We start from the raw sequence: 57671 nt of genomic DNA, 5'->3' as shown, positions 1-57671 counted from the left end.
CCCCCTGACGGCTGGTGATCATCGCCTGTTCCAGGCCCATACCCAGCCGCAGCAGGCCGGCCAGCCGCTGCGTCCACTCACTTAAGCCCTCCAGCTGGCCGATGCGCTCCTGCGCCATCTGCGCGGGGGTGATCAGCCAGGGCACGCCGATGACGGCCGTGCCCAGCAGGGCACCGCCGACGAAGTTCCCGGATACCAGCCACACGGCTACGAAGACCACGACGGCCGCGACCATGAGGGTCCGCCGCCGCATCCGCGCGTCCTCGCTCTGGCTCTTCCCGCCGCGCAAGACCGCTTGCCAGCGCTTGAGTAGCGGGGCCCGCCGCGCCGCCGTGGTGCCCACGGCACCGGCCACGACACCGATCAGCCCGCCGACGACGGCCATGCCGCACAGCAGCCCGAACAACAGGGTCATCGGCTCACCCCCACCTTCAGCGGCAGCGGCGCCGGCCAGGCCCCGTAGGGCTGCTGCAGCAGCGAGGAGTCGAAGCCGACGCGGCGCAGGTCGTCGATGCAGCCCGGGTCCATCTTCGGCACCGCCCGCAGCTCTCCCCACTCAGCTCCGGGGGCGAAGATTTCATTGGTGGCGGGACGGCCGTTCTCGCCGATCCCGGTCAGCTCCAGGACGTGGGAGACGTAGCGGTGGCGGCGACCGCCGATCTGCGCCTCGTCCGTCATGTCGACGTACACGATGAAGTCCAGGCCGTTGGCGGTCTGCCGATATGCAAGCTGCTCGGACAGGTTCTCCTGGGCGAGCGCGTACAGCTCGGCGATCCGGTCGAAGATGATGTCCGGCCGCCGCGCGTGAATAGTGCACAGGTTGCCGCCCGACCCGTTCGTCAACGCCTGCATCATCGCGACGACTTCGGGCCCGCGGACCTCGCCGACCACGATCCGCTCCAGCGACATCCGCAGCGCTGGGTGCATCAGGTCCAGGAGCGTGACCTCGCCGGCGCCACGCCCGGTGACGTCCTTCTCCCCGTTCGACTCCCGGCCCACCAGGGACACGACCTGTTTGTGGTAGCCGTTGGCGTGGGCGAACAACTCATCCTCAGTCTGGATGGTCGCAAACCGGCACTCCGGGGCGAACTCCTTGAGCATCGCCCGCATCAGCGTGGTCTTCCCGGCCTTCTGCTTCCCCGCGATCATGATGTTCTTCTCCGCGCGCACGCACGCGCCGAGGAAATCGCGCAGGATCGGGTCGATGGTCCCCAGCCGGACCAGGTCGTCGAGATTCGCGTGGGAGACCCGGTGCCGGCGGATGACCGCATACGTCATCGGACCGAGCCCGGTGATGGCCTGCAGGCGGGAGCCATCGGCCAGGGACAGGGCGAGAGTGGGGTTCGCGGTGGAGATGGTGCGCTCGCTGTGCCCGGATCCCCGGGCCAATTCCCGCAGAAGCTCCAGCAGTTCCTCTTCGGAGTCGGCGATCGGGCCGACCCGGCGGCGTTCGCCGTCGCCGTAGTCGAGCCAGACCTCGTGCGGGCCCTGGATGATGATGTCCTCGACCCGCTCGTCGTCCAGGTACGGCTGGAGCCGGCCGGCCCGAAAGAGAAGGTCGTACACGGCGCGCCGCAGCGCCTCATCCTCTTGGGGCGTCATCGCCTGGGCGTCGGACCAGAGCGCAACAGCCTCGGCGATCCAGTTCAGACAGCGCTGCTCTTCGCTGTCCCGGTCCATGTCGGGCTTGGTCTTGAGGAGTTCCTCGCGCTGCCTGGCGACCTGGGACGCAATGTCCCGGGCCACCCGGTAGGCGACGGTGATCTGAGGAACCGCCGTGCCGAGCACCTGTGTACTCGCGGCAGCGCCGGAAGGTGGCGGTGTGCCGTTGGCCTGGTGCACCCACTGCTGGGGCAGCGGTGCCACCGTGGGGTCGGGGTGCAGGGGCCTAGCCTGCATGCGTCACCTCCCCGCCTGCAGCGCGCAGGCTGCCTGGATCGAGGCGGGCCCGGCGCATGGCGGCCCGCTGGAGAAGCAGCGTGCTGCCCGTGCGGGCGGCCTTCATCAGCGGCGACTTGGTGAAGTGGCGTGGCTGTTCGGCGCCGTCGGACAGCACGCGGGCGTCCTTCGGTGCGTACGGCAGGGTGGCGATCACGGGCACCTGCAGCACACGCTGCACCTCGCCTGCGGGATACGGGCCCTCGTTGATCATCAGCACGCTGACGTCACCTACGCGTTCCTCGAGTGCGCGTACACGGCCCTCTGCCGCCTGCAGGCAGCGCAGGGTGTTGCGGACCACCACGAACGTGGCGTCGGCCTGCTCGGCAAGGACCCCGGAGGGCCCGTAGGCCCCTCGCCGGCCGAGGTCGATGAGGACATCGTGGCCGCTCTCGGCCTCGATGCCGCGGAACATCTGCGCCAAGATCTTCCACACCTGGCCGAGGCTCGCCGCCTGCGAGGGGTCGGTGATGCCGGGCAGCAGCAGCCGGTCGCGCGGTGACTCCTTCTTGCTGTCCTCGCTGCTCAGGTCAATCAGTTGCCGCCAGAAGGCGTCGCTGAACTCGCCCTTGCGGGCAGCGACGCTGAGGTTGCGCAGCCCGTACCGGTCGCCGAGCGTGCCCTGCAGCAGCCCGTGCAGAACGGCACCGCCGTCCGGGTCGCACTCGGCCAGGATCATCCGCCGGCCTGCCTCCAGCGGCCATGACAGGAGCAGGGCGAGAGCGCTGGTGGTCACGCCGGGCGCGCCACTGCAGCCGGCGAGCGCAATGACAGCCATCAGTTGCCGTCCGGAGCAGCGAGGACCAGACGCAGGGTGCCGGCCGCCTCCCACGCGGCGGCTGTGGGACCGTCGGTCGCGGACGTCGCGACGTCGACGACCACGACCCCGGTACCGGGGGCGGCGCCGGACGCCTTCACGACCCGGCCGTCGATGGTCTGCGGAGCAGCGTCGGACGTCTTGCCGGTATCCGTCGTTCCCTGGGCCGGGACGTGCACCAGCTCGACCTTCTGGCCCGGCACCAGCGCGGTGGCCGGGATCTGCTTGGGCTCCAGGCCGATCGGCACCAACTGCTCACCGGCCTTCACCAGCGAGTCCTTCGTCACCTGCGAGGGGGCGAGCAAGGAGCCGGGCTTGAGTTCGACAGCGGCCCGCTTGCCGACCACCGACTTCAGGTCGTCCGAGCGCACCGCCTTGACGGCTGGGTCCAGGGCGACGGACGCCTTGCCCAGGTCGTCCTCGGTGAGGACCTGGCCGACCTGGACGTCGCGGACCACGGTCACCACGTCGGTGCGGTTGCCGACCTGGAGCAGGAGGACGGCAACTCCGGCGCCTCCGGCGGCGATCAGCGCCAGCGACAGGGCGATGACACCTGGTCGTCGCCTCCGGGCCGACACTCGGGGCGGGGCCACGGGCCCAGCCACACGTCCCTGCTGGGGGACGCCGTTCGGAGCTGTGTCTACTTGGGTCTTGCTCACCGTTCTGTCCTTCCGGCGGCTTTACCTGACGACCTGGACTTCGCCGACCGCCACCTGCACGTTGGTCTGCCGGACCTCGGTGAGCTGGCCGGCTTGTCCGCCGCCCTGCCAGTTGATCGTCCATGTTGAGGTCGCGGTCACCGGGAACTTGCTGTTCTGGGCACCGGCCGAAGTCTTGGAGTACACATGTCCGCAGGTCGGGGACTGGGCCATGCCCTCGGACGATGTGTAGGAGGTACCGGGGCCGGTGCAGGTCACGGAGGCACCGTCGCCCATCGTCCACACAATCTTCGACACCTCCGCGGTCGCGGTGACGGTGACCCCGCCCGCCGTGGCCGACGCGGTGTTCGGTCCGTAGGTCGTGGCGCTCTGGTTGACCCACATCCACATCGGAACACCGACCGTGTACTTCCCGGCCGCACGCGGGCTGGCGATGTCCGGACCGAGCAGCGTCATCGAGTCGACTGCTCGCTGCGCCAAGACAGCCGGGTCGACCGTCACTTGCTCGGGCGGATCAGCCAGCCACACCATCCGAACGATGGTGTTTCCGTCGAGGTCACCCCAACCGCATGTCTGTTCGTACACGGCCCCGTCGCCGGGTTCGTGGCCTTCCCAGTCCAAACTGTCGGCGGGCGGCTGCGGGTCTGCGAGCTTATATTTGCAGACCGTCGTATTGCCGTCGTCACCGACAGACGAACCGCTTCCACCTGTTCCGCCCGTGCTGTCGCTGCCCCCTGCTTGACCGCCACCCTGTCCGGGAACGTCGACCTCGACCTGGCAGGTGTACAGGCCGCACTCGATACCGCCGTCGCCCTTGGGGTCGTCTTCCGCGTGGCTGGTGACAGGGATGGAGAGCGCGGCCAGGAGGGTTGCTGCGGTGATGGCGATGCAGCGTGTCAACATGACTTCCCTTGGGGCTCATCGCTAGTGACGCGCCACCCTCCCGGGTACTTCTCGACGGTGCTGACGATCAAGTACTTCGTCAGCCGGTTTTCCGGGAGGGACACCGGCTTCTTGGTTTCGGCGTCGACGGTCTGCCACTTGGAAATGTCCAGGCAGCTGGAGACGGTCGCGTTTGGGATCTTGCCCTCTGCTTCGACCTTGGTGACCGTCTGGTCGGTGAGGGCGACGCTGCCGGTGTAGATGCGGCCGCGGTCATGGGCGCGCTTGGCGTCGGCCTCGGCGTTCTTCAAGGCGGCGGATGCGGCGTACTGATCAAGATGCGCGCTCTTGCCGGTGGGGTCGGCGTAGAGCTTTTCCATCTCCCGCCAGTAGGCCCCATATGTGGCGATCGCTTCCTTCTTCGCCGTGTCCTTCGGGTCAGCGGTGGCAGATGCCGTGGGGGACTGCGTGACGCTCGGGGACTCGTCCGTCGCCCCATCCTTCCCGTCGGATGAGCTGCACGCGGTCAAGGCGAGCGCAGCGCACAGCGTGATGGAGGCGGCGGCGACCTTTCGGAAGTGAACAGCGGAAAGAGGAATGTGTGCGCGACGTTTCACGATGCCTCCCCGTACGGCGCGGTGTGACATGACCGCTGCCTGAGCCGCCGACGGACGGCAGTCCAGTTCCGCGGCCTGGTCCAGCTGCGGTGATCCGTTTGCGTAGCGGCAAGATTACGCATATGCCAGTCAACTTCCCAGCTCGATATTTGAGTTCACTCGTACAACGCGGGTGTATCCGGTCGCTTTCGGAACCGAATGTCGCTTTGTATTTCTGTGTGTTCGCTCGTCCCGCTCGCGTACGAACGGGCGAATCTCGGCAGGACGGTCCCAACCTCCTGTCACGTGCCTCCACTCGCCGGTTCTTCTTCTGGCCGGCCTCCGTGGCGTTGGACGCGACCGGGTGCCTCTCCCCGAACCCGCGTGTTTCGAACACGACTGCGGCGGCGTGGAGTTCAGCAGCCAGGACGGCCCGCACGGCGTCGGCGCGCTGCGTGGACAGCACGTCGCCGTGCACGGATGAGCCGAGGTTGTCGGTGAAGCCGGAGACGCGGACTCGTGTTGCTCTCCGCTGCTCGATCTCCCGGGCGATCGCAGTGATGCGGGACCGTGCCGCATCACTCAGCCGTGCACTGTCCTCGGTGAACAGCACCTCGGCCTGGAGCTCGTACGTCACCTCCGTGTTCGTGTCCGCGCGGCGCTCGCCGCCGTCCTGGTCCCCGACCACCCGGCTGATGCCGGCCGGGTCCGAGGAGAGATCGAGAATCTTCGGAGGGGCGAGCCTCGCGCCGCTGCGCAGCGCGAGGCCGGAGCGGCTCCGGTGGGAACTGGCGGCTGCCTGCTGCACGCTGGTGGAGGACGCCCCCAAGGTCGCTGCCAGGGCGGTGAGGGCGAGGAGCGAGGCCGTGAAGCGGGGTCGGATCGGGCGCATGGTGCTGCTCACCTCATCCGGAGATCTTGATGTTCGCGGTGTCGAACAGCGGCAGTTGGAAGCCGACCGTGGTCGTGCTCGCTGGAGGGGCGGGGAACTGCATGAAGACGCGCACGCCTTCCCCCGGCCTTGAGCGTGGAGAGACCGGTGGTGGTCAGGGGGTGTCCGTCGGTGTCGCGCAGCACGTAGTAGCGCTTGCTCCGGGCGAAGTCCACGACGGCCCCGGCCAGCGACGGGCCGGTCCTGAGGACCTCGAGCTCGTTGCCGCGCAGCTCCGCGGGGACGACGGTCAGTTCGGCCCCGTCGTTCTTCAGGTCACCGCGGACGGTGAGGTAGCCGGCCGGGTCCCGCTCGGCAGACGTGATCGTCAGTGCCAGGCCGTTCTGCCCTTGGAGTTCAGCCAGCGGTGTGCCCGCCCGCACCTCCTGCGGGCCCGGGGCGGAGCTGCCGGCGTCGGAGGCGGCTGCCAGCGCGCGGTCCTGCTGCTCGCTGCCGTCCGAACAGGCGGCCGCTCCCAGCATCAGCCCGGCCGTGATCGCCAGCGCCGCGAGGCGCCTGCCCAGGGGCGCGGTGGTCCAAGTGCTCATGGCACTGCGTCCTTTCGGTGAGGAGTCCGCAAGGGAGAGGGCCGCGTGGCCGTCGCGGCCCCAGTGGCGGGCGGGCGGCGGGGGCGTCCTCACCGGCCGGGCGGGAGTGTGGGCCACACGGTGATCACGTCACCGTCGAGCGTCACGTGCCGGTCCGGGAACCGGCCGCGGACCAGGTTCAGGTCGTCCAGGTCGAAGTCGCCGGTTCCCTCGAGCACGTAAGCGCTCCCGATGTGCGAGACGGCCCGCGTCCGCAGGGGCCACACTTCCGCCTCGCATCCTTCGTTGCTGCGAATCGCGCCAGTCGTCTGTGTCATCTGACATCCCCTAATGTCCGTGCAAGCAAGGTGTTTTTGAGTCGACACCCTGCCGTGCAGCAGTAAATTACTGGTTCGCGCGAGCAAAGCTCAAGTGGTTTCCGGAGCAGTTGCAAGCCTGCGACATTCGGCCGCCCGCGACTGATGCGGTGTCACAGCTCGGTCCAGGGACGGGGCTTGCCGCCAGCCAGCGGCTCCCACACGTCATCGGTGGCCCCGTGCTCTTCGATGTCTTCGAGGACAGCTGCTCCCAGCGGCACCTCGCGGGCCATCTCAGCCACGAGCGGATGGTGGGCGACCATGGCCTTGAGGTCGCTGATCCGGTTGTCCATCGCCTGCCGTCCGGCGCCGGTCAGCACGAAGAGAACCCGCGGGAACACCGGGTACCAGCGCAGCCATCCGGGCCCGCCCGCCTGCCGGCGCCGGCCGACGGGCTGCGGCTCGTACGCCCACAGACGGGCGTACTCGATCAGTTTCGCGGCCAGCCGCTCAGCCCCCATGGTGGCGCGGTCGACCTCGACGAACGCCCTGAGCTTCCGCCGTTGCTGGCCGTCGATGAGGGTGTAGTGCATGACCGCGTCGGCCACGACCTTCTCTCCGTCACCGATCGCGTGGAACACCTCGGGGGTCCAGTCCAGGTGTCCGTGCTCGTCACCGCGGCGGCGGGCATCGGCGACGAACGCCAGGTGCGTGCGCACAACGGTCAGGGTGTGGGGGGTCTTCAGCGAGGCGGCCGTCGCCGTGGTGATCGGATACGGCGGGCGGCCCCGCAGCGCTGGCCAGTCCCTCGTGAGGCGGGCGCCCTTCGGCGTGAGGTACCAGACCCGGGTGCGATGGGACTGGGGCAGCACCGCGAAGTCGACCAGGCGCTCGTCGAGCAGATCGTTCAGCCGCTCCGAAACCGACTGGCGGGAGCGGTCGGGACGCAGCAGGACGTGCAGCTGGCCGGTGGAGGCCATGCGGTGCTGGGCGAGCGTGGCCAGGAGCTGATGCGCGAGGGACTCCACGGGGCTGGGCGTGAAGCCCGCCGCCGTACGGTCCTTCGGCTGTGCAGCGGTCATTTCCATTCGTTTTCCTTCGACAGGTGGACAGCGGCGGCGCCGGCAGGGGAGTGCGCGGCGAGGAAGGCGGTGACGCGGCCGAGCTGCTTCGCGGCGCGGTCGGTGAGCTGGTCCAGCGGGAGGGCTCCGGCGTTGGCCTGGGCGGCCCGCTCCAGCGCGGGCACCTCCCGCGGGCGGGCCTGGGCGGCGAAGACGTCATCGAGATGGGGCCCGCGCAGCTGGATGGGCCCGATGCGCCGCCCGTGCACGTTCATGGAGACGTAGTGCTCGAACCGGTCCATGGTGGCGACCCGCTCGGGGCTGGGGTTGTCGCCCCACTCCGCGGTGATCGGTGCCACCGCCGACTTCGACCCGGCGGTGGTGGCCAGCGTGGACGCGTTCTGCACCAGGGACAGCCGCACCGCGGCCGGGAGGCGGGCCAGCAGCTGGGTCATGCCGTGGATGTGGCACCGGTACTTGCGCAGATCCTCGAACATCGCGGCGATGGTCTCCGGGGCCGCGCCGGTCAGCGTGATGAGCTCGTCGAAGTACGGGCGGAACGGCACCCGCTTCACCTCGGGGGTGTCCCGGCGGGAGCGGGCGGCCCGCAGCAGATCGCGGGCGAGCAGCGCGGTCAGGAGCCGGTCGGTAGGCCCGTTGCCGCCCGGGCACACCCACACGATCATCTTGGAGTCCATCGCCGCGCGGATGTTGTAGACGCCGACGGGCTGGCCGAGGAACGCGCGGGTGACCGGGTTGGCGGCCAGCTGGGCGATCGGGTTGAGGACCACGGCGAACGCGTCGGGCGGCAGGGTCGGGAACACCGACTGCCACCACGCGCGGGTCTCCTCATCCAGCCGGCCCGCCACCGTCGCGAGGGCTGCCTTGCGGAATGCCGCGTCGGTGAGCAGGGCCCGTACGTGGAAGATCGTTGCCTGGTCCTCGGGCCGGCCCGCCTGGCAGGCCGCCTCGTTGACGGCAACCAGGACGGTGAGCGCGGCCGTGAGGATGGTGAGCGCGCGCGGTGCCGTCGCGTCGTCCCAGGCCAGTGCGGAGGCGTAGGCGTCGGCGATCGCCTCGACGACCTCGTGCGCCGTCTGGCCCTGGTGCATGGCGAGCGGATTCCACGAACTCACCCGCGGGTTCGGTCCGAGCCCGTTGAGGTCGACCAATGCGATCCGCGACATCAGGGTGTCGTGCGCCAGGAACGGCAGGGCGCGCGGCCAGGAGTCGCGGTGCGGGTCGACGAAGATCAGCCCGCCGCCCGCGTGCGCCCAGCCGATCGCCTGCGCCAGCGCTCGTTCGGTCTTGCCGCCGCCGGCCTTGCCGACCCCGACCTCGAACAGGGTCTCCTCGGCGTAGGTGGCGACCAGCCGCTCCCGGCCGTCCGGGCCCCGGTAGATGCCCTGCAGCAGCAACTCGGACTCGCCGAAGGCGAAGGTCGGCAGGTCCCCGGCGAGCACCGGCAGGCGACAGTTCATGGTGGGGGGCTTGAGCAGCCCGGTCAGCTCATCCAACCGGACCCAGTTCGCACGGGGAGGCTGGCAGTGCCCCAGATTCCAGCGGCGCTCGAAGCCGCGCCGGGTGGGCCAGTGATCGGCGCCGAACCGCCACGGGCCCAGCCGCCAACCGCGCATGGCCCACCGGGAGCGGCCGCCGAACACATCGAACGCGGCCTGGAGCTGGGCGAGCCTCGCCTGGGCGCGCCCCTCGGTGTTCGAGGCGCACATCACCAGCAACTGGACCCGGACAAGGTGGTCGTCCTCGGCGAGCTTGCCCAGCGCCTCGGCCGGCTCCACCCGGCGCGGGACCGGCGGCATCACCAGCCGCCGGCTGTTGCCCGAGCCAGGGTTGTCACTGAGGAGCTGCTGCAGCTGAAAGCCCAAGGAGTCCTCGATGCCACTGGCGTCCTGCCGCAGCCAGTGCGCGGCCCGCTGGGACTCCCTACGTTCACTCCGGCGTGCGGCGCTCATCAGCTGCAGACGGCGCGCCCGCAGTGCCCACTTCGGGGCGCGCTGGATGTCGAGCCGGATCTCGGCGAGGTCGCCGAGCTCGGCGCGCAGATCGGCCACGGCGTCGACCAGCGGCTGGAGCGGGTCGGGGTTGAGCGGCACCACGCGCAGCGGGGAGGTGAGCTTGCCCCGCAGGATGAACTCGGCACGCACGGTGTGTGTGCGGGGCTCGTCGACGATCCGCCGGCCCCGGTTGACGGTGATGTCCGGTCCGAACGGGGTGATGGACAGCAGCCGTTCACCGCCCGCCGGGCCTTCGATGCGGTAGCGCAACGGCGCACTGCCGTCCGCGCGCAGCCGAATCTGCACGGTCTTCGCCCTGCGGGGCGCCCACCAGGGCATGGCCGTGGACGCGCGGGCGAGCTGGACACCGCGCCGGAAGATCTCCTCCAGGCTCGGGTCGAAGTGCCGGTTGGAGACGAGCTCCAAGGCCATCCGCTCGGCGGAAGCCTTGGCCGCGAGTCGGCGTACCACCATCTCGCCTACGCCCCAGACCACGGCGATGGCCAGGGCGAACAGGTACCAGTGGTCGTAGAGCCAGTCGGCGGCGTCGACCAGGCTGGTGACCAGGCCGAGTACCTGACCAGCGGCCGTGTCATCGGCTTGGTTCGTCAGGTACGGGGCTGCGGAGTCCACGACACTGCTCCCTTCGTCGCAGTTGTTCGGGTGAAGTGCCAGTCGGTGATGCGGAGGTCAGTGAAGGTGCCGCCGCGGTCCATGCCGGCCCATACCAGATGGACCACCGCCTTGGTGGGGCTGCCGTCGCGGCGGGCGATTGCGGCCTGGATGCGGAAGCGCGCGGTGGCGAAGGCCGGGGCGAGCTCCTGGCCGGAGTCGGGGAAGACCGTGGGCCACTGCCCGCGGCCGACTCCGGTGGCGTCCGCGCGCAGCAACGCGCGCCCGGCGGTGAGCAACTCCCGCTCGTCCGGGGCGGGAAGGTCGGCGGGCCACGCCGCCTCCAGCGACCGCTGGATGGCCCGGTCGCCGGCCACGCCCTCGCCATGCGGCGGCAGAGCGGACTCAACGACCGACGGTGTCGATCCCGCGGGTGTCGTGGAGGGAGCCGTGGCCACGGCCGGCTTCCGCCCCAGAGCGGAGAGCGCAGATGACGGATCCGCGGTCGCCTGCGCGGTCGGCGATGTCGCCGGAGCAGGTGGCTGCTGACCGTGCGGCATGCCCAGCAGGGCGATGCCGGCGACGGCGAGCAGGGCGGTGCTCAGCAGCAGCAGACGCGGTGAGCGTGGGGTGGCGGTCACAGCAGCCGCGCTCCCCCCGCGAAGCCGGACATGGCGTTGACCGAGTCCAGCCGGACGACCGCGCCAGGGCGAGCGGCGTTGATCATTTGACCGCTGCCGAGGAAGATCCCAACGTGGTAGATCGTGGAATCGCGTCCGGGGGCGTAGGCGTAGAAGACCAGGTCGCCCGGCTTGAGGGCGCCGGTGCCGAGGCTGGCGGGGATGCGCTGGCCGACGCCGGACTGCGCGGCCGCAGTGCGCGGAAGGCTGATGCCGACCTTGGCGTACGCGTACACGGTCAGGCCCGAGCAGTCGAAGCCCTTGATGTTCGCGCCGCTCTTGCCGCTGGGGGAGCAGCAGATGCCGTACGACTTGCCGCTCGCGTTGCCGCCTCCCCAGGAGTACGGCACCCCTCGCTGGGAGAGCGCCGCCTCGATGACGGTGCGGACCTTCCCCGAGACGTTCTTCAGATCCGGGTCCTTGGCGGCCGCCGTGTACTGGACGATCCAGCCCAGCACGTTGGCGACGTACTCGCTCGAGTGGTTGTACTGCAGGATCGCGGACTTCAGCTGGGCGCGCTGGGTCAGGTCACGGCCGCCCCCACACAGGTAGATCGCGGCGCCGAGCGCGGCGTCATCGGCGTTGTGCGGGTCGGCGATCTTGTCGCCGCCTGCGTCCTTGCCGATCGACTCCCACGTGGAAGGCAGGAACTGGAAGGGACCTACAGCTCGCTCACCTTGAGAGGTGCCGTCCCACTTGCCGTTGTCGGTGTCGGGGAAGGCGGTGGTGTTGCCGCCCTGGCCGGAGCCGTTGAGGAGAACCCCGTAGATCTTCGGCCGGATGTCGCCGCCTGCGGCGATGTTCCTGCCCACCGCGTGGTTGGACTCGACCTTCGCGATCCCGGCGAGGATCGGCCAGCGCATGCCCTGGCACTTCGGCACGTACTTCCCGACCTGCTGGACAGCCTTCTTGTAGGCGGTCAGCATCCGCGGCGGGATGTCCGCGGCACTGCCGCCTTCGGCGATCCCGCCGTCATCCTGCTGGCCCGTCTTCAGCGCGACGTACACGCTGATCGCGTTGCCTACCGGTGCTGCGCAGCACACGGCAGCGAACAGCAACAGCATCACCACACACCCCCACCGCGCCATCCGGCGCCGGGACGGCCTCACCCGCCCTCACCGTCCTCCGGCTGCCGGGCCCGCTCCTGGCGACGACGCTCGGCGTCGGACGCGGTGCGCCGCATCAGCTCCTGGAAGCGGGCTCGCGCCTCGTCACGGGTGCTGCTGCGCGCGCCGCCTCCTCCGGGGAAGACCGGCCCGGACCGGTCCGGTGCCGGACGCTGGGGCGCACCGCCTCCGAGCCGGGTCGGGGACGTCGGCGGCGGGGTCGGCTGGGTGCTGGCCCCGGCAGCAGGCGCAGCGGGCCGCGGTGAGGACGGTCGTGCACGGCCCGGGGAACCAGAGCCGGCCGGACGCGGCACCGGTGCCGGTGCCGGTGATGGACGGGTCGGCAGGCGGCGGCTGACGAAGGGACCCGTCCCCCCTCTGTCGTCCGTGTGATCCCGCACGACCCGGGACACGTGACGGCCCGTTTCAGCCCAGGCCCGGCCGTCCTCGCGAACCGTGTTGCCCCACACCCGCACCTGCTGGCGGGCGTCTTCGGAGTAGCGCGAGCCGCCCGTCCGGGCCCGGCGGACGTTGGCCGGCAGGCCGACGGTTGCCCCGTACGCAGCCCGGCCCCCGCGGTGCAGGATGCGGTAGCCACGGAAGCGGACCAGCCGGTTGTGCGCCCGTGTCGACAGCAGGGTGCGGTCGGCGTTCTGGTCGTGCAGCACCTGGCCGGAGTTCCGGTCGACGACCTGGCCCTGCTCATTGCGGTAGCGGTCGGGAGGGCCCGAGGGCCTCCGCGGCCCTGTGCCGCCTGAACCGCCGTCGTCGCCGCCGTCCGACGGGCCGCCCGCACCCGGGTCGCCGTCGGCGGTGGGCTTGCGCCACTTGGCCAACTGCTCCTTATCCGGCCGACGCCCGATGAGCAGCCAGTGCGCGCCCTTGGCGCCGAGCCGTGCGCCCAGCCCGCCCACGGCGGCCGCCGCGGTGAGCGGGGCCAGACCCCGTCCGGCTTCGGCCGTGGCATCGGCGAGGATTCCGCCTGTGTCCACCGGCATGCCCGCGCCGTCGAAGAACGAGGTGAGCGCCCCCATCAGCCTTTGGCGGGTGCCGAGCATCCCGAACCGGCCGCCCCTACCGCCGGCGAAGGCGCGCAGCCCGCCGCCGTATCCGCCCATCACGCCAGGGGAGTTCATGGCGAGGGCAGCGCCGAGCTCGGAGGTGTCGCCGGGCATGTGGGTGCCGCCCACCTTGGCGTAGCGCATCCGCATGGCCATGCGCCGGCCGAAGGAGGTGATGCCGGTCAGCAGTCTGCGGTGTCCGGCCGCTCCGGCGATGGCGAGGACGTCGATGAGGAGGATCCGCTCGACCATCAGGTCGGGGCCGTTGGTGATGGTCGCGTCGATCGCGATCCCGAAGAAGGGAATGAACGCGCAGATCCCGACCACGGCCAGGACCGCGATCCCCCACAGGGACAGCCACTTCCACACCGACTGGCGCGCGGGCCCGGGCAGCATGCCCGCGACGAAGGTGACGCCGCCGACGGCCGCCGCGGCCGCGCACACACCCTGGGCGCCGAGCAGAACGATCGCGCTGGAAAGCAGCATGCCGCAGATGAACAGCGCGGCGATCAGCAGCAGGAAGGCACCGCCGACCCGCCACCACGTGGGCTTCTCGGCGTAGGCCGCGCACGACTTGCCGACCGGGCCGGCCTTCTTCATGTCCGAGAGGAACGCGGCGAACGCCTGGTCCTCGTCGGTGACGATCGCATTGGAGGCGTCGAGGAGTTCGCCGCCGGGTGTGAGCGAGGGGAGGTCGTCGGTGCTGGGCGGCTTGTCGTCGACGCCGCGTTCGCAGTACTTCTTGCCCGGCCCGTGGATCAGGCTGCAGGCATCCTTCGCCTTGTCCGACGGGGTCGAGCTGGGCATGTACCCACCGGTGATCCATTTCAGATGGACGGCGTAGGCCTTGCGGTCGGAATCCTTGGCGGGGTCGAGGATGCGCCCGTACTGAAGGAGCATGTACGGCTTGACGATCAGGGCGTTGGTGATCGAATCCTGGATGGGCCTGGCCACCTCTGTTGAGGAGACCGGTCCTTCGCCCTGCTGCTCCTCGCACTTGATCTCGGCATTGCCGGCCATGCCCGCGCACGGGTCATAGCTGGCGATCTTGCCGCCCCAGTCGTAGGAGTTGACGCTCTGCTGGGCGACCTCGGCAGCCACCTGCTGGGACTGCCCCAGCGGTCCGTCCGGACCGAGCAGGGTGTCGGGGCGGATGAGAGCCGAGGCAGCAATCGCCCCGATGAGCAGGGTGAGGAAGATTTCGCCCAGACCGCGGCCGACCCGGCCACGCACGATCATGAACCCCGCGAAAACGAAAGCCCAAGCCAGCAACAGCCCCTTCAGTCCGAGCGTGTCGACGACCACCGTGTCGTAGGTGTCGGCGACCTTCTGCGCCGGGCGGGTGAGGAGCTTCAGCAGCGGGAACCGGAAAGCCACCTCGATCGCCCACCCGGCCAGCCCGACCAGCAGCCGGATCAGCGTGAACAACCCCGAAAGGGCGAAGGACAGGGCCTGGGTCTTGAAGGCGACGATGGAGCCGCCCTCGGCGTTGAGGTCGTACCCGTCGATCGGCACACCCTCGGAGGAGTAGATGTTCAGCGGGGCGAGCAGGTCTCCGGTCTCGCTGTTACTGCCGGCCGCGTAGACGACCTGGGTGTTCACCATGAGGAATACGCCGGTGAGCAGCACGACGAAGCCGGCGGAACGCAGGGTCGCGCGGTCTGGACGGAACACGTCAGCGCCGCCTTTGCCCAGCGGCGCCGCGCAGCCGCCACACCACGAGAGCACCCACACCTGCACCGGCGGTCCCCAGCCTCCACGCCGCGCCGGCCACGTCCCGATGAACGCCGGCGGCGGAGCTCGCGGCGCCGCGCTCGCAGTACGCCTTGGCCGGGCCCACGATCAGGGCGCAGGGATCTTGGTGCGCGGCGTCGGCGGCGAAGGCCTGCCCGGTGTGCGGCCACCACGCTTCCGGCACGCCCACCCCGAGGGCGAGCACGACCGCGGCGACGACGACGGCGATCACGGTGAGGACGCTCACGGCGGCGGCAACACGCCGCGAGCGGTCCCACGACAAAGTGGTCATCAGACGGTTTCCTTCGGACGGGTCTCCACGGCGTCACCAGCGGGCGGCTCCGGCACGGAGGCGGAGGCAGCGCTCGTGCGGCGTCCTGGCGTGGTGGTGATGGAGGTGGTGATGCGCTCGATGAGCGGGATGGAGACCTTGATGCGGCCGGTGTTCTGCCGCGGGCAGGTCAGCAGGAACTCGCCCTCCCGGCCCTTCTGGCCGACGGGGGACAGGCCGGTGGTCACCAGCCGCAGCAGTTCGCCGTCGTTCGGGTCGAGACCGACGAACTCCAGGCCACGACGCGCGCGTTCACGGTCGGCGGTGCGGGCCAGCGCCCGGTAGGCCATCAGACCGCGGTCGGGGCCAAGTTCCTCGGCGTCGTGCGAGCCCGCCACCAAGCCGGCGCCGTGCTTGCGGCCGTCGTGGAGGATCTCGTGGACCAAGGCCGTGCCCTCGGTGGACGAGGTCAGCCAGTACAACTCGTCCAACACCACCGCGGTGAACCGCTCGGGGTCCTCGAAAGCCGTCTGCCGGGCGATCGCGGCGATCAGGTAGAGCACCGCCCGGCCGATCAGCGCCTCCAGCGGCTGCTGGTGCAGGACCTCCGGCTTGTCGAACGCCGCCTTCGGCGGCAGCTTCAGACCGGTCGTCGTGATCACGATCATGTCGGAGGCGCTGGACGCGTCCAGCCGCACCGGCGGCAGCGTCGGGTCGAAAACCATCCGCGCCAGGGAGTTGGTGGCAACGATCCGGATGAGGCCGGCAAGGGTGGCAGCCGCGTCCTGCCGCTTGCCTACCTCGCGCGTGGCCATCTCCTCGAGGACCTCAAGGACACGGTGCATGGACGGCGCGTCACTGAGGGCGGCCTGCTCGACGGCGTGGTGGAGGATCTCGCCATTGGTGCTCATCGGGCCGATGCCGAGCTGCAGGGTGAGATAGGACAGGGCGTAATGGCGACCCTCCGGGCCGTCGAACATCCGCAGCGGGTCGATGGACACCTCGGCCTGCGCGGCGTCAATGATCTGGACACGTCCCTTGGCGGCGGTGCGCGCGAAGGTCGCCCACTCGCGTACGGGGGTGCGGTCGATGCAGATCGCGCAGCCGCCGCGCGCCCACACCGCCTCCGCGATCAGCTTCTGCAGGACGCTCTTGCCCGCCCCGAGGTCCCCGACGATGCCCATGGAGGCGGACGCATCGACCTTGGGCGCATCCGCCACGTTGATCATGACGGGGCGAGTGGTGCCGCAGTCCAGGTCGATGCCCAGGAACATCCCATTGGGGTCGCCGACCTCCGCAGCGGTGAAGGCCCCACCCAGCGCCCAGTCTTCGGAGACCTGATGTTGAGTGAACTCCCGCACGACACCCGGCCGTACGGTGCCGGGCAGCCCCAGGGTGAACAGGGCCTCCTGCAGTCCGGCCGGGCGCACAGCCCGGTAGTCGGCGCCGCCGAGCAGCGCGGCCAGGGCACGGGCCCGGGCGTCGCAGACGGCGGCGGTCGGCCCCCACACCGTCAGCACGGTGACGGACTGCACCTCGACCTCCACGCTGGTGCGGGAGAGACGGGCATCCAGCTCGCCCAGGTCGCGGGCGGCCTCGGTCAGGGACGCGGGCATGCCGGTGGGGCGGGCGTCGTACTGGTCGGCCTGGTCGATGAGTTCGTTCTTCTTGCGCCGCACCTGATCCCGCGCCTTCTCTGCGGGCACGAGCGTCAGGTCGACGGTGTAGTCGACGGGAAAGTCGAGGGTTTCCAGCTGGGCGAACAGATCCGCGGCATCCTGGCTGACCGCGGGCGGACACTCGGCCAGCGCCAACTGAGCCTGGTAGCCCACCCCGGTGTCGGACTCGACCTGCAGCCAGCGCCGCCCGAGCGGCGAGCCGGTGTTCACCCGCCACCACGCCTTGCGGCCCGACCGCGTGATCCGGCCCGCGCTCCTGAGCTCGTCGACGTCGTCGAGGTCGGGGTCGATGCCGCCTTCCTGCAGGCGCACCTGGCCGAGGTCGGCGTAACTGGGGGAGCGCAGCACCCCGTCACGGAGCTGCCCGCCGTACATCTCGCTGGTCTCGGCCTCAGCCAGCAGCGGCTCCGCGAGGCCGCGGTGGAGGGCGTGCTGGATCATCCACACGATCTCCGCCGGGCGGGCCGGGCGGAAGGCGATGCCGCCGGCGAGCGCAGCCTCCACCCGGGAGGCATGCTCGCGGTAGGCGCTCACCTCGCGCCGGGCCACTGGCGCCGGGCGCATGCCCAGCATCGGCGCGACCTCGGCCCACGCCGCACCGAGGGACGCCGACACCTGAAGGCCCGCGGTCTCGGTCTGCAGGGGCACGGCCAGCCACAGGGTGCGGCGGTGCATCTCCTGGTCGTCCAGCAGATCCAACGTTGCCTCGACGTTCTCCACCCACGGGTGCCGGCCTGCACCTGGTGCCTGCTCGGCCGGTTCGATGCCCTCGATCATCCTGAGGGCGATCTCACCCGGGTCGACCTGCGCGCACAGGCCGTACAGGCGCGGGGCCCCAGACAGCGAGCGCACCAAGTGCGTAATCTTTGCCAGCTGTTCGTCGCGGACGGCCGCGGGCACGTAGGTGCCCTGGACGGTCTCCTCACGGCGACCCTGCGCATCCGGGCCTGGGTGCAGGCGGTAGACGGCCCACACGCTGCCCTGGACCGACCACACCAGGTGCCCGGCGATGTGACGGATCGGAACCCTCACCGCGCACCCCCCTGCTGGGCGAGCGCGAGCAGCTGCTGCACACCCGACACCGGCCCCGCTGCGACCGGGGGAGTAACCGGCTGTGTGCGGCGGGGTGCGGACGAGCGGTCTGTGGCCGGCCTCGGGTGCGGCGCCCGGGCTGGACGCCGCCCAACCGCAGGGGAGGGCGCCGGCTGCGCAGCGGGGGCGGGCGCGGGCGTGTCCTCGATGGTGAAGCCGCCGAGCAGCGGGTGGGGAGCACGGTCGCGGGCGGCCCGCCCGCCGATCCGCCCTCCGCGGGGCTGCCAGCCGAGCAGCACCCAGCCCAAAGCGGCCTGCATCGGGGCACGGCCCCGGATCTTCGGCCGGCGCACCATCCAGATGACCAAGACCCACGCGACGATGGGGACCGGCCCCATCCACGACCACCAGCCGATGGTCTTGATCAGGAGAAAGCCGCCGCCGACAGCGACCGCGATCTGCGCGGGCGTGTACGGGCCGAGCGGGATCTTCCAGTCCGCGACCTTGCCCAGCACCCACGGATGGCGGCGGGCGGAGGTGTAAAAGCGGCCCACCCGTGCCGCGGCTGTCGCGCTCACAGCCAACCCCCGACGCCCGGCGAGTGGTCACGAGAGACCGGGAGTTCGGACCGGACGACCCCAGGAACAGCGGGCGCGCCCTTCGACGGGTTCTTCACCTCGTCGGTGAACATGTTCGCCAGGTCGTTGCGCGAGTTGTACAGACCGAGCGCGATCACCATCAGGAGCAGGGCGCCGATCCCTGCTTTGAGGCTGAACTTCTGGATCATGATGACGACGACGAGGCAGATCAGACCGGCCTGCAGCCCCTTCGTCGCCCACTCCTTGAACATGTTGATCCACGAGTTGCCGAGGTCGTCCAGCTGCCCGGCGAGCATCAGGCTGTGCACGGTGTTCATCGGGCACCCCCGTCCCGGGCAGTCCCGGACTCCAGCGCGGCGACTTCCCACCGGCCTGAGCGGGCCTTGAGCGTGAGCTCGTACGCCAGCGGCCACCGGCCGTTCGCGTCCCGGGCTTCCACCGAGGCGAGGATCCGCACTTTCGTGCCGTCCGCCGGTACCTGCTCGGCGGCCGCGGCCTCCTCGATGGCGGACACCTGCTGGACGGCGACCGCCGTGTAAGGGGCGGGGGAGACAGCGGTGAGCTTCACGCCGGGCGCGAGGTAGCGGTCGACCTCGCCGGCACCCGTCAGGTAGGCGGTGAGGAACTCGCCGACGGCGGACGACAGATCCCCCTCCGGGACGGTCACGGCGTACGACGACTTCGGCACCTCGGCCCGGGCCGGGCCGGCCACCACACCGGGCGCACCGGTGACCGTGAACGAGGAGCCCGTGCTGTCGGCTGCCACCGGCACGGCGTAGTACCGCACCGAGCCGTTGGCGTTTTGCGCAGCCACCGTCACCGTCCACGCGCCGGTGCCGCGCTGCGCACTGCGCACCGCCGTCACCAACCGAGGAGCCGATTGCGTATCGGCGGCCGGGGCGGGCAGTTCGACGTCCGGAGCCATCGACTGCGCAAGCCGCGCCTGCGCACTCGTCTCGTCGTTCGCGTCGCTGCGCAGCCACGCGCCGATGAACACCTGCGCATAGCCGCCCGGGTCGGTGGCGGATGCCACGGTGCGCACGGCGGTGGGCTTGGTCGCGGGGGCCGCCGCGACCGTGGTCGGGGTGGAGGCGACGGCGACGGCGAGGGCGATGGGGCCGGCCGCGATGACGGTCCAGACCGCCACGCGTGAGAGGCGTACGCGGCGGCGCATCGCCTCCAGCCGGGCGCCGGCCGCCATCGGAGCAGCGGCCTCGCTCTGTGAGGCCTGCTTACCAGGGGACATGGTCAAACTCCCAGGTCAGAACGGATGTTGCTGACCTCGAGAAAACCCGGCGACCTCGACCCGACCACCGACCACGAACCCCCGACCATGGTCACGATGGGGACACGAAGTCCATGGTCGGGGTCATGGTCGGGCCGACCATGACCCCGACCATGGGTCTGCCGCGATCTGGCGGCAGGCCATCGCGTCCGGCGCGTGTTGCCCGGACCGGAGACGGGAGTGCGATCACGTGCCGCCCGGCCACAGGGCCCGGACACCGATGCGCAGACGGAAGCCAGCGGGGCCGTGACAGACGCCTGCGCAGTGCGCGATACGGACCTGCGCAAGAGAAGATCAGGAAGCTCGGCCGGACTGCGCAGCGACCCCACCACAACTCGACTGCGCAGGATCCCCAGGCCGGTTGCGCAGCCCGATTGCGCAACGCCAGTCCGGGGCGGCGCAGTCGGCTGCGCAATCACTGAGCGCCCGGGCTGAAGGAGCCGTGGTCGGCCCGACCATGAGCCCGACCACGGCTGCTAGACGGCTCCGTTGCCGGATCGTGACCGATGGTCGGGGCTCGTGGCCGTCAGCCTGGTTGGGGTCGGCGGGTGAGCTGACGCCATGGAACACACGCACGCCTCCACGCCCAGGACTACCGACCGCCCCATCTCGGCGGGCTCGGTCTGCCGCCGTGGCCACTGCGCTCGGCAGGCGTCGGAGGCAGGGCGGTGAGCCGCTTCGGGGCGGGGATCCGCCGGGGTGCCATGGTGGCCGATCAGTTCACCCAGATCGCCAATGCGCTGTTCCGTGACTCCGGGCTGTCGTTCAAAGCCAAGGGCATCTTCGGGTACGTCTCAACGCACAGGAACGGCTGGCAGGTGACGGTCACCGACCTCGTCCGCCTGGGCCCGGACGGACGGGAAGCGGTACGCACCGGCCTGCAGGAGCTCGAGGCGCATGGCTACCTGATCCGTGAACGCCTGCGCCGCCCGGACGGCACCCTCGGCGAGATCGTCTACTGCATCACCGACCGACCGGCCACCTTGGACATCGCGCTGATCGAAGCCGACGTGATGGTCACGGCCCCCGAGGCCGAGCATGCCGGCGGCCTCCCGGCGGGGATCCGCCGGGGCGTGATGGCGGCCGATCAGTTCACCCAGATCGCCAACCAGCTCTTCCGCGACCCCCAGTTGTCCTTCAAGGCCAAGGGCCTGTTCGGACTGCTCTCCACGCACCGGGACGGCTGGCGGATGACCGTCTCCGACATCGCCCGCCGTGGCCGCGACGGTGAATCAGCCGTCAAGAGCGGGCTGAAGGAGCTGGAGAAGCACGGCTTCCTGGTGCGGGAACGCGAGCGCGGCCCAGACGGCACCCTCGGCGCGGCGGCGTATTTCCTCACCGACCTGCCCGCTCTGCAAAGCAGCAGGTCACAACCAGAGTCGGGTTTTCCACCAGTGGATAAACCTACGTTGGCTGATCGGTCCACTAAGAACACCAACAGAAAGAAGACCAACAAGCAGAACACCAGACCCCTCCGTCCGTGCCGCGGCGACGCGTCGCGCACACCGGGATGGACGGACCGGCCGGACACACCGACGTCCCCGCCGGCCGCGCCCGCGGCGGACGAGATGCACCGGGGGATCCGGCTGCTGCTCGAACTCGGGGCAGCCCGCCCAGAGCTGCTGCTGACCGGGCAGGCGCTGACCGACCAAGGCCGCGTCGTGACCGTGATGCTGGAATCCGGCTGGAGCCGCGATCAGCTGAGGCACGTCATCGCCGCCAGGCCCCTGCCCCATCCGGTACGGACTACGGTCGGCGCTGCCCGCCTGCGCGCCGCCCAGGCCTACCCGCCGCCCACCCTCGCGGCCGACCACCATGACGCACCCGCGTGGGATACCCCGCCGCCCAAGCCGATGACCGGCTCCGCCGCCGCGCGCACGGTGAGCGAGGCCCTGACCTACCGGGCCCTGACCGAATGCGCCGGCTGCGGCGTTCCCGGAACCGCCCCCGGCGAGGACCTCTGCCCGGCCTGCCTCGGCTGGCCGCTCTGCCGCACCTGCCCCGGTCCCACACCGCGGCGCGCCCACCCCGACGGCGACGGCCAATGCACCACGTGCGCCTCCGCCCTGACAGACCACTACCTGGAAGGAATCAGCCCGTGACAGCCACGCTCCACACACCATCGCCGACCGCGCCCGCGCACCACGAGCGCCCCTTCACCCGCGACCCGCGGTGGTGGGACAGAGAACGCTCCCGTGCCCTGCGGACCGGCCACGTCCGCGACCACACCTGCTCGGACGCCCGCGAACTGGTGCTCGTCCACGAGCGCACCCCATGGGGCTGGCTCGCCTGGACCGTCCCCGGCGACGGCAGCCCGCCCGAGATCCCCCATCGGATCGCGGTGCTCACTCCCGGCGCGACGCGTACGCAGCGCCTTGCTCTGCGCTGGCTGACCAGGCGCCCCGCACAGCGCATCGCCCCGGACAGGATCCCCGGGTCCCTGCGGTTCTCCACCGCGGCCGTCGCGCTCGTCAGTCTGGTCGCCGGCCTGTTCGCCATGAGCCACGCAGTCCCCGTCGACGTCGCCCTGCCGACGATGCTTCTCGCCCCACTGCTCGCCGAACACCTGCCCGACCGGCTGGACAGCCGGGCTCGCGAACATGTCCACATCGTCGAAGGCGACGATGCCTGCCGCTACCTGCAGCGCCTCGCCGCCCTGCACACCTCGCTCGTCCAGGCCGCCGCCGGCAGCGACCGCTACGAACTACGCCGCTCGGCCGAGATCGGCCACAACCTGCTGTGGGACGCCGCCAGTCTGCTCCAGGCCCGGGACACCCGCGCCGTTTCAGACGGCCTCATCGCCCGCGAGCGGCTGATGCTGCAACTCGCCCACCAGGTCGCCCAGATCATCCATCGCACCGCCCACGAGGCCGCCACCGCCGACGAGGACCAGACCCGCGACCTTGAGCGGCTCCCCGGCCCGCACTCACCGAGCATCCGGCCGTCGACACATCGCCCCATGACCGCCCCATCACCGCCGAAAGGAACCGTGCTCATGCCACGGCCCGAATCCGGTTCGGCCGACCGCACCCCGCATGTCTATCTCCTCTTCGCACACGAGCCGTACTACCCCGGCCCCGGAACCCAGGAGATCAACACCACCGTGGTGGCCGCCGACTCGCTGCTCCACCCGCAGGTGCCCCAGCCCGACGGCGCCCGCATCCACGACCTCCTCACCCGGGGAAGGCAGCCGGGCGAGATCATCCCGCTGGCCACCCTCACCCACGAACTGAACGGCGGCGCCGACTGGCCAACTGTCGGCGACTGGGAGAGCGTCACCACCGACCTGCTGCAGCTCGTCCGCTCCGGGGACTGCGATGCCCTCAGCCTCGGCCTGCCCGAGATCGCGCGTGCCCTCGTCTGCACGGGGCCCCACAGCCACGTCCGCGCCTATGACGCCGCGGCCGACGACTTCGTTGTCTACGGGTCTTCGGAGCGCGCCACGGTCCTGGACGACGTCGGCGTGTTCCTCACCGGCATTGCGACCGAGCAGCCCTTCTGGCCGGGGGACAGCCTCCTGCCCCCGCTGGTGGAGCGGCGCGCCTGAGGGCGATGAGCCCGGCCGCAGTGAGGGGGAGCGGACATGTTCGGATACGAATCGCGAGCCGTCTGGGCAGAACTGCGGCGCATGCTGCATCGGCTCATCAGCCGCCGTGAGGGCGGCCCACCTGACCCGTGAACGCAGACGCCCCAGGCCACCTGCCTGGGGCGTTGCGCTGAGCACCCGCTATTCCTCGCGCAGCAGGCTCAGCGGGAGGGGCCGGCCCTCGCCGCCACGGCGACGACGGAGGATGCTGACGTCGCCGAGCAGTTGCCGCAGTTCCTCCTCCCGCTCCTGGGCATACGCGTACCGCTCGGGCAGGACCTCCAGCAAGTGCTTCCACTGCCGCTGGCCCGCGCGCACGCACGTGCCTCCACAGTTGTTGTGGCTGAACCCGAGCTCGTACAGGCGGGGCGGCGCGACGCCCAGGGCCCGGGCCTCGTCCAAGAGTTGCTCCTTGGTCCGGGCCGGCTCCCATTTCCCGCACAGCGGGAAGCGTGTGACCCAGGGCTTCCAGTTCCGGGCGATCGCCGGGATCCGAGCCCGATTGCGCCGATTGTTCTCGATCCCCACGTACACCAGCGTGTCGGCGGGGTCGGCGTGCTGCTCCATCCACTCCCGGCAGGGCACCTGCTTGAGCAGGCGCGTGCAGGGAGCCAGCCGGTCGTTGCCGAGGAACCGGACGTCGCGGAAAACCTCCCACGGGGTACGACCATCGGCGACCTTCGTGAGCGGCACACCGAGAAGCCTGCTGGTGTCGTCGGCGAACCTCCACAGATCGTCGTCCCCGATGCCCGTGTCGGCGATCAGGAGGGTGAGGTTGCGGGTGCCGTACTTCCGGGCGACCCATACCGCGACGGCGAAGGACCCGATGCCGCCACTGAACTGGACGACGTGTCGGCGAACGGACAGAGCTCGGCGGCCGCGGGCCGTCTGCTGGGACATGGGGAACTCCCTGTCATAAGGCGAGTTGGTGGAACCGTCGGCCAGGTGTTGCCGCACCTGGCCGACGGGCTGAGCGGCGGTACGGGGCCGGGATGGCGCCCGCACCGAGGTGGGGGAGGGGGCGGTCAGGCGGCCATCGGGGCGACGGGCTCGATTGGCTCACCGGTGATGAACTCGGAGACCATGCAACCGATGTCGCGGGACACGTTCGGTGTCACCGCCATGCCGACCAGGGAGACCCGCTGGTCTTGTTGGTCCTTCTTCGTCTCCGCGGTTGTGACCAGCTGGTACCCCTTCGGGAAGGCCATCGCCACCTTCCGCTCGTGTACGTCCAGCAGCCGTGTGTACCGGTGGCGGACGTCCGAAGCATCCCCGTGGACCAGCAGGTGGTGGTTGCCGCCAGCGGTGATGGTCGACAGCGGCGACGACAGCGGCCGATGCGTCGACCCGCCACCACGCATCTCCACGATGAACGGCGCACCCTCGTACACGCGATGTCCGTCCTGGATCTTCTCCCAGGTCTTCGCATTCCGCGCATGCCGGCTATACCGGTCGCCGACCAACCGGCCTGGCCGCGACCAGTCCACCGCCTCGCTTCCCGGCCGGCGCGCGATCGGCAACAGCGCCGTGGTCGCGCACCGGTGATCCGGGCACCTCCACTCGTACTGTGCCGTCGCCCCGTGCTTGCCCCACGGACGCTCCGGGCTCGAGGCCTTCGTGTACTTCCAGCCCTGGATCGCCTGCACACGGCCGTGCCGAGCACACGACACCCACGGCCGGGTCCACTTGTCGAAGTCCGGCGTACGCCCCACCGACTCGTGCCACAGCACCACATACATCCGGTCCCGCGAGCACGCCGCGGCTGGCCCGTATCCCGCGATGTGCGCACTGTTCAGGTACAGGATGCGGTGCTGGTACCCCCACACCCGAAGCGACGTCAGCCACGCGTCGAACGCGGCGCCCTGGTTGTGCCGAGGCCCCCATTGCCTGGCCTCCACCACGTTCTCCACCACGATTGCCTGGTACTGGTGGTACTCCGCGAACCGCGGCACGCAGTGCATCGTCGCCCGGGAGCGAATCGCCGTCTCATCCGTGCCGGTGGTGGAAAACAGGCCGTCGACGAACTCGCCGTGCCCGCGCTGCTTGCCCTGCGCCTTCGTGTGCCACGTGCACTCCGGAGACGACCACAAGGCGTTCGTCCGCGGCCACGCCGACGGCACCACCTGCGACAGATCCGCGCAGTCCATCCGCACGGTGGGGTGGTTGGCCTCGTAGGTGGCGACCGCGTGCCGGGCGTGGTTGCCGGCCATCACCACCACCGTGCCCGGAACCTGCTCCAGCCCCTCGCAGGCGCCACCGCCACCGGCGAAGTGATCAGACCACGACACAGCAGCGGCCATTAGGAGGCCACCTTGAGGACTGGCCCGCTGCCATGCTCGCGGGCGCACGTGTCGAAGACCGCCACCGTCCAGTAGACGGTGCGCTCTTCGGGAGTGAGAGGTGATGTGATCACGTCTGCTCCTGAATCGAGTGGTGACCGCTCCAGGTTGCCGCCTGAAACATAAAATCAATTATACGCTCTCCTTTGGGTGTTGGCAACCCTGCTCACAGCTGTGGCCCCCCGGTAGACCGGGGGGCCACAGCCAGGCGTCTCGCGGCCGCGCGAGGTGGTGATTCCGTCTCCCGCGCGGCGATCACACGGCGGGCAGCAGGTCTGGCACGTCGTCCACACCGAGGAGCAGGACGTGGTGGCCGACGGTCTCGGTGGCGCCGTCGGTGACCCGCTCGACGTCCAGGCGCAGCCGGATGCGGCCGGCGCCTTCGCCGTTGGCCGCAAGGTCGTGTTCCAGTTCGTCGTCGAGGCGGTCCAGGGCGGTCTCGGCCGCGTCGTAGTCGGCCAGGTCGCGGGCGAGGAGCTGGCGGGTGGTGGTGTCGCGGAGCTGGTAGCTGGTCATCGGGACTCGTCCTTCGGCGTGGGGCGATCAGTGGTCGAGTCGGCGATCCCGCGTGCGGCGTTCACTGCGCGCGACCAGACGTCGGGGCTGCCTCCGTGCTCGCGGGCGAGGGAGGCGGCGAGTCCCCGGATGTCGCCGCGCTCGCGTAGGGCGGCCAGGGCGACGGCCGCCCGCCGGTCGGCTTCCGAGCGTGCCGGCGCGGCCGCGGGGCGGTGCTCGAGGGCGGTGCGCACGACGTACTCCCAGGACCTCTGCGGTCCGCCGTGCTGCACGCTGAGCTCTGCGGCCAGCCCCGGGTGGTAGCCGTCGCGGTCGATCGCCTCGGCGGCGTACTGCTCGGCCAGCTGCGTGGCGGTGAGCGGCTCATCGCCGGTGTGGGCGCTCAGCTCGGCCGCGAGAGCCCCCTCGAGGGCGGAGGGCCGGCCGACGGCCGCGTCGGCCTGGGGCCCGGGACGGCGGCCGGCCTTGCCGAGCTTGTCCCCGGTGCGCTTGCGGTCGAAGTCCTGCAGGTCGCCGACGCGGAAGCCGGGGATCATGCGGCCGGTCGGGCCCTCGACCGGCTCGGGGAGGGGCTTGGGGAAGTAGTCGGGGTTGTCCTTGAGGTACTTGCGGATGGCCGAGGCTCCGTTGAAGCCCAGCCACTTGGCGGCCGTGTTGATGGAGACGACGTCCTCCGGGTCGGCCTGGTACAGCTCGGGGTCGGCCTTGAGGACCTTGTTCGCCTTCTCCTGCTGGAACCAGGTGTAGAAGTCGCGGAACTGCTGCTCGTCGTAGAAGTCGCTCCCGTCGATGCGCTCCTTCTCCGGGTGGCGGTGCTCCTCCGGCTGCTCGAGCCGGATCTTGTACCAGCGGGCCGCGGTGCCGACGCTGGCGCCGGTGAACTCGCGGATCCAGTCGCGGTTGACCACCGCGCGGCCGCCGACGATGCGGCGCTGCGGGTTCAGGGCCTTGGACATTGCACTCTCCGGTTCGGATCGCGGCCCTATACTGAGGGCCTGCTCCTCTTGGTCCTTCGGCGCTCACGCGCCGGCGGGCGAGTCGAGTTGGTGAAGGTGGTCGGCGGGACGTTCGGTCGGGGTTGCCGCCCTGGGTCGACACCCTCGTGAGAGGGTGCCTTCCGCCGCCCACCGCTTTTGCCGCTTGTTTCGCGTAATCAATATGACGCTCTTGGTGGTGGCTGTCAATCTCGCCGGCACCCAGACCGCGTCACGACCGGAACCGACGGTGCGCGGCCCACTCCCGCTCGAAGTGTGCGGCACCTGCTTGTCCCGGACCTGGAACGGGGCCGTGACCATCAGCTCCTCCACGGCCGGAAAGCCTTCCCCTCGACGGTGGACCCACGCCCGCACCCGCCCGTAGCGCTCGTCGGTCTCGACGGGGACGCTGTGCCGCTCCGAGACGCTCTGCAGCCGCCGGCCGAGAACGGCTGCCCGGCCCACGTCGACGCGCTCCACCGAACGCAGCGCCCGGCCGCGCCGAGCGGGGTCCGCCTTCGCGACCGGCAGGATCCGCCGCACGTGATACAGCGCCCACGGGCATGCGAGCTCCTCCTCGAAAGCCGCGAGGACGGGACGGTCGGCGGAACGGCTCGGGTCGAACTTCTCCAGCAGGCTGTGCCGGCCGAACAGCTTCGCCTTCGGATTGAGGCTCACCGACGTGTACTCCAGGCGCAGCACCCGTCCGGCGATGGCCGGGTGCGCGCGCATCCGGTCCAGGTGCGCCGCCATGGCGCCCATCGAGATCGGGAAGCAACAAAAGGTGCAGTAGCTCTTCTCCCACCGCACGCCGAACCGCTCGTACAGGTAGGCCTCGCACCGCTCGCGCCCCCACCCCCATTCGATCAAGGGATACAGGCCCTGGCGCAGGGGGTTCTTGCTCGCACCACGGTCTCGGAGGCTGCGGGGAACCTCGTCGGCGTTGAACCCCATCACCTGGCGGAACGGCTGGTCGCCGATCTCCTGGGCGATCAGTGCGTCACCGACCTCGCCCTTGGCATGCAAGCTGCAGAGCCGGATGCCGCCCTGCTGGGGAACGGTGCCGTTGGCCTCGTACTCGTCCTCCTCCAACGACCAGGGCCCGCGCCGGACTATCCGCTCAGGCTGGCGGGAGTCGTCCATGACCGCGATCTCCAACGCGCGGCTGGCCCGGGCGACTTGCACGAGCCGGACCCGGCTCTCGCGCAGGAGCGGAAGCACATACTGCTCGGCGTGAGCGTAGGTGTTCGGCCACTCGCTCCCCGTGATCTGGTGGATCACCATGGTGCGGGCCAAGTCGACGCCGTGGGCGGCCGGGTCTTCCAGCATCTTCACCAGGAACGCGGTCGAGTCCACGCCCAGGCCCCAGTTGATGACCACCGGGACGCCGCCGCGACCGGCACGGGGTGCGGCGCTCATGCGGCACCCCCTTGGTTGGCCTTCGGGTACGGGTAGGACGTGGCGGTGAGCCGGAGGCCGGTGCGCGGCCCGATGTAGGCCGCGTACCGATGTTCTGTGGACATACCCTGTGTTGCCTCATGTCGTGTTGCGGCTGAGGGAGTCAAGTGGCGTTCGAATGGCGTCTGTTCTGGGTGGGCGACGGAGGCACTCCGGCAGAAGGCCGGCCCGTGCCCGGCTGGGAGGACTTGGAGGAGCGCGAGCGGGCGCTCGGGCTGCGTGAGCGGCAGCCAATCCTCGTCTCGCCGGATGGCCGGGTCGATCCTCGGCTGAGTGAGTGCCTGCGACGCTCGGCGTTCTCTGCCAAGGCGCAGGGCACGCAGGTCACGTACGCCCCCCTCTACCGGCTGTTCTTCACGTTCCTGTGGCAGCGCGGGCTGGACTGGGACGAGGCGTCGGAGGACGACGTCGAGGACTGGGAGGACTGGCGCCGGCGAGGGCAGGCGAATCCGACGCCGGTCGAGGGCGGCACGTGGGCGAAGGAGCAGGCCGCATTGAAGCTGCTGTACGGCATCGCGGCCCAGCGCGGCCTCGTACCGTCGAACCCGGTGACGCTCGCCTCGCCGTTAGACGTAAAGACCTCGGATGTGAAGTGGCTGTCGCCCCGGGCCTTTCGGCTGTGGCGCAACGTCGGGCTCGGCGGCATGCTGCCGGGCGGCCTGGAGGACGAGGCGTGGCGCGGCCGTTCGGTCGGCCGGGACACGGCATACGCCGACCTGATGTACTCCAGCGGCCTGCGGCGCCGCGAGGGTGGCACCCTGCTGCTGTGCGAGCTGCCGGCGCTCGGGCGGCGGAACCACTACGCGGGCCGGGTGGGCCAGGCCGTGGCCAAGCGGGCCGGCTACACCTTCTATGTCGGCCATCCGGCGCTCCAGCGCGTGGAGGGCTACCGGTTGAGCACGCGCGCCTTGGCGGTGGCTCGCGCCCGGCGGCGCGGCGTGTACGACCGGCTGCCCGACCTGGACATCATCCAGAGGGTCAACCGGGCGGGCCGCGTGCAGTGGAGGAGCCGGGACGGGCGTACGGGCGAGAGCGCGCTGGGGCGGCTGACGGCCGCCGAGCGGATGCGGCTGTTCGTCGAGGGCGAGGACGGCCTGGAGCCGGCGATGCTGTGGCTGACCGAGAGCGGGCTGCCGCTGCGGTACACGAGCTGGACGAAGGTCTTCGAGCGGGCGAGCGAGCGGTGCGCGGCCGCGGGGCTCGATGTCTTCGCGACACCGAAGATGCTGCGGCACTCCATGGCCCTGCGGACGCTAATCGCGCTGCACAACGCGCTGGACCGCCGGCTCGGGCTGACGCCCGCCGAGCGCCTGCACTACGAGGAGGTGTACGGGCAGGTCTGGCTGATGGTCAAGGACATGCTCGGGCACCGCAGTGAGCAGGTGACCCGGGACGTGTACCTGGAGCCGGTGCGCGGGCTGCAGCTGGAGTCGCTGCTCGGCGACGACGACAACCCCGTGAACGCGGAGAAGATCGCGGAGCTGGCAGCGCGCACGGGCCTGATCCTGGACACGGTGTGAGCGGGCGGGGGCGCCGGGCGGCGCTGCCGCCGGCGGAGCACCGCAAGGCGCCGGTGCTGGACGCGGACGGCCTGGTCATCCGCCCGGTCAGCGGCGCCGGGAGGCCGCTGGGCGTGTACGACTTCCGGGACAGTCCCGGGCCCGCCAACTTCCGGCGAGCGCTGGTAACCGCGTTGGCCGCGCAGGGCCAGGGCTGGGGCAGCGAGTACACCTACCAGACGAACGCCAGCACGCTGAAGCTGCTGTTCAAGGACGCTGCGGCGGCCGAGCCGCCCATCACTGCGCTCGGGCAGATCACGGTGGAGTGGTGGAAGCAGTGGACCGGTGACCTCCACGACCGTCGGGTCCTGGCCGCAGTTGTCCGGCGGGCACGCGGAGTGCCGGACGCGACCCGGATCTTCCTGCAGACGCCGCGGCGCCGGCCGCCAGCTCGGCGCGGACGCCCGCGCAAGCAGGCCCACACCCGGGAAGAACTGCGCCGGATCCGGGACGCGGCCGCCGCGACGGTGCGCGCCGGGCGGCTGCGGATCGCGGCGAACACCGCGGTCCTGCAGCGGTGGCGGGCAGGGGCGATCGAGCGCGGGGACGGCGACTGGCCGCTTGGTGAGGTGCTGGACGTGCTGGCCCGCACCGGGGACCTGCCGCGCTACCACAGCAGCAACGACCACTCCGTGACCGCGTACGCGGAACGTGCATTCGGCTTTGAGGGCAACGCCGCCTCACTGAGCCGGCTTTTCGCGACACCCTCCGAGATCGGGGCGGCGGCCGTGCTGCTGATCGCGCACGAGGCATGGAACCTCTCGGTGCTCAAGAAGATGGACGTGCCCACCTGGTGGCCGAATGCGGACCGCGAGGACCCCGCCGTGCACCAGGTCGACACGGACAAGGCCCGGCGCGGACGTCGCCGGCACGCGAGCAACACGCTCGTCGACGTCGGCGAGGGCTCCAGCGGCCGGGCTCTGCGGCACGTGCTGGAGCTGACCGCGCCGGCCAGGACCACCCTGGAGGCGCTGGGCCGCCCGACGACGAAGCTGCTGGTCGGCCACCGCGGCCTGGGCGGAGGCGAAAATCTGCGCGACCACGCGCTCGGTGCCGCTCTGGACGGGGCGATCCGGCGCTGGCAGCAGCAGGTCCGCGCCGGAGGCGTCGACCTGCCCGCCCGAGTGAACTCCCAGGCGCTGCGCCACAGCGCGCAGACGCACCACGGCCGGGCCCGCAACAACACCCAGGCCACCCACGAGCGGGACTACCAACTACGGGACGACGGCGTCCGCGCGGCCTCGCGCGGCGCGGTGGAGCTCGGTCTGGCCCAGGCGCTGGCCTCCGCCCGGCAGACGGTCGCCATGCGCCTGGTCGAGGAGATCGACGCCGACGGCGACGTGAGTGCCGAGCTCGTGGTTAAGGAGGCCGGAATCGACGTGGAGGTGGCGCGTCGGATCGTGGCCGGCCAGCTGCGCACCCCGGTCGCCTCGTGCGCGGACTTCCTCAACTCCGACCACAGCCAGGCCGGGTTGCCGTGCGCGGTGTCGTTCCTGTTGTGCTTCGCCTGCCGCAACGCGGTGGCCACCGGCCGTGACCTGCCCCGCATCGCCTACCTGCACCAGGCGCTGGAGTCCTTGCGGTCGGCCGTGACGTCGGCGGTGTGGGCCGCGGACTGGGCAACGCACCACGTGCGGATCGGCGACTTCCTGACCACTTACACCACCACCGACGCGCGGCCCCAGCTGGTCGCCGCCGTCGCCGAGAGCGAGCGGGAGCTGATCCACGCGATGCTGGAACGGAGGCTCGACCCGTGAGCGCGTCCTCGCCCCTCCCCGCTGGCCCGGACGTCGTCGATCCGGCCCCGGACACCTTCGTTCTCCCGTTCAACCGGCTGCGGCCCGGCTTCGACCCAGAGCAGCTGCCGCGGTTCCGTGACCTGGCGTGGCGCCTGGCGCTGATCAGCCCCAAGGAGTCGAACCGCTCGCTGGTCATCGACTGGAGCCGCTGCCCCGCCGGGCTGCGGCCCGGCTTGATGCGCGCGGCCTTCGCCGAGCTGAACATCCCGACCCCGGCTGTGCTGCTCCAGCAGCGGGCCGCGCGCTCCACCTCCCAACCGGGCACGCTGCGCCACAACTTCCAGATCTGGATCCGCTTCGCCTCCTGGCTCGACGGACGCGGCATCGCCGAACTCTCCCAGGTCACGACCGGAGACCTGGAGGCCTACGCCGAGCACCTGCGCCCGCTCGGCCGCCGGTGGCGCACCGACGCCAAGGCCCTGTGGGTGATCTCGCGGCTGTGGGCCTACGCTCCCTACCTGCCCGAGAGCGACCGGCTGGTCATGCCGCCGTGGGAGGACCCGGCCGCGGTCATGTCCGACTTCCTCGGCACCAACGACGACACCCCCAACGGCGAGAACAGCGTGGCGATCGTGCACCCGGCCGTCATGGCCCCGCTGCTGGTGTGGGCGCTGCGTACGGTCCTGGACCTGTCCCCGGACATCCTGGCCGCCGCCCGCGAGCACCGCCGACTCCTCGCCGCCATCCCCGACCGCGCCCCGCTCGGCGGCACCGAGACCACGGTGACCTACCTGCGCGGCCTGCTCGCGACCGGAGAGAAGCTGCCGGCCAGCGGCGCGCCGGGAGCCACCGCCGTGCGCGCCCGCTTCGGTGGGGCATTGCCGCCGATGGCCAACACATTCCTGGCCGCCATCCTCGGCGTCACCACCTCCCAGGTCGCCCGCGCCCGCGGCATCCTGTCCGACGAGCTCACTCCGACGGACTTCGGCCCCGCCCCACTCCTCGACGTCCCGCTCACCGCCCGGATCGGCGCCGCACGGTGGCGAGAGCAGATCGGCTTTGACGACGTGGACGTTCTGGTGCTGCATCTGTCCACCGCCGCCCTGATCTGCTGCGCCTACCTCTCCGGCATGCGGCCCGAGGAGGTCCTGGCCCTGCGCCGCGGCTGCTGCACCCGCGTGGAGCGCGAGGACGGCACCGTCCGGTTCGAGGTCCGCGGTCGGCACTTCAAGGGGGTGCTGGACGAAGACGGCAACGCGATCGGCGAAGGAGAGGAGCGAGCGGACCCGTGGATCGTGCTGGAGCCCGTCGCGCGCGCCATCGCGGTCGTCGAGGACCTCGAAGTCGGCGAGCAGCTTTTCACCCGGACCCTCTACCGGTACGCCAAGGGCACCTGCATGCCCCGAACCGGCCTGTCCTCCGACACTGCCGTGGAACGGATCCGCGCCTTCACCGCCTGGGCGAATCAGCTCGCTACCGCCCACGATCGGCCCCATGAGCTGATCCCTTCTGATCCTGATGGTGCCGTCACTCTGCGCCGCTTCCGCCGCACCATCGCTTGGTTCATCTACCGCCAGCCCGGCGGCCGGATCGCGCTCGCGGTGCAGTACGGCCACGCGGCCACCGCCATGTCGGAGTCCTATGCGGGCCGCTCGAAGGCGGACATGCTTGAGGTCCTGGACCAGGAGAAGGGCCTGGCCCTGGCCGAGACCCTCACCGAGGCTGGCGAACGCATCGCTGCTGGCGAGAAGGTCAGCGGCCCGGCCGCCGAGCGCTACCGCGCCGCGGCCGCCGAGTTCTCTGACCGCTACGCCGGGACCTACCTTGGCAAACGCGAACTGCGCGCGCTGGTCGCAAACCCCCGCCTCCAGGTCTACGAGGACCCGAAGGCGTTCCTGACGTGCAACCACGACGCCTTCACCGCGCTGTGCAACCCCGACCGCGACCGGGCGCGCGACGGCGGCCGTCACACTCCCGACCACTCACGCTGCCACCCGGCGTGCGCGAATATCAGCCGCACCGACAGCCAGATCACCGCCCTGCGGGCCGAGGTGGAGCGGATTGACGCGGACGCCGACGCCGGCCTTGACCCCTATCCCATCGCCGCCCGCGAGCAGCAGCGCAAGGCCCATCTCACCGCCATCATCCGCCGCCACGACGCACAGCAGTCGGCCGACACCGAAGTCGAGGAGCGACGATGAACACCCCCGCAGCAGACGTCACCGGCCCGCGCGACGGCGTGGCGCTTGCCAAGCTCGTCGGCGAGGCACTCATCCAAGCCCAAGGTCACGCCGACACCGAGGACGCCGCAGAGATCAGAGCAATCACCGACGCCATGGTGCGCCTGCTGATCGGCGCCCCGCTGCACTCCGACGGAAAGCTGACCATCGTCTCCCTGGCCACCGAAGCCGGACTGCGCCGCAACAAGCTCACCCACAAGCACACCGGCCTCAAGGACCTGTTCTACGCCCTGGTCAGGGCCCGCAGTCCCGTCCTTCAGGCCGTGCCCGACTCGCTGCGGGCCCGCGCGGCCAAGCAGCGGCAGGACCTGGCCCGCGTCCGCGCCGAACGCGACGATCTGCGTGGACAGGCGCAGCTCCTGGCCCGGATCGTCCACGTCCTGGAGATCGAGAACAGCAAGCTCAAGGAGACCAACGCGGCCCTGGAGCACCAGGTAGCCGCCCAGGCATCAGTCCCCGACCTGACCCGCCGGCGCCGATCCTGACCCCGGGCTCAACGCCGAGGGGCACCCTCCCGGGTGCCCCTCGGCGTTGTTCCGCCCGGTGCCATGCAGCTGGCGGCGCCAAACAGGTGGTGGTAGACCCCTGCTCACGGAGCCCGGCCCCGGTATCGGGGCCCGCGGGGGCGGTCACTGGTCCTGGCTCATCTGCGCGAGGCGTACCTCCTCTGCATCGAGTTGTTCCTGCACTCGCAGCAGAACGGCGTCGTCGATGCGGTGCCTATCGCGCAGGGCGATGACGGCGGAGCGCTTGTGTTCCAGGAGCGCCAGGCGCAGGGAGGTCTCCTGTCGCCGGCGTCGCAGGAGAGGTTCGGACTCCGGGTCGCTCGCGGCGCCGGCGGCGTGCACTGTACTCAGGTGCGTTTCGTACTCGGTCTTCAGCCTCTCGGTGATCTCGGCGTCGGTACCGAGATCGGCCGCTGTCGCGGGGAGTGCGTCCAAAGCGGCCCGGGAGGCTGCGGTCCGGGCGAGGGCGAGCTCCTGCTCGGAGTCCGTGTCCTGGGGCAGCTGTGCCCAGCGGGCGACGGCCGGAAGCACCAGGCCCTGCACTACAAGGGTGGCGACCACGACACCGGCGGTGACGAAGACGATCGTGTCGCGGTCGGGGAACGGCGCGCCGGAGTCGAGCGTGTATGGCACGGACAGGGCCAGGGCCAGGGAGACGGCTCCGCGGAAGCCGGCCAGAGCGCTGACAGTCCGAGCTCGGTGGCTCATCCGTCGTCCGCGCTGCTGCGGACGCCGGTCCAGCGCCCTGATGGTGTACACCGTGGTGAACAGAACAGAAAGCGGACGATCACCAGCGCACACGCCACCGCCACCACCATCACCACGGCCTCGGTCAGAGCGGTGCCGGACAGGGCGCGGACCGCCGCTTGCGCTTCGAGTCCGACCAGGATGAACAGGGCGCCGTTCAGGAGGTACATCGCCAGCGACCAGAAAGCCTCTGTCTGCCGTCGGGCCGCGGCCCGCCCCAGGCTCGGCCCGGCCTGGCTCATGATCAGCCCGCACACCACCACCGCGAGCACGCCTGACGCCTCGAACTGCTCGGCCACCAGGTAGGCGCTGAACGGGATCAGGATGATGGTCAGGTTGTCCAGCAGCGTGTCGCCGAGTTGGCGCACCCGGCGCCGCAGCTGGATGCCGAGCCACGCGACCATCGCTCCGGCCGCGAGGCCACCACCGTAGGACAGCGCCACCAGGCCGCTCACGTGGGCCACGCTGAGGTGCTCGGAGCCGACGGTGACGCCGACCGCGAGGCTGTAGACGACCAGTGCGGTGCCGTCGTTGATGAGAGATTCGGCGCGCAGCAGTGTGACGTTGCGCTGGGGCAGCAGCCGAGACGCGACGCTGACGGCGGTGGCATCGGTCGGCGCCACGGCGGCGCCGAGCACCCAGGCCGGGCCCCACGGCAGACCGAGCACGTGGGCGAGCGCGGCCACGGCCCAGGCGGTGACGGCGACCAGAAGCGTGCCGGTCAGCACGATGCCGCGCAGGTCCCGACGGATCGCACGCAGCGAGGTGGTCACGCTCTCCCAGTACAGCAGCACCGGCAGGAAGACGAGCAGCAGCACATCCGGCGGCAGTTCCGTCTCACGCAGGGCGGGCACAAAGCCGAGGGCGACGCCAGCGGCCAGTTGCAGGACGGGTGCGGCCACCCGGAGCCGGTGGGCGAGGGCCCCGCTGACGAGCAGGGCGCACCCGAGGATCACGATGAACTCGAGCGCGGCCATGAGTCTTCCTCCCAGGGATGGGTCGGGCGAGCGGTGTGAGCGGAGACGGCCAGCCGGTAGCGCGCCTCTCTGTTGTGCTGCGGAGAGTCATGTTCACACGCGGTGGGGCCCGCGCCGTTCGTCGGCGTCCGCGCCGATAGCGAGCGCGCCTGTGCAGCGCCACTAGAAGAGGGGCGCACCACTGGCTGTTGTCAGTCCAGCCCGGCAGATGCGGCGTCAACCGCAGGGACACTGGGCGTGTCGCACCAGCAGCCACCACGGGAAGACGATCGTGACGAGGGCCGGACCCAATTCACAGCCCCGAGGAGTCACCATGCCCACCCCCGACGCAACGGCCATCGCGGATCTGCGGGAGGCCCACCGCGCCTACCTTGACGCCATGCTCGAAGGGGACACCGCAACTCTCGGCGACCTGCTCGCAGGAGATTTCACTCTCACTCACATGACGGGATACGTGCAGCCGAAGGCCGAGTGGCTGGCGCAGATGCGGCAGGGGCGGTTCGTCTACCACTCCATCCAGGAGAAGGACACAGCCCTCGACGTCGATGACGACGGCACGGCCCGCCTGACGGTTCGGACCGTGACCGACGCCACCGTGTACGGCACCCGCGCAGGCTGGCGTCTGCGCCTGGCCACGGACTACGCCCGTCATAACGACGTATGGGTCGCCCAGCGGACCGTCGCCACCACCTGGTGAACCGGGCCGCCGGCTCGGATCTGGCCCGGGCTCGACGGCCCGCTCATGGCGAACCCCGCGTAGTGAGACCTGGGCCGGCGACCGGCATCGGACCGGTGTAGGGGTCCGCGGGTTACGGCTGGCTGACCGTGAGGAGTGACTTGATTGCGCGGCGCTCGTCCATGGCGGCGTAGGCGTCGGCGACGTGGTCGAGGTCGGTGGAGTAGTCGAAGACGAGCCCGGGGTTGATCGTTCCGTCCAGGACGTGCTGCAGCAGCTCGGGGATGTAGTGGTGGGCGGGGGCGACGCCGCCCTTGATGCCGACGTTCTTCCAGAAGAGGGTCTTGTACTCGAACTTCTCGTAGAGGGGGACGCCGACGGCGCCGATCATGCCTCCGGCGCGGACGATCCCGGCGGCCGTCTCGATGGACTGGTCGGTGCCGACGCATTCGAGTGCGGCGTCGACGCCGGCGCCGTCGGTGAGGCCGAGGACGGCCGTGACGGCGTCGTCCCCGCGTTCGGCGACGATGTCGGTGGCGCCGAACTCCTTCGCGAGGGCCTGCCGGTTGGCGTGACGGCTGAGGGCGATGATGCGGCCGGCGCCGAGGAGCTTGGCTGCCAGTACGGCGGAGAGGCCGACTGCGCCGTCGCCGACGACGGCGACGGTGTCGCCCTGCTTCACGCCCGCGCTCACGGCGGCGTGGTAGCCAGTGCACATGACGTCGGAGAGTGCGGTGAAGGAGGCGAGCTGGGCGTCGGTGAATCCGTCGGCCGGTGCGGGGATCTTCACGAGGGTCGCGTCGGCGTAGGGCGCGCGGACCTTCTCACCCTGGCCGCCGTCACTGTCGCCGTCGCCGAAGGCCCCACCGTGCTCGCAGTTGGATTCGAACCCGGCCCGGCAGGCGGGGCAGGTGCCGTCGTTGTAGGTGAAGGGGGCGATGACGAAGTCGCCGACCGCCAGGTCCTTCACGTCCTCGCCGACCGCTTCGACGACGCCGACGTACTCGTGGCCGATGCTGCCCACCTTGTGGGGGTTGATGCCGCGGTAGTACCAGAGGTCGGAGCCGCAGACGCAGCCGCGCACGACGCGGACGACGGCGTCGGTCGGCTCCTGGATGGTGGGGTCAGGGCGCTGGCCGAGCTCGATGTGCTTCTCGCCTCGGAAGATGGCTGCCTTCATGACTTTCTCCTCAGATGTCAGAGTTCAGGTGTCAGGGGGATGTGGGCGTGACGTCGCAGGTCAGCGCGGACACGCTCGGGTTCTGCCTGCGGCCTTGGTCCGGGACGGTCGCGGGCACCGTCCAGGTCGCCCGGCCGGTCGCCTTCGGCAGCATGGAACGCCCCCGGCCAGTCGGTGAGGGCCGGGCCGTCGGCCGAGAAGACCTCCACGGTCCTGCCCCTCGCCGACTCGGTCAGCAGGGCCTGGACGATCGTCTCGGCGACGTGGTCGCGACGCACGGGCCCGTACTCGGTCAGGTCGCCCTGGCGCAGGTCCACCCGCTGGTGGGAGCTGCTGCCGGCGTCGAACCAGCCGGGCCGGACGATCGTGTACGGCAGGCCGCTGGCTCGCAGGAGGCGCTCACCGCGCCGCTTCCACTCCAGCAGTTCCCGTGACTGCCCGCCGTTGGCCGTGACCCCGATCGAACTCATCAGCACCACGGGCAGCCGATGTCCGTCCAGTGCGTCGAGCAGCGCGGGGACGGCGCCGTAGTCGACCGCGGCGTAGTCGCCGGAGCCGTAGGGCGCGCCGTGGGTCATCACGACGGCGTCGACGCCCGCGGTGGCGGCGCGCACGGACGCCGGGTCGGCCAGCTCGCCTGCCACCACCTCGACACCAGCGGGCAGCGACCGCTGGGCGCGGTCGGGGTCGCGGGTGAGCACGCGCGGCAGGCGGCCCAGATGCAGCAGGCGGGCGGCGACGAGGCGTCCGATACTGCCCGTCCCGCCGATGATCAGGACGCGGTTCATGTCCGAACGGGCTGGCTGTGTCATGCCGTCAGCCCCTTGAAGGTCGATCCGTCGATCACGAACCGGTAGCGGACGTCGGAGGCGTTGATCCGCTCGTAGGCGGTGTTGATGTCCTTGGCGCCGATCAGCTGGATGTCGGCGGTGACCTTGTGCTCGGCGGCGAAGTCGAGCATCTCCTGCGTTTCGGCGATGCCGCCGAACAGGGAGCCGGCGTAGGAGCGCCCGTTCTGCAGCAGGGGGAAGACGTCCAGTGGCATCGGCTGCGTGGTGACGCCGACGCTGATCATGGTGCCGTGCAGGCGCAGCATGCCGAGGTAGTCCGCCAGTGAGACCGGCGCGCTGACGGTGTTGAGGATGAGGTCGAAGGTGTTGGCCAGCTCGGTGAAGGCGGTGCCGTCACCGGTCGCGGCGTAGTGGTCGGCGCCGAGGGCCGCGGCGGCTTCGCGCTTGCTGTCCGAGCGGGACAGCACGGTGACCTCGGCACCCATGGCCTTGGCCATCTTCACGCCGAGGTGGCCCAGTCCGCCCAGGCCGACGACCGCGACCTTGGTGCCGGGACCGGCGGCGAACCGCTTGAGCGGCGCGTAGACGGTGATGCCCGCGCACAGCAGCGGCGCGGCGGCGGCCGGGTCGAGGGTCTCGGGCACGCGGACGACGAAGTCCTCGGGGGCGACGATCGCCTCGGAGTAGCCGCCCTGGGTGTGGGCGCCGGGCTCGGCGGGGTCAGGGCTGCCGAAGACAAGGGTGTGTCCCTTGAGACAGTACTGTTCCTGTCCGGCCCGGCAGTTGTCGCACTCGCGGCAGGAGTTGGCCATGCAGCCGATGCCGATCAGGTCGCCGACCTGGTGGCGGGTGACGGCGGAGCCGGTTTCGGTGACGCGGCCGACGATCTCGTGCCCGGGCACGAGCGGGCTGACCGGGAGCGGGCCGAAGGAGCCGTCGACGAAGTTCATGTCGGAGTGGCAGATCCCGCAGTACAGGATGTCGATCTGGACGTCGTGGGGGCCGACGTCACGGCGCTCGATGGTGACGGGGGCGAGCGGCTGGCCGGCCTCGTGGGCGCCGAAGGCGTTGAGGGTGGTGGGCACGGTGGTTCCTTCTTGCATGTGGTGGGGTGGGGGTGAAGGTCAGGCTTCGGGGATGGCGCGGCCGTAGGCGGCGAGGGTGACGTTCTCGGGCTCGGGACCGCCGCGCCGGCCGGTCTCCAGCGCGTCCAGCGCAGCCAGCTCCTCTGCCGAGAGGTCGAAGTCGAAGACGTCGATGTTCTCGGCGATCCGCTGGCGCTTGGTGGACTTGGGGATGACCGAGCGGCCCTGCTGCAGGCCCCAGCGCAGCAGCACCTGCGCGGGGCTCTTGCCGTGCGCTTCGGCGATGGCAGTGACGGCCGGGTCCTGAAGGACGCTGCGGCGGTCCTCGCCGTAGCCGGGGTAGAAGGTGATGCCCCCGATGGGGGACCACGCCTGGTTGAGGATGCCGCGAGCGGTGTCGAAGTCGAGCACTTCGCGCTGCTGGAAGTAGGGGTGGATCTCCAGCTGGTTGACCGCCGGCACGACGGACGTCGCATCGAGCAGCGCGGTGAGGTGGTCGACCATGAAGTTGCTGACGCCGATCGCGCGGACCTTGCCGTCGGCCAGGAGCTTCTCCAGGGCGCGGTAGGCGTCGAGGGTCTTGCCGAACTCGGACGGCAGCGCCTGGTGCAGGATCAGCAGGTCGATCTGGTCGACGCCGAGCTTGGCGGCGCTCTTGTCGAAGCCGTGCAGGGTCTCCTCAAAGCCGTAGTCGCTGATCCAGATCTTGGTCTCGATGAAGATCTCGTCGCGCGGCACCCCGGAGTCACGGATGGCCTGGCCGACCTCGCGCTCGTTGCCGTAGGCGGCGGCGGTGTCGATGTGCCGGTAGCCCAGCTCCAGCGCGGCCGTGACCGCGGCGATCGTCTCGTCGGGCGGGGTCTGGAAGACACCGAGGCCAAGAGCGGGCATCTCGACGTCGTTGCTGAGGGTGAGGGTCTGCATCACGTAGTCCTTTACTTGCGGGACGCCCGGGCGGGCACGATCAGGGTGAGGACGGCGACGACGGCCAGGGCGAGCAGGACCGCGGAGCCCGTCAGCGCGGTGCCGGAGCGCGCCGCGATGTCGGCGGCCGCGTGCTGGGTGGAGACGGTGGCGGCCACGGCCGTCAGGATGCTCAGGGCCAGTGCGCTGCCGATCTGGTGCACGGTGTTGACCAGGCCCGATCCGGCGCCTGCGTCCTCGGGTGCGACGCCGTCGACGCCGCTGGAGGTCATCGGGGCCAGTGCCAGGCCCTGGCCGGCGCCGATGATCACCATGGGCAGGGCCACTCCGGTCAGGTAGGGGGTGTGCAGGTCCAGGCGGCTCAGCCAGGCCATGCCCACGGTCGTCAGCACGACTCCCGCGGCGAGTACCCGGGGCCTGCCGAACCTCTCCAGCAGCCGGGGCACGCGGATGGCGAAGACGAAGTTGACCAGCGTCATCGGCAGGAAGGCCAGGCCGGCCTGCAGCGGCGTCCAGTGGTAGACGCTCTGCACGAACTGCGCGGTGAAGAAGAAGAACCCCATCATCGCGCCCATGTAGAGCATCCGGGTGACGTAGGCGCCGGACCGCTCGCGGCTCGCAAACAGCCGCAGCGGCACGATCGGCTGCGCGGCCCGCCGCTCCACCCCGACGAACAAGCCCAGCAGCACCGCGCCCGCTGCGAGGGGGAGCCAGGTGGCCGGTGCCGTCCAGCCGTGGTCGGCCGCGTCGACGATGCCCAGTACCAGCGCGGTCGAGCCCAGCGTCGCCAGCAGCGCCCCGGCCACGTCGAACCGGCCGCCGCGACGCTCGGTCTCGGGCAGGAACCGCACCGCCAGCACCATCATCACGATGCCGATGGGCACGTTCAGGAAGAACCCGGCCCGCCACGAGATCAGGTCCGCGACCAGGCCACCGACGACCAGCCCGAACGCCGCGCCGAGTCCGGCCACGGCGCTGTAGGCGGCCATGGCCCGGTTGCGGGCCTTGCCCTCCGCGAAACTACGCGTGAGCAGGGAGAGCGCGGACGGGGCGAGAACGGCGGCGCCGACGCCCTGCAGCGCGCGGGCCGCGATCAGCCACCAGGCGCTCTGGGCGGCGCCCACCAGCAGCGATGCCAGCGAGAAGACCACCAGCGAGTACAGGAAGACCTTGCGGTGGCCGAAGAGATCACCGGCGCGCGCTCCCAGGAGCAGCAGCCCGCCGAAGACCAGCACATAGGCGTTGGTGATCCACGACAGGCCCGTCTCGGAAAAGCCCATGTCCAAGCGGATCTGCGGCAGCCCGGTGAACACGATCGAGTTGTCCAGGATGACCATGAAGTAGCTGATGCAGATGATCGCCAGGATCAGCGTCGAACGGGCCGGGCCCCCGGCCCGGCGGCGCGGGGCGGTGGCGCTCGGCCCGCCCGGACGGCTCGAGTCGGCGACTGGCCCGGCGGGGGCGGCGCCGGTGTCGTGGGTGGCTGCTGTGCGCACGGTCTTCCTCGCGTCGATCGGGAGTGCGGCCCGATCCCGGGCCGCCCATCTGTGGCTTCTCCCAGGTAACGGCACCTTGAGGGGGCAGTGGGAGTCACTGCTCTTCCAGGTACTGGCAGTACCTCGCAGGCCCCTCCAGGCCGACCTACCGTGGAGGAGCCGGCACACCGAGCAGACCGACCGGGAGGAGTGCGCCGTGCCCCGCTACTCAAGGTCAGGTCCGGCCCGGCGGCCGACGCGACTAGCCCGGTCCCAGCCGGGCACCCACACCAGGAAATGAGCATGACCGACCACCCCAAGAAGGACGTGGCCGCCGAGGTGCGGGAGTTCCTCAGCACCCGGCGGGCCAGGATCACCCCCGAGCAGGCCGGACTGCCGGTCTACGGCGGAAACCGCCGTGTCCCAGGACTGCGGCGCGAAGAGGTCGCCCTGCTGGCCGGCATGAGCGTGGACTACTACGTCCGCCTGGAGCGCGGCAACCTCGCCGGCGCCTCGGACTCGGTCCTCGAAGCCCTCGCGCACGCCCTGCAGCTCAATGAGGCCGAACGCACCCACCTCTACGACCTCGCCCGCGCGTCGACTCCCGCCGGGCGGCGGCCCACCGCGACGTCCTCCCGGGTACGGCCCACGATCCTGCGGCTGCTCGACTCGATGACCGGCGTCCCCGCCTTCGTGCGCAACGCCCGCTTCGACACCGTGGCCGCCAACGCCCTGGGCCGGGCGCTGTACGCGCCGCTGTTCGACTCACCACTGTTCGCGCAGCGCGGGCCGGTCAACAGCGCCCGCTTTCTGTTCCTGGACCCCGCAGCCCAAGACTTCTGGGTCGACTGGGACAAGGGCGCCGACGACGCGGTCGCCTTCCTGCGCACCGAAACCGGCCGCGCCCCGCACGACAAAGCGCTGACGGACCTGATCGGCGAGCTGACGGCCAAGAGCGACGAGTTCGCCCGCCGCTGGGCCCGCCACGATGTGAAGTTCCACCGGTCCGGAGTGAAGAGGTTCCGTCACCCGCTGGTCGGCACCCTCGCCCTGCCCTACGAAGCCATGGACCTGCCGTCCGACCCCGGCCTGCGCCTCAACTTCTACACACCCGAACCGGACTCACCAGAACAGCAGGCCCTGAACCTGCTCGCGAGCTGGACAACCACCGGCACGGTCGTGTCCTCCGCAAACGACTGACCCCCCACGAAAGAGGAGAACCACTCCATGCAGTACCGACCGCTGGGCCGTACCGGCGTCCAGGTCAGCCCGCTGTGCCTGGGCGCGATGATGTTCGGCCCCTGGGGCAACGAGGACGAGACCGACTCGATCCGGATCATCCACCGCGCCCTCGACGCGGGCGTCAACTTCGTCGACACCGCGGACGTCTACTCCGCCGGCGTCTCGGAGGAGATCGTCGGCAAGGCGCTGAAGGACCGTCGCGAGGACGTCTTCCTGGCCACCAAGTTCTTCATGCCCATGGACCCCGACGACCCCAACCAGCGTGGCGGTTCGCGCCGCTGGATCATCCGCGCGGTCGAGAACTCCCTGCGGCGGCTCGGCACCGACCACATCGACCTCTACCAGGTCCACCGGCCCAGCCCTGACACAGACGTCTCCGAGACCCTCGGCGCTCTCACCGATCTCGTCCGCCAGGGCAAGGTCCGCTACATCGGCTCCTCGTCCTACTCCGGCTCGCAGATCGTCGAGGCCCAGTGGACCTCGCGCGAGCGAAACCTGGAGCGCTTCGTCACCGAGCAGCCGCCCTACTCGATCCTCGTCCGCGGCATCGAGGAAGACGTGCTGCCCACCGTGCGCCGCCACGGCATGGGCACCCTCACCTACAGCCCGCTCTCGGGTGGCTGGCTCTCGGGCCGCTACCGCAAGAACGCCACCGAGGGACCCGCCTCGGCCGCCCGCCCCCAGGCCCGCTTCGACATGAACACCCCCGCCAACCAGCGCAAGCTCGACGCCGTCGAACAGCTCGCCGTCCTGGCGGAGAAGGCCGGCCTGACCCTGATCGAGCTGGCCGTCGCCTTCGTCATCAACAACCCCAGTGTCACCTCGGCGATCATCGGCCCGCGCACCATGGAACAGCTGGAGGCGTTCCTGCCCGCCGCCGACATCACCCTCTCCTCTGACATCCTCGATGCCATCGATGAGATCGTCGCCCCGGGCGTCACGGTCAACCCGGTCGACAACAGCTACGGGGACTTTGAGCTGCGGGCTGATCAGCGTCGCCGCTGACATGAGTCGGCTCCACCCGTCATGGCCAGCCGAGCCGGAGCACCAACGCGGCTCATCGGCGAACAAGCGCCCCGGACGCTGCGCCGGGGCGCTCCACCGGCTTGCGGACCAAATAGGAGAAACCTCGCATGTCAGGCTAGAAGCGACGGGTGTTTCGGGCGACAGTCATCAGCGCGCCCTATCGCCCTGGTAGCGTCTCAGCTGAGCGGCAACACGCTGGAACCGTCCGCAGAAGCGGTGGTTGCCTCCATGGGATACGACCCGGGCGCCGACCGTGTGCAGGGCCTCCTCCAGCCAGGCCCGGCCGGGCTCTCGCTCATGGCGGGGGCAGGCGCTGTGGGTGACCAGGCGCTGCTCGACTCCGCCGCGGCCGCGCTCGTTGTTGCGGACCTTGGACATCGCGCGGTCGTGGAGAACCGAGCCGTCGGGCAGCATGGTCAGGCGCCGCGGGCGTGTCTTGCCCAGGTAGTCCATCCCCTTGGCCTGGTAGATCGTCCCGTAGTGACCGGGAAAGACCAGCTCGGGACCGTGGGCGGTGAGGCGCGTCCTGGGCTCGGGGTCGCTGTGCGCGACGACGCCACGCACTCCGCGGGCGGCCGGCAGGCGGAAGGCGCACGCCTGCGCCCACGTCTCCGCGTTCGCCGGGACCTCGTCGAGCAGCACCAGCCGGTTCAGCTCCAGGCTTTCCTCATACGGGGTGAGCCGGTCGAACACCGAAGTGAGCACGGCGACCTGGGTCGGGATGCCCAGAGTGAGCACCCCCACCAGGCTGGTCTCCGGGGGCACGGCGGTGTCGATGAGGCCGTAGACGAAGCGGACGGCGGGCCACGAGCCGCTGTAGTGGTGGGCGCGCACGAAGGCCTTCGCCGTGTGGACCAGCTCGTTCGGCATCTCGCGGACGCGGTAGCGAGCGGGATCGAACCCACCCTCGCTGGTCGGCCTCCAGCTGTGCCGGCGATGCTTCCACCGCTGGCAGACGGCGCCGAGATCGAGCGGGGGTTGCTCGTAAGCAGACATCAGGGTGTTCCCCTCGGGTCGGTGAGTTGGTGAAGGAGGCCGGTCCCGGGGTTGCCGCCCCGGGACCGGCACGGCCGGCGGTGGGTCAGGTAGTGGTGGGGAGCATCAGCTGACGAGGGGCGTACAGCACGTCCAGGACGCGTTCGCGCCAGCGCATCGCCCAGTGCACGCAGTTGGAGCAGCTCTTGTGCTTGCCCTCGCACTGAGGCAGCGGGTCGTTCCAGCGGGCGTCACGCGACCATGCCAGAGAGTCGGCGGAAGCCAGGTACTCGGCGCACGTCTCCAGCGCCTGGGTCTTCAGCCCGAAGCCGTGCAGGCGCAGTCCGGCGGCGGCCACCGTGGCGAGGACGGCAGAGACGTCCTTGACCGACTTGCGGCGGCACACGGAGCCGACCCCGACCAGCGGATAGTCCGCCAGCCGTACACCGCGCTTGTCGTACAGGTCCAGGCAGGCTTCATAGTCGGCCGGACGCCAGCCCTGGACGGTCGGGATGATGTCGACGCCCGGGTCCTCGGCCATCAGGTCGACGAAGTTGCCCACGGTGCGGTCGATGTGCTCGCGCACGGACAAACCGGTTTTGGCGATCATGTCGGGCTCGCACATCCAGTCCTGCGGACCGGCCCAGACCAGGCGGCCGATCCCGTCGCGGAACTGGCGCAGCTCGCGGACGTAGGCGTGCGGGCCGATCGTCCAGCCGCCGTGGGTGTCGAGTTCGGAGAAGGCGCCCGAGTCGTACACCCAGGCCTCGGCGGCGCGCGGCAGCGTGGCACGGCCGGTCAGGGCGGAGCGCGAGACGCACATCGGAACGCCCCAGGTGGACAGCGACTTGGCGTGGTGTCCGCCGATCCAGAACATCGGCCCCTCGGGCGGCGAGTCACCTGGCTGGAAGCCGAGGCCGTATTCGCAGTGGCAGACGCAGCTGCCCATCGTGCAGAACCCGCAGTCCAGGCACTGTTCGTGGTAGCAGTGGCCGCAGGCGTAGCGGACGGCGGGCGTGCAGGTGCACGTCTCGGGATACGGGGTGTACACCGGCGGGGCTGGCATCGGGCGGGCTGGGGCGGCGAGGACGGCGTTCACGGGCGTGTCCTTCGAGTTGGTGAGTGGGGCCGGTCCGGGGTTGCCGCCCCGGACCGGCGGTGGGGCAAAACGGCGAGCGGGTGTGGCTCACGCTGTCGGTGAACTGCGTCAGGTGTCCGCGCTGGGCGGGTCGCCGCGGTTCCAGGGAGCGAGGACGGCCCGCGGCTCGCTCGCCCCTCGTCGGCGTTCGCATCGTGCGGCCGCCAGCAGATCGAGGATCCGCCGGTGCTTGACCTCCGCCTGGTGGTGCAGGGCCGCGGGCATCTGGGCGGGGAGCACCACCCGCTTCGCCCGCAGGTCGATCTCCAGCGTGACGGTGCGCACGAGCGTGCAGCCCCGCTCTCTGCCGACGTACAGGTGCAGCTGCGCCTCGACCCGGTGATCGACGGGGGTGAGCTGTACGTACTCGTTGCCCCATGAGCGGTGCTCGACGTCAGGGGATATCCGCACCCGGGCGGGCACCGTGCGCCCGGTGGGCACTTCGCGGTCGTTGAGCGGGGCGGTGGGGTCCTTCTCCCGGCGCGTGACGTGCTCGTGGAAGGGGTACCAGCCGGGCCCGTAGAAGACGGCTCGGGGTTCCAAGGCGTACGCCCAGTCGCCGAGTTCCAGCTTCACGCCGAACGAGTGGTGCTCGTTCTTCGGGGCGACGTGGAGGTCCAGGGACGGGACTTCGTGTGGAGGTGGGGCCGGAGCGAAGTCGGGAGGCGCGGGCAGGCCGGCAGGGGTGAACGTCGTGCGGGTGTTGCCCACCTCGTCCGGGACGAAGCCATCGAGCATCACCACCTTGCGGACCATGCGGGGGACGGCGCGCTCGCGCCTTGTGACGCGCAGGGCCACGGCAGAGCCCTCGGCGGCGATCAGTTCCTGGAAGTCCCAGTCCGGCTGTGCCGCGCTCAGGTCGTGTTGCACCGTGCGCAGTGCCCGGGAGATGCGGCGGCCGAGCGGGTCTTCCGGGTCCGGGCCGCGGGTTGCGGGCAGGACGAGGGCGGCGTCGGGGTGCCACTGGTCGGACAGGACCTGCCACGGCCCGGGCGGCAGCAGCGAGGCGACCTGGCCGGCGAGCTGTGCGGCCTCGGTCAGCTCGCGCAGGACGGCGGCAGTGAGGCGGGCGGTGGACGGCGCGTCCCACGGGCCGCCCAGGACCAGGCTGAGTCCGCTGCCGGGGCTGCCCAGGGTGACGCTGAGCCGCCTGCCTTCCAGCCAGGCTTCCGCATGTCCGAACCGGACGAACAGCCCAGCCTCGCCCGGCCGTTGGAACGGGGCGCCGGTGGTGAGAAGGCGGGCAACCGCCGCCAGGGGCGGGCGGGCGTCGCGGGCGTCGGGCAGGGCCGGGGCGTAGCGGGTGACCGCGTCGAGGATGCGCGACGTGACAGGCGTCGGGGTGTGCGCGCTGATGCGCGCGGTGCAGATCCGCGCGGGGCCGGTGGGCGACGGCGCGGCCAGAGCGGCCTCAAGCTGGCCGTGCCGCTCGCGGGTGCGCAGGGTCAGCCGGTAGCCGCCGGGCAAGTCGGCGCGGGTGCGGTCACGTCCGCGCAGGTGGTGTTCGACGATGGTGTCGGAGATGGCGTAGGTCGGAGAGGCGGGCTCGAACTCGTACATGGCGCAGGCCTCCACAAACGGCAGTCGGCGCGGGGTGTGCGGGGGTGGTCAGCGGGTGATGCGGGCCCGGGCGCGGTCGGCCTGGACGTGGACGGCATCGGCGTGCGCGGCGGCGCGGACCTTGTCGGCCCACTCGGCGGCGCGCTGGGCCAGTCCAGCGAGGCGCACGAAGTAGGCGTCCTGGTGCTGGCGGGCGCGGTCCATCAGCGCCGCGTGCTGGGCGGTCAGCTCCTGGGCGGTGTACGCGGCGATCGCTTCCACGCCGTGGCGGCGCGTGACGCGTCCGAAGGGGCAGGCGCCTTCCTCCTGCTCGATGACGGCGACGTCGGCGGCGGGCCAGCCGGTCTCCTCGTCGCGCGGGCCGAGCTGGATGTCAAGCACGCACACCGCGTCCGCATCGTGCAGGCCGTCAGCCTGGTAGCGGATGTGCGGCCGGGGCACCGGGCCCGTCTGGCGCTCGGTGTGCGCGCGCCACAGTTCGGGAGAGGGGTCCTCCTCGTCCTGGTGGAGGCGGTGAAGGTAGGAGAGAAGGGCGGGCAGCTGCCAGGCGGGGGAGCCGAACGACGCGGCCGGCATGGCGAGCCCGGCCCGGGCGATCAGACCCGTGTGGTTGCTGACGGCGGCCTGGGCGACGAACAGAGAGGCGTTCAGGCGGAGTTCGGAGCGGAGCATGGCGAGGCCTTCCGGGCGGGCGGCGCGCAGAGAGGGAAGGGGGAGGGGGCCCGGGCCGGACTGTCAGGTCCGGCCCGGGCAGAAGGTCAGGACGCGTCCTCGGAGTCCTCGACGCTCACGGCGTCCGGGTTGTCCGGGGTGTCCTGGTCGGCCTGGCCGTCGGCGTCGGCCGCGTCCGGCTCGTCCTCCTGGTAGGGCTCGTCGTCGACGATGGCCTGTTCGACGCTGGAGAGCGGGTAGCCGATCTCGGCGAGGAACTTTAGCCACGTGCGGGCGTCCTCGCGGATCTCCCGCAGCTCGTACACGGCCGAGCGGGCGGTGCTGTCGGTGCGCCAGGTGCGGACCTCACCCATCCGCTTCTCGAACGTCGCGGCCAGCACCGCGAAGTTCAGCAGGGTGAGCTTGGCCGGGGTCGCCGTGGCGGCGCGCTCGGCGGGGGCGTCGTAGCCGGTCAGCTCCTTGATCAGGTCGCGACGGCCCGCGTCGCCCACCCACTGAGCCACCGGCTTGGGGCAGGCAAGGAGCTGACCGGTGATGAACGCGGCAAGCGGCTTCGGTGCGGTCTTGCGGCCGATCAGGTCCTTCAGCCACCCCTGCCGGGCCTTCTCGGCGGCGCGGTAGGCCTTGTTGCCCGCCTTGACGTACTCGCGCGACGGCTCCGACGACTTGGCCTCACCCGTCGCCTGCGGCTGCTCCTCGGCCTGGTCGCCGTCCGTCTCGGGGGCGTCCTCCTGGGGCGGGTAGTGACCGAAGCGCTCCGGGTCGGTGCAGAAGTACTCGACCTCGCCGGGCTCGCGGGGGTTCTCGGCCCAGGTCGCCACGTGGCCGGGGCACTCGGCGTGCGCCTCGGCGGTCATGGGCTCGCCGTCCGGGCCGTCCAGCTCGCTGATCGGCTCGACGGTGGCCGGAAGCGTGTCTCCGTCCTCGACCAGCCGCACCCCCGCCGCCGTCAGCTGTGGGCGAACCTCGGCGCGGGCGCGCTGCTCCTCGCGGTCGTCGCGCTCCCACTGCACCTGGAACTCGAAGCGGCCCTTGGCGTAGGCCTCCAGCAGCCGGTTGACGGCGTCGGCGTCGTCATCGAACTCGCCCAGCACACCGAGGACTTCGAGGTCGAGGTCGTACGTACCGGCTTCGGCGAGTGCCGAACGGGTCCGCTCGCCCACCGACTTGGCGGTCCTCACCGCCTGGGACACGTCCCTGTGGGAGCGACCGGTGAGCTCGGAGACCCTGGCCTGCTTCATGCCCGCGCCGACCGCGCCGAACAGGGCGTCGGCCTGCTCCAGCTCGGTCAGGCCCCGGCGGTAGTCGTCGTCGTTCTCGATGAGCTGGTCGATGAAGTCCTCGCCCGCCTCGCGCAGGGAGGGGTCGAGCACGTACGAGGGGACCTCGATCGCGTCCTGCTCCGCCTCGGTCTCCTTGGTGGCCCGGGCGGCGAAGTAGCGCCGGTGTCCCATCTTCAGCTCGTAGCTGTCCTCCCCGAGCGGGAGGACGACGACAGGGACCTTCACGCCGTTGGCCGCGACGGACTTGAGGAACTTCTCGTCCAGGTTGAGGTCCTGGCGGACGTTGTTCTCGTTGACGCGGATCTGGCCGAGCTGCAGGGTGACCCGCTGCATCGGTGTGGTGGTTGCGGTGTCGCTCACGGATTGCTCCTCGTGCGGGCGGTTGGTGTTGAGCAAGTTGCCGCTTGTTCGTGAAATCAATTATACGCTATTTACGGGGGCAAGGCCTTTTATCCCTGGTCGGCTGGGGTGTGATGCTGGCGGATCTCCTCGGCGATGCCCTTGGCAACCGCCTCGCTGTCCTCGGGGGTGTGGACTTCGCGGAACACGGCGATGGGGCCAAGGGGGTTGAGGCTTACCCACAGGCAAAGCTCGCCGCGTTCGTCGACGTGGAGCGCGTACGGTTCCGCTCCCGGGGCGTCCAGGTGGCCGGAGGCTTTCCATGGGCCGGCGGTGGCCGTCCAGTTGCCGCCGAGGATCTCGGCAACGCGGTCGGCGACTGCTGCGGGGGTCGTCATCGGGGCTGGTCCTTTCAGGGCCGGCCCGGGGGCGGTGCGCCCCCGGGCCGGCTAGGTGATCAGTCCTCGTGGGGTTCCATGATGGTGATCACGGGCTCGCCGTGGTCGCCGGGCCCGATCGCGCAGACGAGCTGGACCGGGCGGGCCTGCCGGGTGCGGCCGTCGCGCGGCACTCGCCGCAGGTCGACGGTGACCTGCCCGCCGCCCCCGCCGCTGCGCCGGATCGCGTGGCGGGCCATGGTCAGCACGTCCCACAGGCGGCCGCGCTCGTCCTGCGGCACCTGCCGCTCGCTGTCCCCCTCGTTCCAGGCCACGCAGCCTTCCCACACGGCGCTGGTGAGGGCGACCGGAACCCGGAAGCCAGCCTCCCGGGCCAACTCGGCGTCGGCGGCGACCAGGACGCCGTCTGCCAGGGCCCGGGCGCGGGTGTAGACGTGGACGAACTCGTCCGCGTCGGCCAGGGGGACCGACCGCATGGCGTCGTCGCTGACGTCGGGGTCGTCGGTGACGGCCGCGTCGTGCAGAATCGCATCGATGCGGGACAGTACGCTGTCGCTGCTCACCCGCTCTTCTCGCGCCCAGCCGGGGCGGTGCCGGGCGGGCTGCTGCTCCTGCGGGGAACTGTGGCTGTGGTTAGCCGGTGCGGGGCCGGTGGTGGGCGACTGGGCGGCGTCCTCCTTGGCCACCATCGCCGCGTGTACATCGAGCACCGTCCCCAGGGCCGCAACCCTCCCGGCGTCTCCGGCGGTCACGGCCTCGGCCCGCTCCTGCTCGAACGCGTCCCGGATCTGCTCGTGGCTGTAGCCCTGGGCAGAGCTTCACGCGGACGGTCTTTCCCACGAGATCGACCGCCGGGGCGGGCAGATGACCGGGCAGGCGGTCACGGCCCGGCACACCTGATGCCCGCGTGCGCCGGGCGAGCGTGCGAGCCGCGCTGCGGTCCTGCGCGCTGGCCGGTCCGGCGGCCTGGTGCGCGCGCCCAGAGCTGGGCGCGGCGGTGGGAGCCGCGGGAACCTCGGCGGCTGGCGTATCGTCCGCCGGGGCAGCGGGGGCCTCGGCGGTCAGTTCGTAGAACCGGTTGGAGTGAACGTGGACCGTCCACTTCTGCCCGGGGGTGTCCTCGGTGAGTCGGGCGCGCGGCGTGCTCTCCCACGCCTCGAATGCGCGCGCCGGGTCGACCGGCAGCATGTTGCCGCTGTCGGAGTCGTAGGCGCGGCAGGTGCGGGCCGCCGTGCGGATTTCCGCAACGCGCTTGGTCCAGTTCCGGCGGATGGTCGTCATGGTGCGTCCTCCTGTGTCGAGTGGTGCCGGATGAGTTGCCGCTCATTCCGGTAGGGGGCCGGGCGCCGTGGTCGGCGCCCGGCGGGACGGTTCAGGTTCAGGCCCGGACGGCCGAGTCGGCGGCGCGCAGGGCCTCGCGGGTGGCCTCCAGCAGCGGCGCGGAGATACCGCCCGCCTCCAGGTCGGCGGCCGTCATGCGGCCTGCCGCCAGGTCGCAGAACAGGTTCCCCAGGCAGACCGACAGGGCGCCCAGCTCGTAGCGCAGGCCGTGCGGGGTGACCGTGCGCGCGCCCACCAGGAACCCGTGCCGGTCGTAGGGGGCGGCGTTCACCAGGTCGCGCACGGTCGGGTAGTCGTCGGAGGTGGACCCCCGGAAGCGGGTGGCCCGCAGGAAGGCCACCATGGCGCGGTCCATGCGGAAGGTGCCCGGCTTGGTGTGGTCGTCCTCGTCGGCGGCCTCGACCAGCCGCCCCACGGGCTTGGTGCCGGTCCAGCCGGATTTCGACGGGGTGGTGTCCCTTCCGTGAACCTCGGCGTTCCGTACGTGCGCGTACGTGCTGTAGACGGTGGTGCCCCCCGGGCTGTGCTCCTCGTGTCCGGCCACCTTCTCGACCAGCCAGACCGGCTCTGAGCCGGGCCGGTAGGCGGTGAAGTCCTCCCGGTCGAAGACCAGCATTCCGGCGGTGATGTCGTGTCCGTAGGCGCCCATGTGCGGCTCCTGTCTGCTCGGTGTGGGTCGGTCGGTGGCCGGTGATTTGCCGCTCACCTGCAAAATCAATAATACACCTTCTTGGGGGTTGATCAATCCCCTTTTCAGAACAAGGTGTCCCCGCCGCCGTCGCCGAACCCGGCCGGCTGCGCGGCCCTGGGTGCCGCACCGGCGTGCTCGGCCTTCGACTTGCGCGGACGGCTGGCCACGGCTTCCCGCTCCGCGCGGGCGGCCTGCTCCGCCTGAGCCTCCAACTCGTCCTCGTCGCGGTTGTGTACCACGATTTCAACGGCCGGTGAGGCGTCGCGCCACTGATCACGGTACTCGTCCGTGGGGATGCCGGGGTTGGGGCGGAGCTTGATCCCGGTCTCGCGGTGGAAGCGCTCGTACGCGGGCGAGTCCTGCGAGACGAATCCGGTCTCGATGCGGAACGGGGCTGACTCCCTTGGGATGATGAACGCGCCCCGCCGGGCGAGCGTCTCGGCGATCGCGATCACGTGGAACTCGAACAGTGGCCCTCGGTACCCGGGAGCGTTGCCGCTGCGCTTGATCCGCCCGAACGGCGGGTTGCTGATCGCGCAGTCGAACGGACCGAGGTTCAGGCCCGGAACGTCGAGCACGTCAGCACAGATCCACGTCGCCTCCGGCAGGACGCGCCGCCCGACACGCACATACTCCGGGTCCTTCTCCACACACACGATCTCGCGTGGCGGCAGACGCTCCCAGCGCCGGTTCCAGTAGTCGCGGGCGTGCCAGGCCAGGCGTCCGATGCCCGCGCACAGGTCGATGATGCGGTCACCCGGGATCACGTGGTGGAGTTCGCCGGCGAGCTCGGCCGGTGTGAAGAACGCGCCGTCCAGGGTGCGGCCCATGTTCGCGGATTCGTGGAAGTGGTCGAGAACGAACTCCCGCTCCTCCACTGTCAAGTCCCGTTTCATGTCGACCAGTTCGCACGCCCGGTGGTGCTGCTTGGTCTGTTCCTTGCTGAGCTTTCCGGCCATGGCATGCCGCCTTTCGCGGTGGTGAGGGGGAGAGGTCCTGGCGCGGGTTGTCCGGACCGTTCCAGGGCGGTCCTGCGTCCGAGGGGGAGCAATGACGACGGCGTCCGCACTGCGCGCCGTCAGGAGGCGTTCGTCAGGTGTCAGTCGGCGGCTGGACGTTGCTGCCCCGGCGACCCCACCCGCGCGCGGGGTCGTGCTCCGCCACGTACCAACCGCACGTCCCGCACCGTGGCCCCCATGACTGGGGCGGGGCGGTGGGTTCGGCGATGTACACGTCTGCGGACTTCCAGGGGAAGCCTCGCGGGGCGAACCTCACGGACTCGTCCGGCATGAGCAGTGCCCAGCCGTCCGGCCAGTCGATCGGGCCAGGGCGCGTGACTTCGGAAACTGCCTCACGGACGGCTGCTTGCGTCCAGACCTGCGGGAGGCGGCCGTGTCCGGTGACGCGGTACGCGTCAGCCGTGATGTACCGCTCCGGGTGGGTGATGATGACGCCGGAGTCCCGATCCGGCGTGAATGTGATGGCGCAATGCCGGTTGGTCTGGCGGTAGATGATCGTTTCGTCGTCGGTGATGGTGGCCTGGCTGGACAGCCAGAATCCGAGCGATCCGCCGAGGAACGCACGTACCGCGTCGCCGCTGAGGTGGGGCCGACCGTACCCGGGGGCCTCCCGCACGGGGATGCCGGAGTCGTTGTGGTGGATGGTCTGCGTGTAGCGCGCGTACATCCGCGCGTCGCGGACGAGGATGCGTTCGCGGGGCGCGCCTTCGTACCACTGCGGCAGCGGCGCAGTCTCCAGCTCTGTACCTGGCAGTGGACTGCCGGGCTGGATCCATCCCGCTTCCTTGCCCGCTCGGCACATGGCGGGAGCCTCACGCACCCACGCAAGGAATTCTTCGAAACCGCCGGCATAGCGGCCGTTGCGCTCGGACACCTCTCCCCAGTAGCTGGAGCCGTACCACACGCACCGGGCGGTGAGTTCAGCGGCCGTGGACGGCGTCGGGAGCGCACCGGCCAGGGTGACCGTGCGGACGTGGGCGCCTTCCACGATGCCCTGAGAGGTGACGGTCACGTCCCACCCGTTCGCCGTCGCTGCCTCGACCAGCGTGCGCGCCCGCTTGGGCAGCTCGGCGACCTCGGCGGCGGACGGTGCGGCGGGACGGGCCGCGGGGGTGCCGCCGGTCGGCTCGACCCTGGGGCCGGCTCCGCCGTCCGTCTCCCACGCCTCGACGGTGCCTGGGTCGGTGACGGAGGCGGCCGGGTGCGGTTGATCGCCGGTGAGCTGAGAGGGGAGGTGCTTGGGCATGGGGGCTCCGCTCGGTGGGCCGGGCGCCTGGGGCGCCCGGCCGGTCGGGTGTCGGTTCAGGCGGTGGGGGTCGCCTCGGGCTGCGACGTGGTGACGGTCAGGTTCTCGGCGCGCAGGTCGGCGGCGACGGCGGCCATGAACTCGGTGTCGGCCTGCTGGTCGCGGCTGCCGGGGGCGTACCAGTACTGGTTCTTGCGGTGCCACTTGAAGCCGTGGCGCTTGAGCACGTCGGCGGCGCCGTCGCCCAGACGCGTACCGGTGACCGTCGTCCCGTCCTCGTCCGTGTGCTGGAGGGTGAGTCCCTCCGCGCCGTCCTCGCTCTCCTCCTGGGCGTGCGCCGGACGGGCGGCCCGGGCGGCGGCCTGCTCCTTGGCGGCGGCCCAGCGCTGGGGCAGGACGACGTCATGGGCGATCTGCCACATCTGCTGCGGGGCCCAGTTCTCCTTGATGACGTGGCCGACGATGACGCAGGCGTCGAGCATGCCGCTCGTGGGCGGCTCGGTGCCGTCGTGGGCCTCGGACCACAGGGCGGCGGCGGCCTTCAGTGCGTCATCGGAGACGTCCCGGTGGGTGTTGATGCCGTCGACCAGCGGCTTACCGGTGACCTTCCGACCCTTGACGGTGACGGTGACCGTGTTGTCGGTGGACTCGTAGCGGTCCTCCATGCCGTTGAACTGCGCGCCCTGCATGGGGCGGGTGTGCTCTTCGACATCGGCCGTGCAGGGGCCGTCGGTCCAGTAGACGGAGATCCACGCGGCGGCGGTACCGGTGCCCTTGCGCACGCTGAATTTCACGCCGGGGAACGCGCTCTTCAGGCGGTTCCGGAGTTCGGCGGCCACGTCCTTGGTGTCGATGTAGTCCATGCCCTGTCCTCTGCTGCGAGTTGGGTTGGTGGTGGGTGAGTTGCCGCTCATCCCTGAAATCAATAATACGCTCTTATGGGGGAGGTTCAACGCTTCCGCCGTATCAGTCGGCACTGAAGACACATTCACCGTTGACCGTGATCCGGATCGGGATCGTTCCATCCGGGCTGATCAGGTCGCCGGGTACCTCGCCGGTGTCCAGATGGACGGACACCACCAGGCCTTCACCGCAGCTCCAGTAGGCGTAGACCTGGGTTCCGCCGGTCTCCAGGCACGGCAACGTGCCCCGCTGCTTCCGGTGCTGGTGCAGAAACCGTGCGCGTCGGTTCAGGGTGGTCGCTCGGCGCTTGCTCAGTCGCATAGCTGTGCTTCCTCTGAGGAATGCTGGGAGGCGGCCGGCGCCGTGGGCGCCCGGCCATGGGGTGGTCATGCGGTGGGGGTCGGCGTGGTGAGGGTCAGGCCGGCGGCGACGGCGGCAACGAACCCGGTGTCGGGGTGGGCTGCGGGGTGATGTCGCGCGGGTCGGCGGGGATCGGCTCACCTGCCAGGGCGGCCCGCATCTGCTCGGCCGACATGCGCCCGCTCACCTCGTTGTAGGGGAGCGTGTACGTGCTGCCCTTGTGCCGGGTCTCAGCCGTTGCCGCGCGGGTGACCACGCGGCAGCCGCCGACGGCGCCGCCATCGAACGCGGCGTGGATGTGCGGCACGGTCACCGTCTTGGCGTTGACCCGGGTCACCTCGTACCAGGACCCCCGCCACTGCACGAAATCGCCATTCACGAAGTCGGCCCGTCCCCACACCTTGAAGCCGCGCCGCTCAGCCTCCTTGATCGTCTCCGCCCAGTACGTCAGCTCTTCGTCGTACTCGGCCAGACGGCGCGTCAGCTCCTGGTGGCGCGCCTCGGACGGCTCGCGTCGCCACACATCAGCCGTGCGGCCCTTGTCGTCAACGCCGTCGCGCTCCCGCAGAACGCCGCGCCGCTCCGCCTCCAGCTTCTCGATACGGCGCAGTGTGCGCCCCGGGTTCTTCCGATACCGCTCGTAAGCCTCCGCCGCCTGGGCGCGGTTGGCCCAGTAACCGGCCCGCTCGCCCTCGGCGATGCTCTTGCGCATGGCGTTGTGCATGCGCTCCTGGTCCCTGCGGGCGCGCCCTTCCGAATGGTGGCCTACCAAGATCGGCTGACCCATCCAGAACCGTTCGCCGATCCGGTGTGAGGTTCGGCCGTGATGTCGCCGGGATGTTCGGCGTTGTATGTCACTGACGTGTAGTTGTATTCGTGCTGCTCAGGGGTAGTTGAGTCGGTC

At 70.8% G+C, this 57671-nt stretch carries 52 protein-coding genes and 1 pseudogene (1 of these 53 running past the window's edge); 9 read left to right on the top strand and 44 right to left on the bottom strand.

The genetic code is table 11. The annotated features are described in order from the left end of the window. From ACIRFL_RS31185 to ACIRFL_RS31095, 19 genes and pseudogenes are all read right to left on the bottom strand, one after another. Positions 1–415, bottom strand: partial view of a type II secretion system F family protein gene (locus ACIRFL_RS31185; RefSeq protein WP_404034915.1) — the beginning only. 539 nt of this gene lie to the left of the window's left edge; only the first 415 of its 954 coding nucleotides appear in the window; its start codon is at positions 413–415; its stop codon lies off the left edge, out of view. Further along, positions 412–1899: a CpaF family protein gene (locus tag ACIRFL_RS31180; protein ID WP_404034913.1), complete on the bottom strand. Its 1488-nt coding sequence runs from the start codon at positions 1897–1899 to the stop codon at positions 412–414. The genes ACIRFL_RS31185 and ACIRFL_RS31180 overlap by 4 nt, the downstream gene beginning before the upstream one ends. Next, positions 1889–2716, bottom strand: coding sequence for a hypothetical protein (locus tag ACIRFL_RS31175; RefSeq protein WP_404034911.1), 828 nt, complete (start codon positions 2714–2716; stop codon positions 1889–1891). Before ACIRFL_RS31175 ends, ACIRFL_RS31180 begins: the two co-directional genes overlap by 11 nt. Then, positions 2716–3348 carry an SAF domain-containing protein gene (locus ACIRFL_RS31170; RefSeq protein ID WP_404034909.1) on the bottom strand — a complete coding sequence of 211 codons (633 nt, stop codon included), beginning with the start codon at positions 3346–3348 and terminating at the stop codon, positions 2716–2718. Before ACIRFL_RS31170 ends, ACIRFL_RS31175 begins: the two co-directional genes overlap by 1 nt. Positions 3349–3435: 87 nt before the next feature. Beyond that, on the bottom strand, positions 3436–4317 hold the full coding sequence (locus tag ACIRFL_RS31165; RefSeq protein ID WP_404034907.1) for an ATP/GTP-binding protein: 882 nt from the start codon (positions 4315–4317) through the stop codon (positions 3436–3438). Continuing rightward, positions 4311–4913: a hypothetical protein gene (locus ACIRFL_RS31160; protein WP_404034905.1), complete on the bottom strand. Its 603-nt coding sequence runs from the start codon at positions 4911–4913 to the stop codon at positions 4311–4313. The genes ACIRFL_RS31165 and ACIRFL_RS31160 overlap by 7 nt, the downstream gene beginning before the upstream one ends. Positions 4914–5271: 358 nt before the next feature. Further along, positions 5272–5784, bottom strand: a pseudogene (locus tag ACIRFL_RS31155) (OmpA family protein); the annotation flags it as partial. A gap of 8 nt (positions 5785–5792) precedes the next feature. Then, positions 5793–6371: a hypothetical protein gene (locus ACIRFL_RS31150; RefSeq protein WP_404034903.1), complete on the bottom strand. Its 579-nt coding sequence runs from the start codon at positions 6369–6371 to the stop codon at positions 5793–5795. A gap of 89 nt (positions 6372–6460) precedes the next feature. Next, on the bottom strand, positions 6461–6589 hold the full coding sequence (locus tag ACIRFL_RS31145) for a hypothetical protein (RefSeq protein ID WP_404034901.1): 129 nt from the start codon (positions 6587–6589) through the stop codon (positions 6461–6463). 251 nt (positions 6590–6840) lie between these two features. Continuing rightward, on the bottom strand, positions 6841–7755 hold the full coding sequence (locus ACIRFL_RS31140; RefSeq protein WP_404034899.1) for a replication-relaxation family protein: 915 nt from the start codon (positions 7753–7755) through the stop codon (positions 6841–6843). Continuing rightward, positions 7746–10376 carry an ATP/GTP-binding protein gene (locus ACIRFL_RS31135; protein WP_404034897.1) on the bottom strand — a complete coding sequence of 877 codons (2631 nt, stop codon included), beginning with the start codon at positions 10374–10376 and terminating at the stop codon, positions 7746–7748. The genes ACIRFL_RS31140 and ACIRFL_RS31135 overlap by 10 nt, the downstream gene beginning before the upstream one ends. Continuing rightward, on the bottom strand, positions 10352–10996 hold the full coding sequence (locus ACIRFL_RS31130; protein WP_404034895.1) for a hypothetical protein: 645 nt from the start codon (positions 10994–10996) through the stop codon (positions 10352–10354). Before ACIRFL_RS31130 ends, ACIRFL_RS31135 begins: the two co-directional genes overlap by 25 nt. Further along, a complete protein-coding gene (locus ACIRFL_RS31125; protein ID WP_404034893.1) occupies positions 10993–12099 on the bottom strand; it encodes a C40 family peptidase in 1107 nt (368 codons plus the stop codon). The genes ACIRFL_RS31130 and ACIRFL_RS31125 overlap by 4 nt, the downstream gene beginning before the upstream one ends. 41 nt (positions 12100–12140) lie before the next feature. Beyond that, the gene (locus ACIRFL_RS31120) at positions 12141–14876 is read right to left on the bottom strand and encodes a hypothetical protein (protein WP_404034891.1); all 2736 of its coding nucleotides are present in this window, start codon (positions 14874–14876) and stop codon (positions 12141–12143) included. 1 nt (position 14877) lies between these two features. After that, positions 14878–15228: a hypothetical protein gene (locus tag ACIRFL_RS31115; protein ID WP_404034889.1), complete on the bottom strand. Its 351-nt coding sequence runs from the start codon at positions 15226–15228 to the stop codon at positions 14878–14880. Further along, positions 15228–17918, bottom strand: coding sequence for an ATP-binding protein (locus ACIRFL_RS31110; protein WP_404034887.1), 2691 nt, complete (start codon positions 17916–17918; stop codon positions 15228–15230). Before ACIRFL_RS31110 ends, ACIRFL_RS31115 begins: the two co-directional genes overlap by 1 nt. After that, entirely contained in the window at positions 17915–18496 is a 582-nt protein-coding gene (locus ACIRFL_RS31105; protein WP_404034885.1) for a hypothetical protein, read from the bottom strand. Before ACIRFL_RS31105 ends, ACIRFL_RS31110 begins: the two co-directional genes overlap by 4 nt. Further along, positions 18493–18834, bottom strand: a complete 342-nt coding sequence (locus tag ACIRFL_RS31100; RefSeq protein WP_404034883.1) for a hypothetical protein — start codon at positions 18832–18834, stop codon at positions 18493–18495. Before ACIRFL_RS31100 ends, ACIRFL_RS31105 begins: the two co-directional genes overlap by 4 nt. After that, a complete protein-coding gene (locus ACIRFL_RS31095) occupies positions 18831–19763 on the bottom strand; it encodes a conjugal transfer protein (protein WP_404034881.1) in 933 nt (310 codons plus the stop codon). The genes ACIRFL_RS31100 and ACIRFL_RS31095 overlap by 4 nt, the downstream gene beginning before the upstream one ends. A 707-nt stretch (positions 19764–20470) precedes the next feature. Between ACIRFL_RS31095 and ACIRFL_RS31090 the strand changes: the two genes are divergently transcribed. Together ACIRFL_RS31090 and ACIRFL_RS31085 are read left to right on the top strand one after the other, a co-directional pair. Beyond that, on the top strand, positions 20471–21904 hold the full coding sequence (locus ACIRFL_RS31090) for a hypothetical protein (protein WP_404034879.1): 1434 nt from the start codon (positions 20471–20473) through the stop codon (positions 21902–21904). Next, a complete protein-coding gene (locus tag ACIRFL_RS31085; protein ID WP_404034877.1) occupies positions 21901–23349 on the top strand; it encodes a hypothetical protein in 1449 nt (482 codons plus the stop codon). Before ACIRFL_RS31090 ends, ACIRFL_RS31085 begins: the two co-directional genes overlap by 4 nt. 180 nt (positions 23350–23529) lie before the next feature. On the opposite strand, the gene ACIRFL_RS31080 is transcribed toward ACIRFL_RS31085, so the two are convergent. The 5 genes from ACIRFL_RS31080 to ACIRFL_RS31060 form a co-directional block, all read right to left on the bottom strand. Continuing rightward, positions 23530–24288: a hypothetical protein gene (locus tag ACIRFL_RS31080; RefSeq protein WP_404034875.1), complete on the bottom strand. Its 759-nt coding sequence runs from the start codon at positions 24286–24288 to the stop codon at positions 23530–23532. A gap of 125 nt (positions 24289–24413) precedes the next feature. After that, positions 24414–25688, bottom strand: coding sequence for a DNA cytosine methyltransferase (locus ACIRFL_RS31075; RefSeq protein ID WP_404034873.1), 1275 nt, complete (start codon positions 25686–25688; stop codon positions 24414–24416). A gap of 294 nt (positions 25689–25982) precedes the next feature. Beyond that, positions 25983–26243, bottom strand: coding sequence for a hypothetical protein (locus tag ACIRFL_RS31070; RefSeq protein ID WP_404034871.1), 261 nt, complete (start codon positions 26241–26243; stop codon positions 25983–25985). Further along, positions 26240–27199 (bottom strand): hypothetical protein, encoded by a 960-nt coding sequence (locus ACIRFL_RS31065; RefSeq protein ID WP_404034869.1) that lies wholly within the window; start codon positions 27197–27199, stop codon positions 26240–26242. Before ACIRFL_RS31065 ends, ACIRFL_RS31070 begins: the two co-directional genes overlap by 4 nt. Positions 27200–27262: 63 nt before the next feature. Next, entirely contained in the window at positions 27263–28597 is a 1335-nt protein-coding gene (locus ACIRFL_RS31060) for a hypothetical protein (RefSeq protein WP_404034867.1), read from the bottom strand. A gap of 185 nt (positions 28598–28782) precedes the next feature. Here ACIRFL_RS31060 and ACIRFL_RS31055 point away from each other — a divergent pair, with 185 nt between their 5' ends. The 4 genes from ACIRFL_RS31055 to ACIRFL_RS31040 are packed head-to-tail and all read left to right on the top strand — an operon-like array spanning position 28783 to position 34698. Further along, positions 28783–30195 carry an integrase gene (locus tag ACIRFL_RS31055; protein WP_404034865.1) on the top strand — a complete coding sequence of 471 codons (1413 nt, stop codon included), beginning with the start codon at positions 28783–28785 and terminating at the stop codon, positions 30193–30195. Then, positions 30192–31991: a hypothetical protein gene (locus ACIRFL_RS31050; protein WP_404034863.1), complete on the top strand. Its 1800-nt coding sequence runs from the start codon at positions 30192–30194 to the stop codon at positions 31989–31991. The genes ACIRFL_RS31055 and ACIRFL_RS31050 overlap by 4 nt, the downstream gene beginning before the upstream one ends. Continuing rightward, positions 31988–34174, top strand: coding sequence for a hypothetical protein (locus ACIRFL_RS31045; RefSeq protein ID WP_404034861.1), 2187 nt, complete (start codon positions 31988–31990; stop codon positions 34172–34174). The genes ACIRFL_RS31050 and ACIRFL_RS31045 overlap by 4 nt, the downstream gene beginning before the upstream one ends. Then, positions 34171–34698, top strand: a complete 528-nt coding sequence (locus ACIRFL_RS31040) for a hypothetical protein (protein WP_404034859.1) — start codon at positions 34171–34173, stop codon at positions 34696–34698. Before ACIRFL_RS31045 ends, ACIRFL_RS31040 begins: the two co-directional genes overlap by 4 nt. Positions 34699–34842: 144 nt before the next feature. On the opposite strand, the gene ACIRFL_RS31035 is transcribed toward ACIRFL_RS31040, so the two are convergent. Both ACIRFL_RS31035 and ACIRFL_RS31030 read right to left on the bottom strand, forming a co-directional pair. Continuing rightward, positions 34843–35427 (bottom strand): cation:proton antiporter, encoded by a 585-nt coding sequence (locus ACIRFL_RS31035; RefSeq protein WP_404034857.1) that lies wholly within the window; start codon positions 35425–35427, stop codon positions 34843–34845. Continuing rightward, on the bottom strand, positions 35424–36443 hold the full coding sequence (locus ACIRFL_RS31030; RefSeq protein ID WP_404034855.1) for a cation:proton antiporter: 1020 nt from the start codon (positions 36441–36443) through the stop codon (positions 35424–35426). The genes ACIRFL_RS31035 and ACIRFL_RS31030 overlap by 4 nt, the downstream gene beginning before the upstream one ends. Before the next feature lie 313 nt (positions 36444–36756). On the opposite strand from ACIRFL_RS31030, the gene ACIRFL_RS31025 reads away from it, so the two are divergent. Further along, positions 36757–37140, top strand: coding sequence for a nuclear transport factor 2 family protein (locus tag ACIRFL_RS31025; protein ID WP_404034853.1), 384 nt, complete (start codon positions 36757–36759; stop codon positions 37138–37140). 112 nt (positions 37141–37252) lie between these two features. Here ACIRFL_RS31025 and ACIRFL_RS31020 read toward each other — a convergent pair whose 3' ends face one another. From ACIRFL_RS31020 to ACIRFL_RS31000, 5 genes are read right to left on the bottom strand one after another with little or no spacing between them, the layout of a single operon-like run. Then, a complete protein-coding gene (locus ACIRFL_RS31020; RefSeq protein WP_404034851.1) occupies positions 37253–38299 on the bottom strand; it encodes a zinc-binding dehydrogenase in 1047 nt (348 codons plus the stop codon). A gap of 17 nt (positions 38300–38316) precedes the next feature. Further along, positions 38317–39111, bottom strand: coding sequence for an SDR family oxidoreductase (locus ACIRFL_RS31015; RefSeq protein ID WP_404034849.1), 795 nt, complete (start codon positions 39109–39111; stop codon positions 38317–38319). Continuing rightward, positions 39108–40175, bottom strand: a complete 1068-nt coding sequence (locus ACIRFL_RS31010) for an NAD(P)-dependent alcohol dehydrogenase (protein WP_404034847.1) — start codon at positions 40173–40175, stop codon at positions 39108–39110. The genes ACIRFL_RS31015 and ACIRFL_RS31010 overlap by 4 nt, the downstream gene beginning before the upstream one ends. Before the next feature lie 39 nt (positions 40176–40214). Continuing rightward, on the bottom strand, positions 40215–41099 hold the full coding sequence (locus ACIRFL_RS31005) for an aldo/keto reductase (protein ID WP_404034845.1): 885 nt from the start codon (positions 41097–41099) through the stop codon (positions 40215–40217). 11 nt (positions 41100–41110) lie between these two features. Further along, positions 41111–42595 (bottom strand): MFS transporter, encoded by a 1485-nt coding sequence (locus tag ACIRFL_RS31000; protein ID WP_404034843.1) that lies wholly within the window; start codon positions 42593–42595, stop codon positions 41111–41113. Between the two features lie 282 nt (positions 42596–42877). On the opposite strand from ACIRFL_RS31000, the gene ACIRFL_RS30995 reads away from it, so the two are divergent. Both ACIRFL_RS30995 and ACIRFL_RS30990 read left to right on the top strand, forming a co-directional pair. Beyond that, complete coding sequence (locus ACIRFL_RS30995; RefSeq protein ID WP_404034841.1) at positions 42878–43774, top strand: helix-turn-helix domain-containing protein; 897 nt, start codon at positions 42878–42880, stop codon at positions 43772–43774. A gap of 27 nt (positions 43775–43801) precedes the next feature. After that, positions 43802–44821 carry an aldo/keto reductase gene (locus ACIRFL_RS30990; RefSeq protein WP_404034839.1) on the top strand — a complete coding sequence of 340 codons (1020 nt, stop codon included), beginning with the start codon at positions 43802–43804 and terminating at the stop codon, positions 44819–44821. A gap of 168 nt (positions 44822–44989) precedes the next feature. Here the strand turns inward: ACIRFL_RS30990 and ACIRFL_RS30985 are convergent, their stop codons facing one another. From ACIRFL_RS30985 to ACIRFL_RS30925, 13 genes are all read right to left on the bottom strand, one after another. Further along, positions 44990–45838: a hypothetical protein gene (locus ACIRFL_RS30985; protein WP_404034837.1), complete on the bottom strand. Its 849-nt coding sequence runs from the start codon at positions 45836–45838 to the stop codon at positions 44990–44992. A gap of 85 nt (positions 45839–45923) precedes the next feature. Then, positions 45924–46916, bottom strand: a complete 993-nt coding sequence (locus ACIRFL_RS30980; RefSeq protein WP_404034835.1) for a hypothetical protein — start codon at positions 46914–46916, stop codon at positions 45924–45926. A 108-nt stretch (positions 46917–47024) separates the two neighbouring features. Further along, positions 47025–48515, bottom strand: coding sequence for a hypothetical protein (locus ACIRFL_RS30975; protein WP_404034833.1), 1491 nt, complete (start codon positions 48513–48515; stop codon positions 47025–47027). A gap of 48 nt (positions 48516–48563) precedes the next feature. Further along, positions 48564–49187: a hypothetical protein gene (locus ACIRFL_RS30970; protein WP_404034831.1), complete on the bottom strand. Its 624-nt coding sequence runs from the start codon at positions 49185–49187 to the stop codon at positions 48564–48566. An 86-nt stretch (positions 49188–49273) separates the two neighbouring features. After that, positions 49274–50830: a ParB/RepB/Spo0J family partition protein gene (locus tag ACIRFL_RS30965; RefSeq protein ID WP_404034829.1), complete on the bottom strand. Its 1557-nt coding sequence runs from the start codon at positions 50828–50830 to the stop codon at positions 49274–49276. A gap of 89 nt (positions 50831–50919) precedes the next feature. Next, complete coding sequence (locus ACIRFL_RS30960) at positions 50920–51207, bottom strand: hypothetical protein (protein WP_404034827.1); 288 nt, start codon at positions 51205–51207, stop codon at positions 50920–50922. A gap of 59 nt (positions 51208–51266) precedes the next feature. Next, positions 51267–51959: a DUF6573 family protein gene (locus tag ACIRFL_RS30955; RefSeq protein WP_404034825.1), complete on the bottom strand. Its 693-nt coding sequence runs from the start codon at positions 51957–51959 to the stop codon at positions 51267–51269. Positions 51960–52585: 626 nt separating this feature from the next. Next, the gene (locus ACIRFL_RS30950) at positions 52586–53197 is read right to left on the bottom strand and encodes a hypothetical protein (protein WP_404034823.1); all 612 of its coding nucleotides are present in this window, start codon (positions 53195–53197) and stop codon (positions 52586–52588) included. Positions 53198–53301: 104 nt separating this feature from the next. Then, positions 53302–54198: a methyltransferase gene (locus ACIRFL_RS30945; protein ID WP_404034821.1), complete on the bottom strand. Its 897-nt coding sequence runs from the start codon at positions 54196–54198 to the stop codon at positions 53302–53304. Positions 54199–54331: 133 nt separating this feature from the next. After that, positions 54332–55504 (bottom strand): hypothetical protein, encoded by a 1173-nt coding sequence (locus ACIRFL_RS30940; RefSeq protein ID WP_404034819.1) that lies wholly within the window; start codon positions 55502–55504, stop codon positions 54332–54334. A gap of 56 nt (positions 55505–55560) precedes the next feature. Next, complete coding sequence (locus tag ACIRFL_RS30935; RefSeq protein ID WP_404034817.1) at positions 55561–56367, bottom strand: LPD29 domain-containing protein; 807 nt, start codon at positions 56365–56367, stop codon at positions 55561–55563. A gap of 103 nt (positions 56368–56470) precedes the next feature. Beyond that, positions 56471–56728: a hypothetical protein gene (locus tag ACIRFL_RS30930; RefSeq protein WP_200702446.1), complete on the bottom strand. Its 258-nt coding sequence runs from the start codon at positions 56726–56728 to the stop codon at positions 56471–56473. A gap of 94 nt (positions 56729–56822) precedes the next feature. After that, positions 56823–57620, bottom strand: coding sequence for a DUF3560 domain-containing protein (locus tag ACIRFL_RS30925; RefSeq protein ID WP_404034937.1), 798 nt, complete (start codon positions 57618–57620; stop codon positions 56823–56825). Between the last annotated feature and the right edge of the window lie 51 nt (positions 57621–57671).

Origin of the sequence: Streptomyces sp. NPDC102462 (genome assembly GCF_044765425.1) — a bacterium.
Lineage (GTDB): Bacteria > Actinomycetota > Actinomycetes > Streptomycetales > Streptomycetaceae > Streptomyces.
This window is presented reverse-complemented; position numbering and strand designations above follow the sequence as displayed.

Excerpts from the sequence above, each read along its gene's own strand:
- ACIRFL_RS31180 (WP_404034913.1), bottom strand. The coding sequence starts at position 1,899 with ATGCAGGCTAGGCCCCTGCACCCCGACCCCACGGTGGCACCGCTGCCC.
- ACIRFL_RS31175 (WP_404034911.1), bottom strand. The coding sequence starts at position 2,716 with ATGGCTGTCATTGCGCTCGCCGGCTGCAGTGGCGCGCCCGGCGTGACC.
- ACIRFL_RS31165 (WP_404034907.1), bottom strand. The coding sequence starts at position 4,317 with ATGTTGACACGCTGCATCGCCATCACCGCAGCAACCCTCCTGGCCGCG.
- ACIRFL_RS31150 (WP_404034903.1), bottom strand. The coding sequence starts at position 6,371 with ATGAGCACTTGGACCACCGCGCCCCTGGGCAGGCGCCTCGCGGCGCTG.
- ACIRFL_RS31140 (WP_404034899.1), bottom strand. The coding sequence starts at position 7,755 with ATGGAAATGACCGCTGCACAGCCGAAGGACCGTACGGCGGCGGGCTTC.
- ACIRFL_RS31125 (WP_404034893.1), bottom strand. The coding sequence starts at position 12,099 with ATGCTGTTGCTGTTCGCTGCCGTGTGCTGCGCAGCACCGGTAGGCAAC.
- ACIRFL_RS31115 (WP_404034889.1), bottom strand. The coding sequence starts at position 15,228 with ATGACCACTTTGTCGTGGGACCGCTCGCGGCGTGTTGCCGCCGCCGTG.
- ACIRFL_RS31100 (WP_404034883.1), bottom strand. The coding sequence starts at position 18,834 with ATGAACACCGTGCACAGCCTGATGCTCGCCGGGCAGCTGGACGACCTC.
- ACIRFL_RS31095 (WP_404034881.1), bottom strand. The coding sequence starts at position 19,763 with ATGTCCCCTGGTAAGCAGGCCTCACAGAGCGAGGCCGCTGCTCCGATG.
- ACIRFL_RS31080 (WP_404034875.1), bottom strand. The coding sequence starts at position 24,288 with ATGTCCCAGCAGACGGCCCGCGGCCGCCGAGCTCTGTCCGTTCGCCGA.
- ACIRFL_RS31075 (WP_404034873.1), bottom strand. The coding sequence starts at position 25,688 with ATGGCCGCTGCTGTGTCGTGGTCTGATCACTTCGCCGGTGGCGGTGGC.
- ACIRFL_RS31070 (WP_404034871.1), bottom strand. The coding sequence starts at position 26,243 with ATGACCAGCTACCAGCTCCGCGACACCACCACCCGCCAGCTCCTCGCC.
- ACIRFL_RS31065 (WP_404034869.1), bottom strand. The coding sequence starts at position 27,199 with ATGTCCAAGGCCCTGAACCCGCAGCGCCGCATCGTCGGCGGCCGCGCG.
- ACIRFL_RS31040 (WP_404034859.1), top strand. The coding sequence starts at position 34,171 with ATGAACACCCCCGCAGCAGACGTCACCGGCCCGCGCGACGGCGTGGCG.
- ACIRFL_RS31035 (WP_404034857.1), bottom strand. The coding sequence starts at position 35,427 with ATGAGCCACCGAGCTCGGACTGTCAGCGCTCTGGCCGGCTTCCGCGGA.
- ACIRFL_RS31030 (WP_404034855.1), bottom strand. The coding sequence starts at position 36,443 with ATGGCCGCGCTCGAGTTCATCGTGATCCTCGGGTGCGCCCTGCTCGTC.
- ACIRFL_RS31025 (WP_404034853.1), top strand. The coding sequence starts at position 36,757 with ATGCCCACCCCCGACGCAACGGCCATCGCGGATCTGCGGGAGGCCCAC.
- ACIRFL_RS31020 (WP_404034851.1), bottom strand. The coding sequence starts at position 38,299 with ATGAAGGCAGCCATCTTCCGAGGCGAGAAGCACATCGAGCTCGGCCAG.
- ACIRFL_RS31015 (WP_404034849.1), bottom strand. The coding sequence starts at position 39,111 with ATGACACAGCCAGCCCGTTCGGACATGAACCGCGTCCTGATCATCGGC.
- ACIRFL_RS31005 (WP_404034845.1), bottom strand. The coding sequence starts at position 41,099 with ATGCAGACCCTCACCCTCAGCAACGACGTCGAGATGCCCGCTCTTGGC.
- ACIRFL_RS30995 (WP_404034841.1), top strand. The coding sequence starts at position 42,878 with ATGACCGACCACCCCAAGAAGGACGTGGCCGCCGAGGTGCGGGAGTTC.
- ACIRFL_RS30990 (WP_404034839.1), top strand. The coding sequence starts at position 43,802 with ATGCAGTACCGACCGCTGGGCCGTACCGGCGTCCAGGTCAGCCCGCTG.
- ACIRFL_RS30985 (WP_404034837.1), bottom strand. The coding sequence starts at position 45,838 with ATGTCTGCTTACGAGCAACCCCCGCTCGATCTCGGCGCCGTCTGCCAG.
- ACIRFL_RS30975 (WP_404034833.1), bottom strand. The coding sequence starts at position 48,515 with ATGTACGAGTTCGAGCCCGCCTCTCCGACCTACGCCATCTCCGACACC.
- ACIRFL_RS30970 (WP_404034831.1), bottom strand. The coding sequence starts at position 49,187 with ATGCTCCGCTCCGAACTCCGCCTGAACGCCTCTCTGTTCGTCGCCCAG.
- ACIRFL_RS30960 (WP_404034827.1), bottom strand. The coding sequence starts at position 51,207 with ATGACGACCCCCGCAGCAGTCGCCGACCGCGTTGCCGAGATCCTCGGC.
- ACIRFL_RS30950 (WP_404034823.1), bottom strand. The coding sequence starts at position 53,197 with ATGGGCGCCTACGGACACGACATCACCGCCGGAATGCTGGTCTTCGAC.
- ACIRFL_RS30945 (WP_404034821.1), bottom strand. The coding sequence starts at position 54,198 with ATGGCCGGAAAGCTCAGCAAGGAACAGACCAAGCAGCACCACCGGGCG.
- ACIRFL_RS30940 (WP_404034819.1), bottom strand. The coding sequence starts at position 55,504 with ATGCCCAAGCACCTCCCCTCTCAGCTCACCGGCGATCAACCGCACCCG.
- ACIRFL_RS30935 (WP_404034817.1), bottom strand. The coding sequence starts at position 56,367 with ATGGACTACATCGACACCAAGGACGTGGCCGCCGAACTCCGGAACCGC.
- ACIRFL_RS30930 (WP_200702446.1), bottom strand. The coding sequence starts at position 56,728 with ATGCGACTGAGCAAGCGCCGAGCGACCACCCTGAACCGACGCGCACGG.